This is a genomic window from Eremococcus coleocola ACS-139-V-Col8 (genome assembly GCF_000183205.1).
GTDB classification, from domain to species: domain Bacteria; phylum Bacillota; class Bacilli; order Lactobacillales; family Aerococcaceae; genus Eremococcus; species Eremococcus coleocola.
Window position 1 is genome coordinate 1 of the sequence record NZ_AENN01000006.1, and the last position, 56,370, is coordinate 56,370.

General features: G+C 37.5%; 60 protein-coding genes and 4 pseudogenes (1 of these 64 only partly in view). 17 read left to right on the forward strand and 47 right to left on the reverse strand.

From position 1 onward, the window contains the following. Nucleotides 1–34: 34 nt before the first annotated feature. From HMPREF9257_RS01545 to HMPREF9257_RS01555, 3 genes are all read right to left on the reverse strand, one after another. Nucleotides 35–667, reverse strand: a complete 633-nt coding sequence (locus tag HMPREF9257_RS01545) for a DUF937 domain-containing protein (protein ID WP_006417739.1) — start codon at nt 665–667, stop codon at nt 35–37. 94 nt (nt 668–761) lie between these two features. Next, the gene (locus HMPREF9257_RS01550) at nt 762–1,199 is read right to left on the reverse strand and encodes a MaoC/PaaZ C-terminal domain-containing protein (protein ID WP_006417905.1); all 438 of its coding nucleotides are present in this window, start codon (nt 1,197–1,199) and stop codon (nt 762–764) included. 80 nt (nt 1,200–1,279) lie between these two features. Continuing rightward, on the reverse strand, nt 1,280–2,572 hold the full coding sequence (locus HMPREF9257_RS01555; RefSeq protein ID WP_006417784.1) for an alpha/beta hydrolase: 1,293 nt from the start codon (nt 2,570–2,572) through the stop codon (nt 1,280–1,282). A 136-nt stretch (nt 2,573–2,708) separates the two neighbouring features. Between HMPREF9257_RS01555 and HMPREF9257_RS01560 the strand changes: the two genes are divergently transcribed. Then, nucleotides 2,709–3,362 carry a cytochrome c biogenesis CcdA family protein gene (locus tag HMPREF9257_RS01560; RefSeq protein WP_006417769.1) on the forward strand — a complete coding sequence of 218 codons (654 nt, stop codon included), beginning with the start codon at nt 2,709–2,711 and terminating at the stop codon, nt 3,360–3,362. A 13-nt stretch (nt 3,363–3,375) separates the two neighbouring features. Next, nucleotides 3,376–4,032, forward strand: a complete 657-nt coding sequence (locus HMPREF9257_RS08680) for a TlpA family protein disulfide reductase (protein WP_006417898.1) — start codon at nt 3,376–3,378, stop codon at nt 4,030–4,032. 320 nt (nt 4,033–4,352) lie between these two features. On the opposite strand, the gene HMPREF9257_RS01570 is transcribed toward HMPREF9257_RS08680, so the two are convergent. The 7 genes from HMPREF9257_RS01570 to HMPREF9257_RS01600 all read right to left on the reverse strand — a co-directional run bounded on the left by HMPREF9257_RS01570 (nt 4,353) and on the right by HMPREF9257_RS01600 (nt 12,274). Then, on the reverse strand, nt 4,353–4,733 hold the full coding sequence (locus tag HMPREF9257_RS01570) for a HesB/YadR/YfhF family protein (RefSeq protein ID WP_006417832.1): 381 nt from the start codon (nt 4,731–4,733) through the stop codon (nt 4,353–4,355). A 23-nt stretch (nt 4,734–4,756) separates the two neighbouring features. After that, complete coding sequence (locus HMPREF9257_RS01575; RefSeq protein WP_006417940.1) at nt 4,757–5,551, reverse strand: Cof-type HAD-IIB family hydrolase; 795 nt, start codon at nt 5,549–5,551, stop codon at nt 4,757–4,759. 206 nt (nt 5,552–5,757) lie between these two features. Continuing rightward, nucleotides 5,758–6,951: a glycosyltransferase family 4 protein gene (locus HMPREF9257_RS01580; protein ID WP_006417903.1), complete on the reverse strand. Its 1,194-nt coding sequence runs from the start codon at nt 6,949–6,951 to the stop codon at nt 5,758–5,760. 47 nt (nt 6,952–6,998) lie between these two features. Further along, nucleotides 6,999–7,739: a glycerophosphodiester phosphodiesterase family protein gene (locus HMPREF9257_RS01585; protein ID WP_006417882.1), complete on the reverse strand. Its 741-nt coding sequence runs from the start codon at nt 7,737–7,739 to the stop codon at nt 6,999–7,001. A gap of 375 nt (nt 7,740–8,114) precedes the next feature. Continuing rightward, nucleotides 8,115–8,840, reverse strand: coding sequence for a YebC/PmpR family DNA-binding transcriptional regulator (locus HMPREF9257_RS01590; RefSeq protein WP_040466629.1), 726 nt, complete (start codon nt 8,838–8,840; stop codon nt 8,115–8,117). A 421-nt stretch (nt 8,841–9,261) separates the two neighbouring features. Further along, nucleotides 9,262–10,227 (reverse strand): asparaginase, encoded by a 966-nt coding sequence (locus HMPREF9257_RS01595; RefSeq protein ID WP_006417879.1) that lies wholly within the window; start codon nt 10,225–10,227, stop codon nt 9,262–9,264. Between the two features lie 667 nt (nt 10,228–10,894). Then, nucleotides 10,895–12,274: a YjiH family protein gene (locus HMPREF9257_RS01600; protein ID WP_006417752.1), complete on the reverse strand. Its 1,380-nt coding sequence runs from the start codon at nt 12,272–12,274 to the stop codon at nt 10,895–10,897. Nucleotides 12,275–12,465: 191 nt separating this feature from the next. On the opposite strand from HMPREF9257_RS01600, the gene HMPREF9257_RS09220 reads away from it, so the two are divergent. Then, nucleotides 12,466–12,615 (forward strand): hypothetical protein, encoded by a 150-nt coding sequence (locus HMPREF9257_RS09220; protein ID WP_006417755.1) that lies wholly within the window; start codon nt 12,466–12,468, stop codon nt 12,613–12,615. Nucleotides 12,616–12,668: 53 nt separating this feature from the next. On the opposite strand, the gene HMPREF9257_RS01605 is transcribed toward HMPREF9257_RS09220, so the two are convergent. Next, entirely contained in the window at nt 12,669–14,048 is a 1,380-nt protein-coding gene (locus HMPREF9257_RS01605) for a YjiH family protein (protein WP_006417835.1), read from the reverse strand. A gap of 407 nt (nt 14,049–14,455) precedes the next feature. Further along, nucleotides 14,456–16,531, reverse strand: coding sequence for a DUF4767 domain-containing protein (locus tag HMPREF9257_RS01610; RefSeq protein WP_006417805.1), 2,076 nt, complete (start codon nt 16,529–16,531; stop codon nt 14,456–14,458). Between the two features lie 167 nt (nt 16,532–16,698). On the opposite strand from HMPREF9257_RS01610, the gene HMPREF9257_RS01615 reads away from it, so the two are divergent. From HMPREF9257_RS01615 to HMPREF9257_RS01620, 3 genes and pseudogenes are all read left to right on the forward strand, one after another. Then, on the forward strand, nt 16,699–17,235 hold the full coding sequence (locus tag HMPREF9257_RS01615; protein WP_245526818.1) for a (deoxy)nucleoside triphosphate pyrophosphohydrolase: 537 nt from the start codon (nt 16,699–16,701) through the stop codon (nt 17,233–17,235). Nucleotides 17,236–17,238: 3 nt separating this feature from the next. Next, nucleotides 17,239–17,712, forward strand: a pseudogene (locus HMPREF9257_RS08905) (FAD-dependent oxidoreductase). 11 nt (nt 17,713–17,723) lie between these two features. Next, nucleotides 17,724–19,160: an SLC13 family permease gene (locus HMPREF9257_RS01620; RefSeq protein ID WP_006417884.1), complete on the forward strand. Its 1,437-nt coding sequence runs from the start codon at nt 17,724–17,726 to the stop codon at nt 19,158–19,160. Between the two features lie 143 nt (nt 19,161–19,303). Here the strand turns inward: HMPREF9257_RS01620 and HMPREF9257_RS01625 are convergent, their stop codons facing one another. Both HMPREF9257_RS01625 and HMPREF9257_RS01630 read right to left on the reverse strand, forming a co-directional pair. Further along, entirely contained in the window at nt 19,304–20,806 is a 1,503-nt protein-coding gene (locus HMPREF9257_RS01625) for a PTS transporter subunit EIIC (RefSeq protein WP_006417938.1), read from the reverse strand. A 13-nt stretch (nt 20,807–20,819) separates the two neighbouring features. Continuing rightward, nucleotides 20,820–21,511 (reverse strand): annotated as a pseudogene (locus HMPREF9257_RS01630) (N-acetylmannosamine-6-phosphate 2-epimerase). A 134-nt stretch (nt 21,512–21,645) separates the two neighbouring features. Between HMPREF9257_RS01630 and HMPREF9257_RS01635 the strand changes: the two are divergent. Further along, nucleotides 21,646–22,461, forward strand: coding sequence for a MurR/RpiR family transcriptional regulator (locus HMPREF9257_RS01635; RefSeq protein ID WP_006417864.1), 816 nt, complete (start codon nt 21,646–21,648; stop codon nt 22,459–22,461). Between the two features lie 156 nt (nt 22,462–22,617). On the opposite strand, the gene HMPREF9257_RS01640 is transcribed toward HMPREF9257_RS01635, so the two are convergent. The 11 genes from HMPREF9257_RS01640 to HMPREF9257_RS01690 all read right to left on the reverse strand — a co-directional run bounded on the left by HMPREF9257_RS01640 (nt 22,618) and on the right by HMPREF9257_RS01690 (nt 31,107). Further along, nucleotides 22,618–23,280: a fructose-6-phosphate aldolase gene (locus HMPREF9257_RS01640; protein ID WP_006417811.1), complete on the reverse strand. Its 663-nt coding sequence runs from the start codon at nt 23,278–23,280 to the stop codon at nt 22,618–22,620. A 114-nt stretch (nt 23,281–23,394) separates the two neighbouring features. Continuing rightward, entirely contained in the window at nt 23,395–23,751 is a 357-nt protein-coding gene (locus HMPREF9257_RS01645) for a PTS glucitol/sorbitol transporter subunit IIA (protein ID WP_006417920.1), read from the reverse strand. 22 nt (nt 23,752–23,773) lie between these two features. After that, the gene (srlE, locus tag HMPREF9257_RS01650) at nt 23,774–24,772 is read right to left on the reverse strand and encodes a PTS glucitol/sorbitol transporter subunit IIB (RefSeq protein ID WP_006417881.1); all 999 of its coding nucleotides are present in this window, start codon (nt 24,770–24,772) and stop codon (nt 23,774–23,776) included. 15 nt (nt 24,773–24,787) lie between these two features. Then, nucleotides 24,788–25,336, reverse strand: a complete 549-nt coding sequence (gene srlA / locus HMPREF9257_RS01655) for a PTS glucitol/sorbitol transporter subunit IIC (RefSeq protein ID WP_006417725.1) — start codon at nt 25,334–25,336, stop codon at nt 24,788–24,790. A 1-nt stretch (nt 25,337) separates the two neighbouring features. Further along, the gene (locus tag HMPREF9257_RS01660) at nt 25,338–25,814 is read right to left on the reverse strand and encodes a transcriptional regulator GutM (protein ID WP_006417950.1); all 477 of its coding nucleotides are present in this window, start codon (nt 25,812–25,814) and stop codon (nt 25,338–25,340) included. After that, nucleotides 25,811–27,406, reverse strand: coding sequence for a BglG family transcription antiterminator (locus HMPREF9257_RS01665; RefSeq protein WP_006417809.1), 1,596 nt, complete (start codon nt 27,404–27,406; stop codon nt 25,811–25,813). Before HMPREF9257_RS01665 ends, HMPREF9257_RS01660 begins: the two co-directional genes overlap by 4 nt. A gap of 3 nt (nt 27,407–27,409) precedes the next feature. After that, nucleotides 27,410–27,670: an HTH domain-containing protein gene (locus tag HMPREF9257_RS01670; protein WP_040466630.1), complete on the reverse strand. Its 261-nt coding sequence runs from the start codon at nt 27,668–27,670 to the stop codon at nt 27,410–27,412. 18 nt (nt 27,671–27,688) lie between these two features. Then, a complete protein-coding gene (locus HMPREF9257_RS01675) occupies nt 27,689–28,489 on the reverse strand; it encodes an SDR family oxidoreductase (RefSeq protein ID WP_006417777.1) in 801 nt (266 codons plus the stop codon). A gap of 307 nt (nt 28,490–28,796) precedes the next feature. Beyond that, nucleotides 28,797–29,432: a class II aldolase/adducin family protein gene (locus HMPREF9257_RS01680; protein WP_006417863.1), complete on the reverse strand. Its 636-nt coding sequence runs from the start codon at nt 29,430–29,432 to the stop codon at nt 28,797–28,799. Beyond that, entirely contained in the window at nt 29,411–30,358 is a 948-nt protein-coding gene (locus tag HMPREF9257_RS01685) for a 1-phosphofructokinase family hexose kinase (protein WP_006417729.1), read from the reverse strand. The genes HMPREF9257_RS01680 and HMPREF9257_RS01685 overlap by 22 nt, the downstream gene beginning before the upstream one ends. 8 nt (nt 30,359–30,366) lie before the next feature. After that, nucleotides 30,367–31,107 carry a DeoR/GlpR family DNA-binding transcription regulator gene (locus tag HMPREF9257_RS01690; protein WP_006417852.1) on the reverse strand — a complete coding sequence of 247 codons (741 nt, stop codon included), beginning with the start codon at nt 31,105–31,107 and terminating at the stop codon, nt 30,367–30,369. A gap of 129 nt (nt 31,108–31,236) precedes the next feature. Here HMPREF9257_RS01690 and HMPREF9257_RS08685 point away from each other — a divergent pair, with 129 nt between their 5' ends. The 3 genes and pseudogenes from HMPREF9257_RS08685 to HMPREF9257_RS09620 form a co-directional block, all read left to right on the forward strand. Beyond that, nucleotides 31,237–31,476, forward strand: coding sequence for an HAD family hydrolase (locus HMPREF9257_RS08685; protein WP_006417728.1), 240 nt, complete (start codon nt 31,237–31,239; stop codon nt 31,474–31,476). A gap of 21 nt (nt 31,477–31,497) precedes the next feature. Then, nucleotides 31,498–31,671 (forward strand): HAD hydrolase-like protein, encoded by a 174-nt coding sequence (locus HMPREF9257_RS09615; RefSeq protein WP_483459039.1) that lies wholly within the window; start codon nt 31,498–31,500, stop codon nt 31,669–31,671. Between the two features lie 29 nt (nt 31,672–31,700). Further along, nucleotides 31,701–31,889: pseudogene (locus HMPREF9257_RS09620) on the forward strand (HAD family hydrolase); the annotation flags it as partial. A gap of 47 nt (nt 31,890–31,936) precedes the next feature. Here HMPREF9257_RS09620 and HMPREF9257_RS01700 read toward each other — a convergent pair. Both HMPREF9257_RS01700 and HMPREF9257_RS01705 read right to left on the reverse strand, forming a co-directional pair. Beyond that, nucleotides 31,937–32,707, reverse strand: a complete 771-nt coding sequence (locus HMPREF9257_RS01700; RefSeq protein WP_006417812.1) for a DeoR/GlpR family DNA-binding transcription regulator — start codon at nt 32,705–32,707, stop codon at nt 31,937–31,939. A gap of 98 nt (nt 32,708–32,805) precedes the next feature. After that, entirely contained in the window at nt 32,806–33,735 is a 930-nt protein-coding gene (locus HMPREF9257_RS01705) for a sugar-binding transcriptional regulator (protein WP_006417913.1), read from the reverse strand. A 127-nt stretch (nt 33,736–33,862) separates the two neighbouring features. On the opposite strand from HMPREF9257_RS01705, the gene HMPREF9257_RS01710 reads away from it, so the two are divergent. From HMPREF9257_RS01710 to HMPREF9257_RS01720, 3 genes are all read left to right on the forward strand, one after another. After that, nucleotides 33,863–34,756, forward strand: coding sequence for an aldo/keto reductase (locus HMPREF9257_RS01710; protein WP_006417844.1), 894 nt, complete (start codon nt 33,863–33,865; stop codon nt 34,754–34,756). A gap of 18 nt (nt 34,757–34,774) precedes the next feature. Then, nucleotides 34,775–35,539 (forward strand): deoxyribose-phosphate aldolase, encoded by a 765-nt coding sequence (gene deoC, locus HMPREF9257_RS01715; RefSeq protein ID WP_006417773.1) that lies wholly within the window; start codon nt 34,775–34,777, stop codon nt 35,537–35,539. Between the two features lie 74 nt (nt 35,540–35,613). Beyond that, on the forward strand, nt 35,614–36,027 hold the full coding sequence (locus tag HMPREF9257_RS01720; RefSeq protein WP_006417756.1) for a hypothetical protein: 414 nt from the start codon (nt 35,614–35,616) through the stop codon (nt 36,025–36,027). 60 nt (nt 36,028–36,087) lie between these two features. Here the strand turns inward: HMPREF9257_RS01720 and HMPREF9257_RS01725 are convergent, their stop codons facing one another. Then, a complete protein-coding gene (locus HMPREF9257_RS01725) occupies nt 36,088–37,023 on the reverse strand; it encodes a sugar-binding transcriptional regulator (RefSeq protein WP_006417848.1) in 936 nt (311 codons plus the stop codon). A gap of 160 nt (nt 37,024–37,183) precedes the next feature. Here HMPREF9257_RS01725 and HMPREF9257_RS01730 point away from each other — a divergent pair, with 160 nt between their 5' ends. From HMPREF9257_RS01730 to HMPREF9257_RS01740, 3 genes are read left to right on the forward strand one after another with little or no spacing between them, the layout of a single operon-like run. Next, entirely contained in the window at nt 37,184–38,023 is an 840-nt protein-coding gene (locus HMPREF9257_RS01730; RefSeq protein ID WP_006417730.1) for a class II fructose-bisphosphate aldolase, read from the forward strand. An 11-nt stretch (nt 38,024–38,034) separates the two neighbouring features. Further along, a complete protein-coding gene (locus tag HMPREF9257_RS01735; protein ID WP_006417720.1) occupies nt 38,035–38,721 on the forward strand; it encodes a triose-phosphate isomerase in 687 nt (228 codons plus the stop codon). A gap of 11 nt (nt 38,722–38,732) precedes the next feature. Continuing rightward, the gene (locus tag HMPREF9257_RS01740) at nt 38,733–39,254 is read left to right on the forward strand and encodes a YjbQ family protein (RefSeq protein ID WP_006417858.1); all 522 of its coding nucleotides are present in this window, start codon (nt 38,733–38,735) and stop codon (nt 39,252–39,254) included. A gap of 90 nt (nt 39,255–39,344) precedes the next feature. On the opposite strand, the gene HMPREF9257_RS01745 is transcribed toward HMPREF9257_RS01740, so the two are convergent. The 7 genes from HMPREF9257_RS01745 to HMPREF9257_RS01775 all read right to left on the reverse strand — a co-directional run bounded on the left by HMPREF9257_RS01745 (nt 39,345) and on the right by HMPREF9257_RS01775 (nt 45,051). Next, nucleotides 39,345–40,007 (reverse strand): ribulose-phosphate 3-epimerase, encoded by a 663-nt coding sequence (locus tag HMPREF9257_RS01745; RefSeq protein ID WP_006417949.1) that lies wholly within the window; start codon nt 40,005–40,007, stop codon nt 39,345–39,347. Between the two features lie 89 nt (nt 40,008–40,096). Continuing rightward, entirely contained in the window at nt 40,097–41,137 is a 1,041-nt protein-coding gene (locus tag HMPREF9257_RS01750) for a zinc-binding dehydrogenase (RefSeq protein ID WP_006417866.1), read from the reverse strand. Beyond that, nucleotides 41,138–42,190, reverse strand: coding sequence for a galactitol-1-phosphate 5-dehydrogenase (locus HMPREF9257_RS01755; protein WP_006417865.1), 1,053 nt, complete (start codon nt 42,188–42,190; stop codon nt 41,138–41,140). It abuts the gene before it with no gap. Nucleotides 42,191–42,216: 26 nt separating this feature from the next. Continuing rightward, complete coding sequence (locus HMPREF9257_RS01760) at nt 42,217–43,485, reverse strand: PTS galactitol transporter subunit IIC (RefSeq protein ID WP_006417946.1); 1,269 nt, start codon at nt 43,483–43,485, stop codon at nt 42,217–42,219. A gap of 23 nt (nt 43,486–43,508) precedes the next feature. Next, nucleotides 43,509–43,793 (reverse strand): PTS sugar transporter subunit IIB, encoded by a 285-nt coding sequence (locus HMPREF9257_RS01765; protein WP_006417869.1) that lies wholly within the window; start codon nt 43,791–43,793, stop codon nt 43,509–43,511. A 17-nt stretch (nt 43,794–43,810) separates the two neighbouring features. Continuing rightward, nucleotides 43,811–44,269, reverse strand: a complete 459-nt coding sequence (locus tag HMPREF9257_RS01770) for a PTS sugar transporter subunit IIA (protein ID WP_006417901.1) — start codon at nt 44,267–44,269, stop codon at nt 43,811–43,813. 44 nt (nt 44,270–44,313) lie between these two features. Beyond that, nucleotides 44,314–45,051: an SDR family NAD(P)-dependent oxidoreductase gene (locus HMPREF9257_RS01775; protein WP_006417727.1), complete on the reverse strand. Its 738-nt coding sequence runs from the start codon at nt 45,049–45,051 to the stop codon at nt 44,314–44,316. Nucleotides 45,052–45,492: 441 nt separating this feature from the next. On the opposite strand from HMPREF9257_RS01775, the gene HMPREF9257_RS01780 reads away from it, so the two are divergent. Then, nucleotides 45,493–47,859 (forward strand): phosphoketolase family protein, encoded by a 2,367-nt coding sequence (locus HMPREF9257_RS01780; protein WP_006417837.1) that lies wholly within the window; start codon nt 45,493–45,495, stop codon nt 47,857–47,859. Between the two features lie 731 nt (nt 47,860–48,590). Here HMPREF9257_RS01780 and scrK read toward each other — a convergent pair. From scrK to HMPREF9257_RS01840, 12 genes and pseudogenes are all read right to left on the reverse strand, one after another. Further along, nucleotides 48,591–49,466 (reverse strand): fructokinase ScrK, encoded by an 876-nt coding sequence (scrK, locus tag HMPREF9257_RS01785; RefSeq protein WP_006417939.1) that lies wholly within the window; start codon nt 49,464–49,466, stop codon nt 48,591–48,593. Nucleotides 49,467–49,919: 453 nt separating this feature from the next. Beyond that, nucleotides 49,920–50,054: pseudogene (locus HMPREF9257_RS08915) on the reverse strand (ATP-binding cassette domain-containing protein); the annotation flags it as partial. A gap of 221 nt (nt 50,055–50,275) precedes the next feature. Further along, nucleotides 50,276–51,340 (reverse strand): extracellular solute-binding protein, encoded by a 1,065-nt coding sequence (locus HMPREF9257_RS01795; RefSeq protein ID WP_006417915.1) that lies wholly within the window; start codon nt 51,338–51,340, stop codon nt 50,276–50,278. A 336-nt stretch (nt 51,341–51,676) separates the two neighbouring features. Further along, nucleotides 51,677–52,336: a CHAP domain-containing protein gene (locus HMPREF9257_RS01800; RefSeq protein WP_006417824.1), complete on the reverse strand. Its 660-nt coding sequence runs from the start codon at nt 52,334–52,336 to the stop codon at nt 51,677–51,679. Continuing rightward, on the reverse strand, nt 52,329–52,571 hold the full coding sequence (locus HMPREF9257_RS01805; RefSeq protein ID WP_006417776.1) for a phage holin: 243 nt from the start codon (nt 52,569–52,571) through the stop codon (nt 52,329–52,331). Before HMPREF9257_RS01805 ends, HMPREF9257_RS01800 begins: the two co-directional genes overlap by 8 nt. Before the next feature lie 35 nt (nt 52,572–52,606). After that, complete coding sequence (locus HMPREF9257_RS01810) at nt 52,607–52,900, reverse strand: hypothetical protein (protein WP_006417875.1); 294 nt, start codon at nt 52,898–52,900, stop codon at nt 52,607–52,609. Between the two features lie 108 nt (nt 52,901–53,008). After that, on the reverse strand, nt 53,009–53,242 hold the full coding sequence (locus HMPREF9257_RS01815) for a DUF2922 domain-containing protein (RefSeq protein ID WP_006417944.1): 234 nt from the start codon (nt 53,240–53,242) through the stop codon (nt 53,009–53,011). 25 nt (nt 53,243–53,267) lie between these two features. Next, complete coding sequence (locus tag HMPREF9257_RS01820; protein ID WP_006417827.1) at nt 53,268–53,483, reverse strand: DUF1659 domain-containing protein; 216 nt, start codon at nt 53,481–53,483, stop codon at nt 53,268–53,270. 72 nt (nt 53,484–53,555) lie between these two features. Next, entirely contained in the window at nt 53,556–54,077 is a 522-nt protein-coding gene (locus tag HMPREF9257_RS01825; RefSeq protein WP_006417772.1) for an RNA polymerase sigma factor, read from the reverse strand. Nucleotides 54,078–54,185: 108 nt separating this feature from the next. Beyond that, nucleotides 54,186–54,434, reverse strand: a complete 249-nt coding sequence (locus HMPREF9257_RS01830; protein ID WP_006417744.1) for a hypothetical protein — start codon at nt 54,432–54,434, stop codon at nt 54,186–54,188. Nucleotides 54,435–54,595: 161 nt separating this feature from the next. Next, nucleotides 54,596–55,744 (reverse strand): haloacid dehalogenase-like hydrolase, encoded by a 1,149-nt coding sequence (locus tag HMPREF9257_RS01835; RefSeq protein WP_006417821.1) that lies wholly within the window; start codon nt 55,742–55,744, stop codon nt 54,596–54,598. Continuing rightward, nucleotides 55,741–56,370 carry the 3' portion of a DeoR/GlpR family DNA-binding transcription regulator gene (locus HMPREF9257_RS01840; protein WP_081453715.1) on the reverse strand. It continues 171 nt past the right edge of the window, so the window shows 630 of its 801 coding nt (coding positions 172–801); its start codon lies off the right edge, out of view — the gene reads right to left on this strand; the stop codon is at nt 55,741–55,743. The genes HMPREF9257_RS01835 and HMPREF9257_RS01840 overlap by 4 nt, the downstream gene beginning before the upstream one ends.

Below are 56,370 nucleotides of genomic sequence, written 5' to 3' on the forward strand. Positions count from 1 at the left end.
CCACGCCCGGTGCTTTTAATATTTAACAAGCTAATTATTTTTGGTTGAACATATCTAAGATTGAACCTAAGATACTGTCATCACTGTCATCAGCTGTTTGTTGGTGGGTTGGTGCATTATCAGCGCCAAATAGGCCACCTAAAACAGAACCTAATAAACCGCCTTCTTGACTCTTCTTAACTAATTCATCATTGGCAGCTTCTTGGGTTTGTTTACGAACTTGTTCAGAATCTAATCCTTTATTTTTCTTTTCTTTAGCAAAGTAAGAAATTAAAACAGGAACGACCAATACAAGCACACGTTTCACTGCAGCTGGGGTAATACCAAAGGCATCGGCTAAACGAGTGATTACTGAATCTTTATCTTGTAAGACATGACCTAACATCTTGTCACCATCTTCTTCATCCGCATTTTGTACGTATGCTTCTAAAGAATCATGACTATTGTCTTCAGCATGGTCTTGTAAGGCTTGATCAAATTTAGATAAACCTTCATCTGTTTGATTATTACGGTTAATCGCTTTTAAAATCATTGGTATGGCAGCAGCTAAGACTGAAGTTACTTGGGAAGCAGATAAACCTGACTTACTCGCAATTGCGTCAATATCTTTGCCATTTCCTTGGTTAAACACATCAATAACTGAACCTACTGTATCAAATAATCCCATTTTAAATTCCACCTTTCTTGGTTAACTTAAGCATAGCATAGACGCTGGTAATCACCTACTGATATACTCAAACAAATTTCTCCTAAATGCTTACTTAGTTAGATAAAAGTACTTTTGAATCAAGGATAATCATTTTTTTACCTGCTTGATTGTAAGCCGTGGTCACTAAATTACACACCGCTTGGTCCGGATTGGAATCCGTATAGTCAATTGATTTAAATTCAGTTTTTACCGACATGACATCCCCAGGTCGGATTGGATTAGACCATTTAACCTTGACTTCAATTCCAACAATGCCTTTGGCTAAATCGAGACTTTCAACCATCAACCGCATGGCAACACCTGAAGCTTGCCAACCAGAAGCCGCTAAACCTTCAAAAAAGGTGTCCTTGGCGGCTTCAGGATCCAAATGGAAAGGCTGAGGATCGTATTCTTTAGCGAAGTCAATAATCTTGTCTTGGGTAAATTCATAAGTTCCATACTCAACCACATCGCCAACTTGATAATCTTTTACTAATTTAGAACCTGCCATAATAAAACCTCCTCATATTTTTGGAAACGTTTTTTTAATTTTAACAAGTTCTTTTCAGATTAACGAGAAAAATGCTTAGCCTAATTCTTTAAAGTTTTCTCCAAAAATTTTAACTGGGCCTTAAAGACAGCTTGAGACTCTTGATTATCTTGAGATATTTCAAAAATATGCGGTAAAGATTTTTTATGATTTTTGTCATAAATTTGACTGGTGACATCTATCCCTAAAGTTTCTAAACGCTGAGCTAGGTCTTGATTTTGATTGCTAAAAGACCCCCAATTACCATCAGAAATAAAGGTCGGTACAAAGTCTGAGGTCGCATGGGAAATCACTGAAGCTTGGTTAACAGACTGGCCTTTGACATAATCGATATCTTTAAAATAAGCCGCCACCCAAGTATAGAAAAGCCAGTCACAAGGCGGAAAATCAACCTGACCAACCCGGGCGGGGTCAACTGAACCAGCCACATTAATATAACCCTTAATATTTGCTGGCCGGGCAGCAGGTTTAAGCCCCATCTCTAAAGCATAATCGGGTGAAGTAATTATATTGACCATTTGACCAGCCAATTGACCTCCAGCTGAGTCCCCCATCAAAATGATTTTCTGGCTATCGATATCATATTTTTCGGCATTATCCAAGATATATGCCAAGGCTTCATTAATTTGAGCGAGTGGACCAGGATAGGCATTAACCGGTGCTAGTTCATAATTTATAGCCGCTACATTATAACCCGCTTGGACAAACTTTTTGAAATAATTTTGGTAAAGGTCTTGACCCTTGTCTCCTAGGATATAACCACCCCCATGGATAAAGAAAATGGTCCCCTTGGCTTGATTCGCTTGATAAAGGTCTAAATAATTGGAAGTTTTTTTACTAGGATATTCAAGGTTACGAAAGACCTTATAATTTTTCTCAGTTTCTTGACTGGTCTTGGTCTCAACCGGCATCAAGTGTTGCAAGGTCCGTGCATATAAGGTCGGATTGATAAAGGCAGTGGTCGTAATTATTGATAAAATAAAAATCACAGCAAAGACCAGACGCCCTAGCCATTTAAATGGTTGTTCCCACATTGGAATCATACGGTCCGGCTTAAGCCGGCTATCCCAAGCAAAATTTACCAAGGTATAAACTAGGCCAAAGATGGCCACCACTTGTACAAGAACAAAGTCCGGCCGAAAAGCAGCTAGACCCACCGCAGCCAGAACCGCTCCATCTAAAATTAGGCGAACTGGACCACCTTTTTGTTTAGCATGAACTGAAGCTTGGATTAAAATCAAGACGACCAAAGGGATGGCTAGCCAGTAGCCATAATTAAAACAGATCATTAAAGCTACAAATAGAGCATAAAGCAAGATATTTACATAATACATGGTGGAGGCCTCCTTTTTCTTAAGTCTATTATATAAGATAAGGTCCCAGAAAAAAATTGAAATCTCTAAGCAAATCTCCATCAAAAATTAGGTAAGTTTGTTATGATTAAACTACATTTTGTGAAAGGATTTAACCATGTTATATCTCATGTTATTTGTTGAGGGTATTCTCACCTTCTTATCGCCTTGCTTATTACCTATGATTCCACTTTACCTCTCCTACTTTGCAGCCCAGGATAGCCAAGCGGATAAGGGTAAAATCCTCCAGGCAGCTAACCTCTTTGTCTTAGCTTTTTCCCTGGTCTTTATGGCCATGAGTCTGCTGGCAAATTATGTGGGGCAGTTTTTTATAAGCAATCAAAACCTGATAAATATAGTCGCGGGGCTGATTATTATAGGCTTAGGTTTGGACCAACTATGGGGCCACCGTTTTTCCAGCCGCCTCTTTGCCCGGTCCACTTCTCAGCAAGGGCAGCCCAAGTCTGCCCTTGGCTTAGGCTTCTTATTCGCCCTAACCTGGACGCCCTGTGTCGGGATTTATTTAGCCTCTGCCTTATCTCTGGCTATGACCGCCAATAATTATGGGCAGAGTTTACTAATGTTAGTCGCCTACTGTTTAGGGTTAGGGATTCCCTTTATTTTATCTGCTTTGCTGATTCAGGAAAGCAAACGGTCGATTAAACGTATTGCTCCCTATCTGCCCATCTTAGAAAAATTCTCAGCCATACTCTTAATAGTTTTTGGCATCTTAATGGCCACCGGGAAAATCAGTTCCTGGTTAGGACTCTAGAAAGGAGAAATTAATGAAACGCTTATTATTTTTAGCATTAGCTCTACTGCTTGTTTTTGGAGGTGCTTTTTTTATCCAAGAAAGTCAAAAAGAATCTGGTCAAGCGGAATTAGCTCAATTAGCCAGCCAAGAAGCTAGTTCTGAAAGTCAAATACAGGAGGCTGCAAGTGCTAGCCCTAGCCAAACTTCAGAGACCAGTCAGGATGGCTCTAATCAGAGTGATGAAAGTGACGCTGAGACAAAGTCCGTCCCCAAAATCCCTAACTCCCAAGTTATGACGGCAGATGGTCAAGAAGTTGACCTCCATAGTCTTATGACCAATGGCAAGCCAACCATTATTAACGTTTGGGCAGCTTGGTGCCCCCCTTGTCAAGAAGAAATGCCATATTTCCAAACGGCTTACGACCAATACAAAGACCAATTTAATTTTATTATCATCGATGGTCTAGCTTCTAAACCCTCTGAAACCATGGAAACAGCACAAGCCTTTTTAGCCGACAATAATTTAACTCTGCCTGTTTACTATGATGTCAACCGGTCCACCCAAATTAAATTGGGGATGAATATCTTCCCGACCACTATTTTATTTGACAAGGATGGTAACCGCCAACGCATCAATGGACAAATCAGCCAAGATCAACTGATGGCTTTCTTAGAGGCAAACTCTTAATATGATTTATATAGAGGCCACTTGATTTCAAGTCGCCTTTTTACGTGAAAAATCCTTCCTGCTCCATAATTATCGAATATGCTGAAAAATATGATTTTTCCCACCGTTTCTTTGCCGTCTAGTGCAAAAAATAATTATTCGCACCGATTCCAAACCATCCAGTGCCAAAAAATAATTATTTACACCGATTCCCATCCTCCCAGTGCCAAAAATAGTTATTCGCACCGCCCACAGATAGTTAGCCCCCTCATGTCTCCCATTACTCAAAAAGCCGCGATTTGCTAGCCAAAGGCTGCCCTATCGCGGCTTTTTTATAATTTTTAATATTGTGAAGCCCCTGTAGTGGTATCGGCCTTAACTGACGGACCTGAAGTCACATCAGCCTTGGGTGCCGGTGCAGGTGAGCCTTCACTTGGTTGATAATGGTAGACGGGTTCATCCAATTCGGGATTATAATCGACAAAGAAATCATAACCGTTAAAGAACCACTCATCAGCTTTTTCGATAAAGAAGACGGTGTCCTTTCCCTGAACTAGAACCAAGGGATCCTTGGGTTCCGCTACGCCGACTCCTAAAGAATAATTATCATGAATGGGTGATGACCCGTAAACCTTGCCGAAAAAGTAAATTCCACGGTCAGGACTCACGCCCATTTCTTCCACATACCATGCTTGCGCACGGTCTGATACTTGTAATTTCATGCTGAACTCCTATTTCTATTCTATCACTGACTGCTTGTCAAAAAGTCTTCTAAAACCTGTAACACGCCATCCTCCTTATTAGAGGGAGCCACCGCCTTAGCCGCAGCCTTAACCCGATCAGAAGCATTAGCCATAGCATAAGAATGACCAGCATACTCTAACATATGAATATCATTGCCCCCATCGCCAAAAACCATCATCTGGTCCGGTTCAATCCCAAAGCGGTCACCTAAAAAAGCCAAAGCTGATTGCTTAGAAATTCCAGTAGGCACAATATCAATGGTCCCCCACCCTGAATGAGTTGCATGGGCATGACCTTCAAGACGCTGGTTAATCTCCTTCGTTAAGGCAACAGTGTCCTGATTTTTGACTCGAAAAGACAACTTAACAAACTCATCTTCGGGTAGAGGCGAAAAACTCGGCACCCGCCGAATCGGACCTAGGAAAAACTTTAAAATCAAGCGTTGAGTAAAGGGAACCTCCTGCTCTATATAAGAGGTGTTAAGCCCTGATAGTGACATGCCAGGATAATGATATTCCGCCAACAGCCGCTCCATACTCTCCGCATCAAAGGTATTCTGGTGAATAACTTGACCCTTGTTCCAGATTAAGGCACCGTTATCCGCCACAAAAATCATATCATCAAGATAATCCTTAAATATTTTGGCCATCCGGTAATACCGGTTGCCAGAAATCGCAACCACTTTAATCCCCTGCGCTTTTAATTGGTCAAATACTTTCTTGAAACGAGGTCGATTATATTTATTAAAAGACGAAAGAAATGTCCCATCTAAGTCAAACGCCACCAAACGAATCATATCCCAACCTCCATTTTTTTGTAATTTAATTCAATCACATTGTAGCTCACTAGACAAGTAATTAGCCTAACAAGGATATTACTATGCTGAATCCATAAAAGAACATGATTCCCTTTAAAAATTTCGCCAAAGCAAAAAAAGCATTCAAGCAAGCGTTCCAAGTTGATCGTCCAACTTTTCCTAGCTTGAATACTTTTTTATTGAGCTTATTCATTTAATTCAAACAAACTTAAAAACTGTTGCCCCAGTGATAACTGGTAAGAGCTATGCCGCATTACATGTTTGGCTTGATGAATAATCCGAGCGGACTCATAAAATTCCAAGAGCCGCTGACTGGCTGCTTGCCAAGAATATTTTTCTGCTTCTTGCCGAGCTTGCACTTTCATCCTTGCTAAGATGTCTTCATGATCTAAAATTGATAAGCTAGCCTGTAGCGAGGTCTTGTCTCCCGTCTTAAAGGTCGTTCCCGTCTGACCAGGAATAATTTGTTCCAAGGTCGCTCCACTTTCGGCCGCAATGACGGGTGTCCCTGAAGCCATGGCTTCTGAAATCACTAGGCCAAAGGTTTCCGAAGTCGATGGGAAAATAAAGGCATCCCCGGTTGCATAAGCCTTAGCTAAGTTCTGCCCCTTCAAAAAGCCCGTAAAGGTGGTTTTCGTGTCTTTAAAAACAGCTTCTAAGTCTTGCCGGGCCGGCCCATCCCCCACTATAGCGAGACAAATATCATCCCGACCTTCAAAAACATGGACTAATTGGTCTAGGTCTTTTTCCGCCGCTAACCGGCCTACATAGACTAATAATTTTTGTCCCGGTAAACCAAAGGTCCATTCACGGTAGAGCTTTTCATCATAGTTTTGGGGATGAAATAGGTCTAAGTCAATCCCCCGTGGTAAGACTGCTTGGGTACAAATATCTTGGTCGATTAATTCAGCTTGGAGGGTTTTTGACACAGTCACATTATAATCAGCGGGTTGATGCCATTTACGTAAATAATCCCACAAGAGTGGTTTCATAAAGCTTAAATTATAATGGTCTAAATAATTTGGCATATGGGTATGATAAGAAGTTAAAAGTGGAATATCCAAGCTTTGGGCATATTTAACTGCTGAAGTCCCTAACATAAAAGGATTCACCGCATGAATCACATCCGGTTGAAAGTTTTCAATAACCTTCTTCATCTTCTTAGAAGGCAAACCCCAAGGTCTGGAGGAATATAAAGGAAAAGTAAAGGAATCCATCACCTTAATCGGTACACCTTGGTATTCTTGAATGCCTAGGTCTGGTGAAACAACCAAGACTTGATGACCCATTGCTTGTAAGCGTGGAGTCATCTGGGCTAACCGGGTACAAATTCCATCCGTAGCTGGATAAAAAGTTTCAGTGACAATTAAAATTCTCATCAGTAACCTCCATGCAAAATTAATTCCGCCGTGTAGACTAGTAAAGCTTATCGAAGCATTTCTAAAGCATCTTCAGGAAAATTAGTAATCAAACGATCCAAACCTAGGTCAATCATTGCTTTCATGGCCGCTTTATCATTTATGGTATAAGCATTAATTTGAATTCCATGTTGGTGGCAGTTAATAATATCAGCCGGAACTAGGGAACCATAAAAAGGATGATAATGCCCTACTCCTTTGGCTTTACAGTAATCGCCGGGTTCTAAGAGGGAAGCGCCCGTTAGGAATCCATATTCTAAAGGTAAATCCCCCGCAAGTGTCATACATTCCCGAATGGACCGATGGTTAAAAGAGGAAATTAAGACTCGGTCAGCTAAATCATAGTGTTTAATTAAATCAATAACTTTTTGGACAATTCCTTCATAGGCAAAAATATTGGTCTTCAATTCAATATTCACCTTGATAGATAAAGGCTGCATCCAAGCCAGAAATTCATCCAAGGTCATTATGGTTAAACCGTCATCCGCTTGATTTTCTAGTTCAGGAAAGGCACCATAGAATTGATAGGACCGTAATTCTTCTAGGGTCATATCCTTAACCAAGCCGCTGCCATTGGAAGTTCGGTCAATGGCTTCATCATGGATAATGACCACTTCTTGGTCTTTAGATAAATGGACGTCTAATTCGATGCCCCAAATGGGTAATTCAGCTGCCTTCTCAAAGGCTAAGCGAGTATTTTCGGGATACTTTCCCGTATAACCCCGGTGTGCAATAATTTCTTGTATCATAGGTTAAAATCCTCCTCAATTTTACGGCCTTAAATTGACATTTCACTTTCTTAATCGAAGAGTAAAAATTTTGACATAACAAGATAGACCCTTAGTGCTTCTAATTTTACTAGTCGGGCTGGATTAAAACGAGCCACAAACACCCTGCAACTCCCTTCGTGGTCAGAGTAAAAGGGAAGTAGGTGCAACATCCTTTGCCTTGATGGTAAGAATAGATGCTTCTTGGGTAGATTCAGATACTCGGTAATACTTCTTACCCACTATACCAATCTATTATTAATTCAGTGTTAATTTTAATAATCCCTTTGTAAATTCAATGTAAAGAAAAAGAAACCGCCATAGCGGTTTCTTTTTTAATTAATAAGTATGAGTTAATTAATAATCAGCATTGGTATAAACTTGTTGTACATCATCGTCATCTTCTAAGGCGTCGACGAGTTTTTCAAGTTTTTCTAATTTTTCACCATCAATTGCGATGGTATTTTGTGGCACCATGGTTAATTCGGCTCGTGCAAATTCATAACCGGCTGCTTCTAAAGCTTCCTTAACAGCTGCAAAATCACTCGGATCAGTATAAATTTCGAAGGCTTCATCCGAAACTTGCACATCTTCGGCACCAGCTTCAATAGCCAATTCGAAAATCGTATCTTCATCGACCTCTAATTCTTCACGATCAAGCACCACATAGCCCTTACGGTCAAACATATAGGCCACGGAACCAGAAGTACCCAAGTTACCACCATTACGACTAAAAGCAACATGGATGCCCGTATCGGTCCGGTTTTTGTTATCGGTTAGGGTATGGACCAAAATCGCAATCCCACCAGAGCCGTATCCTTCATAAGTAATTTCATCGTAGTTAGTCATGTCACCCGCATCGGTTGCTTTTTTAATAGCACGAGTGATGTTATCTTTAGGCATATTTTCTGCCTTAGCCTTGTCAAGCACCATGCGAAGGGTGGAATTCATTGACGGGTCGCCGCCACCATTTTTAGCAGCCATGAAGATCTCCTTGGAAAGCTTCCCAAATACGGCCCCTTTCCGAGCATCTTCTGCCCCTTTTTTATTCTTGATCTTACTCCATTTATTATGGCCTGACATTTTCTTCACCTCTATTGTTAGTTTATTGCCTTATTATAACACAGTCCCAGGCCTATGAAAACATGGGCCTTGTCTACAGTGTCTTATGAAAGTCTGTCTACAAGACTAGCATTTTCAAACTCTTAATCTAATATTATACTTAAAAATTAATTAAATTTTGAAATGTTTTGGCTAGACCTATTTCTTTTTATTTAAAAGAGATTATAATATCAATTAGCGAGACATTTGAAGAAGATTCTATCAGATAATTTTTCTAATTACTTACTATTACTCTCGCTAGTCAGCGCCCAAGCATAGCCACTTGGGTGCTGATTTTTTTATTTTAATTACTAAATTTTCGACGGATTATAAGATTAGATTATAAACTTAAATTTTGCCTACTTTTCCAATTATTTTAATCACTGAAAGTATTTTCCCTACTCTAACTCCAAGCAAAAGCCTGACCCAGGTCTACTTGACTTTCTGCATTTAGTAAACACTCTAATTTCAAACGTGCCTTAACCCCACTGAGGCCTTGGGCAAAAATCACCCCTGCTTGCTTCAACTGTTTCCCCCCACCTTCATAATCGTAAACATCTTCAATCACCCCATTGAAGGCACGGGAGACCATCACGACTGGAATCCCTTGGGCCAACAAGGCTTCGGTGGCAGGCACCGTAGCGGGAGGGAGGTTGCCTGCTCCTAACCCTTCGATGACTAGCCCACCATAATGACTGGCCCCGATGGCTGTAATAATATCCGCTTGCATCCCAGCATAAGCTTTTAACAAGGCTACCGGTTTTTTAATCGCCTTAACTGGGTAATAATCCCGGTGGAGGATTTTTTGAAAATAAAGGACTTGGTTTTTAGAAATTAGTCCGATAGGACCAAAGGTGGGAGTTTGGAAGGTGGCTAAATTAGTGGTATGGGTTTTGGTCACATAGGTTGCGGTGTGGATTTCCTCGTTCATGACCACCAGTACACCTTGATCACGGGACTGAGGGGCAGCTGCGGCCATAATCGCTGACCGGAGATTTGCCATGCCATCGGCTCCGATTTCATTGGATGACCGCATGGCTCCCGTCACCACTACTGCTTGTGAAAGATTCAAGTTCAATTGTAAGAAATAGGCTGTTTCTTCTAAGGTATCAGTCCCATGAGTCACAACAATCCCGTCATAATCCCCCGCATGGTCACGGATATAATTAGAAAGCTCTAGCATTTGAGCTTGGGTCATATGCGGAGACGGCAAGTTAAATAAGTCAACAAAGGTCACTGTTGCAAAATGATTGATAAAATTACCCTGTTGACGAATTGGATTTTCACGTGTCGGCGACACCTTCCCGGTCGTATGGTCTTCGGACATGGCAATGGTACCGCCAGTATTAATTAACAAAACATGGGCCATTAAAGCACCTCCTATTAAGATTCACTAAGTTCAAGTATAAAAGCGGTCTCAAGGTATAGCAAGGGACTTAATAGGAAAAATGGATTAATTCTTTCTTATAATATAGTTCGCTAGAAGAAGGTGGAGATTTTTCTTCACTTCCAGCCTAAGTCGGGAATATCACTAGCCGCTTTCTTTACTGCTTGACAAGTGAAGAATTTTTTCCACACTTCAAATATCACCGAAGAAAATCAGCCTTAGTTTTCTTTACTTTCATACCAACTTAAGAAAAACTTCAGACATTTTCTTTACTTGCCTAACAAGTAAAGAATTTTTCCACACTTCGAATATCACCGAAGAAAATCAGCCTTAGTTTTCTTTACTTTCATACCCACTTAAGAAAAACTTCAGACATTTTCTTTACTGCTCCAACAAGTGAAGAATTTTTTCCACACTTCCAATATCACTTAAGAAAATCAGCCTTAGTTTTCTTTACTTTCATACCCACTTAAGAAAAACTTCAGACATTTTCTTTACTTGCCTAACAAGTAAAGAATTTTTCCACACTTCGACCATAAGTTAACTAACTACTTCCCAGGCTTAGCCTAAAAGTAAAGAAACTACCATTCCAAAAAAATAGGAACAGACAAAACCGAGCAAAAAAGCCCAATCCGTCTGCCCCACGCTCTTAAAATATCAAATGCGCCATCAAGACGATGATAGGTAGAGAAATCAAAGTCCGTTCAATAAAGATGATAAAGATTTCAGTAAAGGATACTGGCAAATTAGATCCCAGAATGACTGCCCCAGTTTCAGACATATAAATCAATTGAACAATGGAAATACAAGCAATGATGAACTGGGTCATCGGATTGGCAATGGCCGCCGCCATAATAGATGGGACTACCATATCAGCAAAGCCAATCACCATGGTAGAAGCCGCTTGGTCCGCCAAGGGCACCTGTAATAAATGCAAGATCGGACGGAAGGGAAAGCCCAACCATTCAAAAATCGGCGTCGTTTGAGAAACAATTAAGACCAAGGTTCCAATCGCCATAATACTTGGAATCACACTCAACCATAAGCCTAAAACAGTTTTCAAGGCTGATTTCAAATATTGGACTGGATTCCCATTGGTCCGTGCCTTCTTAATAGCAAGCTCCATAGCCCATTGGTGTTTGCTATAGCCAACAGGAATGTCCTCACCAATATCTTGTGATTTACCAAGATAATATGTATTAGCCTTTCCTGATAAAGGCCAAATCCGTGGTACGATTAGGGCACAAGCAATTCCCGCCACAATGGTAGTTAAATAGAAGAAACCGAACTTATCCATCATATTTATATTTTCTACTACCACCAAACAGAAAGTAATGGAGACAGCTGAGAAAGTAGTGGAAATAACGGCTGCTTCCCGAGCATTATAGTAACCTTCTTCATACTGTTTATTGGTTAAGGTTACCCCGATCGTCCCATCTCCAATCCAGGAAGCCACACAATCGACTGCAGACCGACCCGGTAAGTTAAAGATCGGTCGCATAAAAGGGGTTAAAAATACCCCGACATATTCCAATAAACCAAACTCAGTTAAAAAAGGCAGAATAAAAGCCGCCACTAAGAAAATAATGAATAACCCATTGATTAAGTCAAAAAGGATCAAGCCCCCTGTATCGGGACTCCAAATGATTTCCGGCAAACCCCAGATTCTGCCAAAAGCCACTAACCAAGCTAAGACACAGCCTGTGACTCTGACAAGTAACCATAAGGGTGAGATATCTGCTACCTCTTTAAGTAAGCGATTGCTTTCAAGCCAAGTTGGTTTACTAAAGCGATAAATCAAAGCAATGACCGTCGAAAAAGAAATAATGACTAAGACCAAATAGTAAATTGGAATAAAATTGCTCACCTGTTGGCGTAAGAAATTGGCAATCACCGAGACCATCACCGTGGATTGCCCTTCTATCACCAGAGGCGTCATTAATAAAAACACCCCTAGCAGTGATGGCAATAAAAACAAAAGTATATCTTTGGCTGACCGGTTTTGAATCAGCTCTTGGTCAGAATTCATGAAAAAGACCCCTTTCTATCCGGTATATGATAACGCTTACTTAAAAAATATGCAAATTCTCATGGGACTTAAAAGGTCTTTTAATCTCATTAAGCGCTTCAGGCTTTTTTCTAATATTAAGAGGAAAAATTAGGCTAGCCCGCTCAAATAGCTTATACTAACCATAGCCCATAACAAGAAAGGAAGTATTTATGAATCAGCGTGGTCTCTACCCTATTCTCGTGCTCTTTTTAGTCGTCGCCCTCAAAGGTATCATCGACCAGACCTGGCCCTTGGTGGTGATTGCTTTCTTAGTAGTCTTAGTGGTCGCCTTCATAATTTTTAGACATAAACGCCCTTAAAACAAAAAAATCCTTGTCCACTAATTACAGTAGGCAAGGATTTTTCTATACATTTAAAATATTAAATGCGCCATTAGTACGATGATTGGCAGAGCAACTAAGGTCCGTTCGATAAAGATAATAAAAATATCCAGGAAAGAAACTGGTAGGCCAGATCCCAGAATGACTGCACCGGTCTCAGACATATAAATCAGCTGGACCACTGACAGACATGCGATAACAAATTGAGTCATTGGATTAGGGATTGCTGCAGCCATAATCGAAGGAACCACCATATCAGCAAAACCAATCACCATGGTGGAAGCTGCTTGGTCAGCCAGCGGAACTTGTAAGACTTGTAAGAGCGGCTTAAAAGGTAGCCCTAACCAGTCAAAAATCGGAGTCGTATGGGAAACAATAAGAACCAGCGACCCAATTGCCATAATGGTTGGAATGACTGAGAGCCACAAACCAAGGACGGTTGATACCGCCTGTTGCAAATATTGACCAAGATTACCACTCTCTTGGGCTTTCTCCACAGCTAGCTTCAAGCCCCATTGGTTAGCAGTATAACCAGTCGGAACATCCTCTTCATCTTCTTGAGGATTATTTTGGAAATAGGTATTGGGCTTGCGCGACAAAGGCGGAATCCGGGGCACGATTAAAGCACAAGCAGACCCCGCAATAAACATAGTTAAATAAAAGAAACCGAATTTGTCCATCATATTAATATTTTCTACCACTACCAGACAGAAGGTAATGGAGACCGCCGAGAACATGGTCGCAATCGTTGCGGCTTCTCGTTGATTATAATAACCTTCTTCGTACTGGTTGGCTGTTAAGGTAATCCCAATCGTTCCATCGCCAATCCATGAGGCGACACAATTCACGGCAGACCGTCCTGGCAAATTAAAAACCGGGCGCATCACTTTAGCTAAAAAGACTCCAATATATTCTAAGAGACCAAATTCAGTTAAGAGTGGGAGGATAAAGGCTGCCACTAAGAATATAATAAAGAGTCCACGGATGAGGTCGAACAGGATTAATCCCCCAGTATCCATACCCCAAATGAGTTCTGGTAAACCTAGGTCTTTACCAAAGGCTACTAGAAAGCCCATCAGCAAACCGACTAAACGAACTCCCAACCAGAAATTGGATACTTGGGCGGCACTTTTTAATAGTTCATTCTTCTCAATAAATGCTGGCTTAGAAAACTTATAAAGTAAAGCTAAGCCAGAAGAAATGATAATCACTAGCAGAACCAAAACATAAATTGGGACCAACTTGGAGATGCTTTCCTTGAGGAAATCCGCAATCACAGAGACCATCACCGTCGACTGGCCATTAATCTTCAGCGGTGTCATTAGGAGTAGGACCCCTGCTAAGGAAGGTAAGATAAAAAGTAAAAGTTGTTTCAGTGAATATTTCTGATGTGTTTGCGTGTCAGATGACATTGGCAGAACCCCCTTCTCATATCATCATAACCTGGATCGGATTCTAGCGCAAAAGATATCAGTTTATTCATATTATCAAAGAACCCTTTTGATGAGGTTAAGCAGGTTTCATCTTAAGCACCTAAACTTGGCATAGGACAAAGCATACCAAACATTTGAATGGTAGGATTTTTATCAAAAGTAGGCCACTCGATGAGCCTTCGCATCATTTTAATCAAATTGATGCTGAGCAACTTTGATTCGTATCAATTTCTTCAAAAATAGGTCAGTCTATTGGGTTTCGCATCTTTTTAATCGAATTTGTGCAAATCAATCCTGATTCTCACCAACTCTCTCCACATAAGTTACAGTAAAAAATGACCGAGCATTTTGCCCGGTCATTACCCTATCTTTTTTAAGTTTAAGTCTTAATGGTTATTTGCCACTTCAATGAAACCACTAATTAAATCTTTATTAGCGGTATCTTTAAAAGTCAAAAGACCATCTTCTCCCGGGCCTTGAGTGGCTATTAAGGCCCGAATGCCGTTGTTCTTATCTGAAACAAACAGATATAAGTGACGTTCAGCATTGGGATTGACAGTATCCTTAATATCTGAATAAACTGCCACAACTCGCATCTGATTGTCCTTGCTTGGCATTTGGTCATAGAGACCTTCTATCACTTGGTGATACAAATGAAATTTAAAAGACACTTGCGGTAAACTAGCGCCGTAGAAACTCGCCGATTTGTCAGGGGTATAGGCTTGGTAGGCTTGGCCCATGGTTTGCCCCCAGCTTGCCATTAAATTAGCTAAATCTTCTTGACCAGTCCAAGCCGGTGCAGTTTGGGTGAGCCCTTCACGCAAGCCTTGGTTATTCGTTTCTTTGGCTGAATAGGCTGGATAATAATTGGTCACCTCTATACCATAACGGGCTTGATAATCAGGAACTTCAATCGCTTCTAGCTTAGGTAGGCTCCCTAAATTAGCTGAGGTCATCTCCCCACTAGCTAAGTGTAAGTAATAAGCCTGAGATCCACCGATATCTTGTGCCCCTGGCGATTGAGTTAAAACAAGATAGAAATATTGGTCAAGTGACTGCGGCAATCCAGCGCCATAATCAAATTGACTCGGGAAAAGCTGGAATCCAGTCGATTCACCTGGATAACCAGAAGCAATGCCAATCCGGTTCAGTAAGTCAAAATTGTCATCATCAAGAGCAAGGAGTTCAGGTAAGGTCACAACTTTTTTATCTAATTGGTCTCGCACCCATTCATAGCCCATAAAGCCCGACTCTTGAAACTTTGCATCATTATAAGCATAATAGGTATCAATAACTTGGAGTCGTAATTGATTTAAAGCCTCATGACTGGTCTCATTTAGGTCTGGCAACAACATTTTCTCCAAGACAAAACTATCATGGAGTAGTTGCGACAATTCGTGAGCAGAGGAGTCATCCAATTGGTCCAAACATTGATAAAAGGCTGAATAAAGCGCTGGAATTATCGAATGAAAATCTTTGTTCTTAGCAAAATCTAGCCGGTCACCTGTCCGAATTTGATCTAAGTTTTTTTTCTGATCTAGATGAGCATGAGCCAAATCTGCCCAGACCTGGTCTAAACGACGAAGCTCGGCTAAGTAAGTGCTTTGATAGTCTTCCATGGATTTAACTTCCTTACCCCAGGCTAAATCTCCCTTCGGTATTTCTGTCATCCAGGTCAAAGTAGGTGTTTGATTCGTTTGACTGTATCCTAGTTCAACTTGATTATTTTCATCGCTTGCTTGCGAATCAGTTTGGTTAGTCGCTTGGTCTGAGTCTTGACTAGCTAAAGCCGCTTGGACCTGACTTGGTTCAATTAAAGCATTCCCTTGATTATCAACAATTGGAATCCAACCAATTTCTTGGTTTATATCAAGGGGCGTCTTATCAAGAATATTATACTTAACCTTGAAATCATGGTCGGATAACTGTTCGCCGGTCTCACTATTTTCATAGGTCTGACTATCACCATGATAGATATAGGAATCAGCTTCTACCAAGCTGGTACCATCTGGGCTCATCAATAACCATGAACCCCCGCTAGTAGCCACCCCACCTGAAATGCTGTGGAACATTGAGCCATCTTGATAAAAATCAATTCTTTTCCGGTATCCGATATAATTGGAATCATCTGCAATCCGGTAAACTTGTTCATCTTTAAGGGTATATATCATCATTAAACCACCAGAGTCCCCCAAGGTTTTGACCAACATTTCCCGGCTACCATTTTGGTCAATATCATAAAAACCTACGGCTATGCCTTCACTCGTTTGGGCACCTGGAATATTAATCTCTTTAAGATAGGTTGAGTGGGCTACCTCCTCCATATCTCCCTGTAGATACAAAGGATAATATTGAATAATCTCATCAATGACTGCTTGGTAATTTGCTGAAGCTAGGGGCGTAAGTGAAATAAAGGTAATAAATAAGGCAAGAAAAACGAATCCGATTCTTTTACTTTTCATCAAACCACTCCAATCTATATCATTTATATATTAAATTATAGCATGATTGTTTTATGTGTGCCGATTAGCTTTTTAAAAACTCTCTTGATAAATTAAGATATCATATCTATAAGAAAGCAGGGGGAATATGAAAGAAATCGCAGTGGTATCAGGTGCCATTATCCAAGATGGAAAATAATGTAGCCCAACGAAGCAGAAGCATGCTCTTGCCTGAACTCTGGGAATTCCCAGGCGGTAAAATTGAGGCCAGCGAAAACCCACCCCAAACCTTGGTCCGAGAGCGGAAAGAAGAATTAGACCTTGAGTTTGAAGTTCTTGACTATATCAATACCGCGGACTATGGCTATAATTTTGGGCACCTCACCCTTTCCACCTACACCGTCAAAATAATTAAAGGACAGTCAATCCTCAAGGAACATATGGCTTCAAAATGGCTTGCTCCGGACCAAGTGATGGATTTGAATTGGGCGCCAGTCGATGTGACAGCTGCAGAAATCCTCAGTCAAAATCGAGATATTGGTATGAAAGAACTAAATGAAGCAATCTCAACTTGGAAAGAAGCGGGCATCCCCAATTTATTTAAAGAAAAAGGAATGATCATCAAACCCAAAGAAGAAACAGTAGGCTACTGTACAATTCCTTCTATCATTCTTAAAAACTTAAGTAGTCAAGAAAAAACGACTGCAGAACTATTGTTAAGATAACAAATATCCGCTTATACCGAAACCTTTAAGCGCTTTATCCCAGATTTTAAAGACATCAGAGTAGAAAGCTCAAGTCCCGAACTTGGTATCCGTGAAGCTCGTAGAGTGATTGGAAATGAGGTCTTGCTCGGCAAAGATATCTTATATGCTATAAAAGGCTAGGATAGTATCGGTCGAGCTGCTTGGAGTCCAGAAATCCATAAGAGTGATACCGAACTGAAGTACACTCATATTCCGGACAATGACTATGCTTCAATCCCATTAGGTGCGCTTGAAGTAAAGGATACCCATAACTTATGGGCTGCTGGCCGGATGATTTCATCCGATTCAATGGGACTAGGCTCCGTCCGTGTGATGGGAACTGCTTTTGCAACTGGTCAAGCCGCTGGTATTGCGGCCGCCCTATCGACTGGAGAAAATCGAGCTTCCTTATCAATGGTCCAAAACGAATTACGTAAACTAAAGGCATTAATTTAAGGGGTGTAATTATGAAAAAGAAGCTATTTACGATACTTGCATTAATAATTATGATTTCGTCTCACTTCGTTGTTTTTTCAAGCTTTAACCGTCCCAGTGTGGCCGTGTTAGGAACCTTTATTGGCACTTTGATTCTATGGGTCACAGTGGATATTACTTGGCCAAGTTTAATTGCTATTTTATCACTAGCCTTTATTCCTGAAGTTGGTATGAATACAGCTTTATCTTCTTCCTTCGGTAATTCAACTTTTGCCTTCCTATTATTCACTTTTATCTGTACCTATGCTATCTCTCAAACGTCATTTATTCGCAGAACTGCCTTATTCTTTATTACTTCTAAATTTGCCCAAAAAAGCATCTGGCATATGACGACTCTTTTCTTATTATCAGTATTATTGATGGGATTATTTATATCTCCAACTGTCTTATTTTTTATCTTTCTACCAATTCTTAATGAAATATATGATATTTTAGGGCTTAAAAAAGGGGATAAATTTGCTTCAATGCTTATCATGGGCATGGCTATCTTTTCCAATCTTTCTGCAGGCATGACCCCAATCGCCCATGTCTTTCCAGTATTAGCAATGGGGGTTTACGAATCAGTTACAGGAAATGTGATCAACTATGGTCAGTATATGCTCTTCGGTATTCCTGTTGGCCTTATCTTATTTGTTCTCACGTTACTCGTTTTCCGCTTTGTTTTAAATCCAAGCCTACCCGATTTTAAAGGTCTCAGTGAAGAAGACTTCAAAGATGAACCATCAAAAATGAATAGCTTCCGGGAAAATATGATCTTATTTATTTTCTTTGGAGTCGTTCTCTTATGGGTATTGCCAAGTTTAATTTCTAAGATTCTCCCAGAATTATCTACCTATATTTCAAGCTTTGGCTCTGCTATGCCTCCCCTACTCGGTGTTGTGGTCATGGCCATTATTTCAATCGAGGGTAAACCCCTTGTAAATATTTCTGAAGCCATTACCAAGGGTGTTTCCTGGCCTGCCTTAATCATGAGTAGTGGTACCTTACTATTTGGTGCTGTCATGACAGACAAGGGAATCGGTCTGATTGATCAATTAATCACCCTTATCCAACCAATTACTACCAGTCTTATTCCAAGTTTACTTATTCTTTTCTTTATCGTGGTCGCCTCATTATCTTCAAACATTACTTCTCATATGGTAACGGCTCAAGTCTTTACCTCAATGGCAGTTCCTGTAGCCCTAAGTAGTAATGGACAAATTAGTGCCGCCGCTATTGCCGCTGTCATTGGACTTTGTGCATCTCTAGGAACTGCAGCGCCTTCTTCAATGCCATTCGTTGCAGTATCAGTCTCATCTGGTTGGACAGATACAGAAAAAATGTTGAAATATGGTGGCCTATTCATGATTCTTACCATCATCGTCACATATTTAATAGGTTATCCGCTCGCACAAATGATTTTAGGATAAATTAATATATCTTAGATATAAGCTATACCGAATAATTGCTCATTTGCTTAAGATGAAAGGCTCTAAAAATGGTTGATTCCCATTTTTAGAGCCTTTTATTTTTGCATTAAATGTAATGCTTATCGAGTCTTGTATAAAGTTACTTACTCGTCCCCTAGAATCTGATTAATTTCTTGAGATAATAAATCTGCTTTAGCTCCAAAGACCGCTTGAATGCCTCCTTGAACCTCAAAAACTGCAGTTGCCCCTAAATTTTTGATTGCGGCTTGGTTTACATGGCCTGCATCTTTTACGGCCACTCTTAATCTAGTTGCACAAGCTTCAACTGATTCGATATTTTCTTCATGACCTAAAGCATCAATAATTCTTAATGATTCATCGTGTAAAGTACTTCGATTATCTGAAGTGGTGTTTTCAACCGGATTGTCTTCATTAATATCCATACCAGGAATCGATACTTTAAATTTGCTAATGCAGAAGCGGAAGACAACATAATAAAGAAGTGCCCAAATAATTCCCACTGGAATGACTCTTAACCAATTTGTATGGGAGTTACCTTGTAAGATACCGAATAAAGTATAATCGATAAAACCACCAGAGAATGAATTACCAATCCGAATACTTAAGATATCAGCCACCCAGAAAGACACCCCATCTAAGAAAGCATGGATGACATATAACCAAGGAGCAGAGAATAAGAACATATATTCAATCGGTTCGGTAATCCCTGTCAAAGCAGAAGTTAAGGCACCAGAGAAGTATAGACCTGCATTTTTCTTACGGTTAACCACAGGAATAGAATGATACATGGCCAAACAGGCTGCTGGCAAGCCAAAAATCATCGTCGCAAAACGACCAGCAAAGAAACGGGTACCATAAGTAAATAAACCTTGGTGACTTGAATCAGCCAACTGAGCAAAGAAAATATTTTGCGCTCCCTCAATCATTTTTCCAGCTACTTCTTCGCTACCACCTAAAGAGGTATACCAGAACAAGGGATAAATCGTATGGTGAAGGCCTACCGCCCCAGTTAAACGTAAGAGGAATCCGTATAAGAAAGTACCAAAACTTTCCATTTTAGCAATATTTTCACCGGCGATTCCCAACACATTTTGTACTGGTGGCCAGATGGCAAAGAAAATCGCACCTAGAACAATTGCGGCAAAGGATGAAACAATTGGAATAAACCGTGAGCCCCCAAAGAAGCCTAAAAATTGCGGCAGTTCAATCTTACGATAACGATTATGGAGAAAGGCAACCGTACTACCCACTACAATGGAGCCAATCACGCCAGTATCGATGGAGGCGCCCTCTTCAGCAAATAATTGTAAGAATCCACTTATTGTCGCGGTATAAACCAAATAAGCAACACCCGCTGCTAAGCCGGCAGTTCCTTTATCGCCTTTGGCTAAACCGACCGCAACCCCAATCGTAAAGATAAGGGCTAAGTTGGCAAAGACGGCATTCCCGGCCGCACTCATAATAGAAAGAATCGTTTGTAACCAAGCTTGGTTTAGAAAAGGATATGCAATTAGGGCACTTTCATTGGTTAAGGCTCCACCTAGACCTAATAATAGACCTGCTGCTGGTAGGATAGCGATTGGGAGCATCATCGCTTTCCCAATTTGAGAAAATTTCTTAAACATTTATATATCCTCCTTATTCATTAAATGCTTCAATAAAACGACTAGCAATTTGTTTAGGACGAGTGATGGCGCCGCCAATAACGATACCAGTAGCACCCAATGCTTTAATTTTTTTACTTGTTCTGGGGTATGAATATTCCCTTCCGCAATCACAGGAATATCTCTTCTAACCAAGTCGGCGACTAAGTTTAAGTCAGGCTTTTCCGCACCTTGGCTTTCCTCGGTATAGCCACTTAAGGTGGTGCCTACGAAATCAACGCCTGCTTCATATGCATTCACGCCTTCTTCAATCGTCGCAATATCTGCCATCAATAATTGATCAGGGTATTTATCTTTAACCTCCTTAATAAATTCATTAATTGTTTTCCCATCATGACGCGGTCTTAGGGTACAATCCAAAGCAATTACTTCAACCCCGGTTTCAACTAATTGATCAATTTCAGCCATGGTTGCCGTAATAAATGGTTTTTGCGGGGGGTAATCTTTCTTAATAATCCCAATGACTGGTAAATTCACTTTTGCTTTAATCTCATTAATATCTCGGACTGAATTCGCTCGAATCCCCACTGCGCCAGCCTCTTCGGCAGCTAAGGCAAATAAGGGCATTACACCGCCAGCCTCAGTGTACATGGGCTCATCGGGTAAAGCCTGACAAGAAACAATAATTCCTTTTTTAATTTGCTGAATAAACTCTTCTTTTCTCAAGACTTTACCTCCATTTTTATTTTTTAACGGAGAATTTCTCCGAAACCATTCTATCAAACGCTTACATTATTGTAAATAGTCATCTGCAAGATTTTGTTTTATAATATAAACACATCCAAAAGAAGAGGTAAATTATGAAATTTATAACACTCATCCAAGAAAAATACCCTAGCTTTACCAAATCTGAACAAAAAGTAGCCAATCATATCCTCCAAATTAAAGAAAAAACAATTTATTCAACCATTGAGGATATAAAAAAAGCCACCTCAGTCGGTGACGCAACCATCATCCGTTTTTGCCAAAAATTAGGTTTTTCAGGCTTTGCCGATTTAAAAATTGAAATGGCCAAGGAAGATTTCAGTAAAGACCGGACCACACTGGAAGATAAATTCTATGACGAAACCCTAAATAAATTGACAGATGCTTTAAAAGCTACCCGTCAATTAATCAATGAAGCTGAATTAGACCGTGCAATTGCTGCAATTACCAAAGCTAAACACCTCTATGTGTTTGGAGTAGGTTCAAGCGGTAATACCAGCCGAAACTTAGAAAATATGTTTTTACGGGTGGGAGTCCATTGTAATGCGGTCATTGACCCCCATTTACAAGCCCAAACGGCATCGCTTTTAACACCAGAGGATGCAGTCATTGGCTTCTCTCTAAGTGGACGGACCAAAGATACCTTTGATTCGTTGAAAATCGCGAAGGATTACGGGGCAACAACTATTGCAATTACCAATTTTCTCTCTTCCCCGATTGCTAAACTATGCGATATTGTCTTACAAACAGCAATTGAAGAATTTTTGGAAGGTGGTTCGCTACCTGGGATCATCTCACAATTATATATCTGTAGTGTCTTAGTTGAAGGATATGAAAGAAATAATGGCATTGATACGATTCCCCTGAGAGAAAAAGCCTTAAGGTCAATCTTAAATAAGTCCTTGGGGTAAAATATTTACAACTAGCCTATTCTAAATTTGGCCCTAATTGGAAATGTTCTATAACAAAAGAGATAAAATCATCAGAAGATTGATTTTATCTCTTTTTCTAATTATATTTTATATATTGATACACAAAAATATTTTCTTACATAAATTTATTTACGCTTAAATCTGATCCTTAGCAAAATTCATTTGCCAATCAGCAGCAAAATCGTGAGTGGCTTTGGCGATATTGGCATTTGCTAAGAAACTATCAATCACATCCGTACCCACTGTAACATAATTAGCTCCAGCTTGACTAGCTTTTAAAACTTGGGATACATTTTTGAAAGAAGCTGCTAAAATTTCTGTATCAGAACCAAGGCAGTCTTGGGCAACTTGATATATTACTTCGTAGGGGTCAGTATTTAGATTTTCCATGCGATTTACATAGGGAGCCAAATAATCCGCACCGAGTTCTTTCGCGAGAATTGCTTGGATTGTAGAATAGATAGCGGTTGCCGTAATGTTAACCCCCTCTGCTTTTAAGGTTTTAATGGCAGCTAAGCCATCTTTTGAAACAGGAATTTTGATATAAACATCTTTATCAATTAAATTCAAAATTTTATGCGCATCGTCAAGCATACCTTGATAATCTTCCTGAATCACTTGGATATGCAGTGAACGCTCCTTGCCAATTAAAGAACGGATTTCTTTCATATGTTCTACGAAGTCAATCGATCCTTCCTTCTTCAGGATACTAGGGTTGGTCGTAACACCAGCCACTGGAAGATAGGTTAAATAGTCTTTAATTTTATCAATATTTGCGGTGTCGAGTACTAATTTCATAATTACCTCCATTTTATGCTTTTATTTAATCAATCTATTAATATTATATACAAAATTGCTCCCTAATAACATTTAAAATTGGTTTAAATCGTAATTAGGAAGCAATTCACTAAATTATTTAATACTTATTCGAGTTCCAACATTCATCTCAGGTAAAGTTTTTGCTTCTACATAGAGTGTTCCAGGCAGTTCTGCTTCGGTTGCCCCATTAAATTTTACACTGATATGACCAATATCATTCAAATTCTTTATAACTAAATTACCCACACTAGTGATTCTATAAGCTTGATTGTCGAAATATATGAATTGACCTTCTACAATGTCTCCATTAACTGGGTTGACATCAATTTGATAAGTGTATTCTTTTAAATCCTCAGGTGCACCTTGGCCAAATAGAATTAACATAGCTTCAGCCGCAAACATTTTTGCCTGGCTTCCTATTCCAACAATACTTGTCTCAAAAAGTTCCAAATTAAATCTCCTTATCTAATAATTAACTATATAAACCAAAGCTTGCTAACCATGCCACAATAACACGGGGCACTCCATTTAAGAAACGTGAATACAATACAGAAGGCACCCCAACTTCAACGGTTTCAGCTTTAGCTTCAGTCAATCCTAAGGCTACAGGAATAAAGTCACAACCGTTTTGGGTATTAATGGCAAATAAAGCAGGTAAAGCTAATTGAGGTGGAATATTCCCTTTTCCAATTTCTACCCCAATCAAGGTACCAATAATTTGGCTGATAACAGCCCCAGGGCCTAAGAAAGGAGAAAGAAATGGCAATGAACAAATAAACCCTATAATAATTAGGCCAAAAACATTTCCTGCGAGTGGTGTCATTAAATTAGCTATCCAAGTCCCAATTCCAGATCCTTGAATTAATCCAATTAATAAAGAAACAAAGGCCATAAAGGGAATTACGGTATGTAACATGGTTTGAACAGCATCCCTCGCTGCTTGGTTAAAGGTACCAACCACTTTACCAGCGCCCATCCCAATCTTAGCGATTAAACTAGAATCAGCTTTTTGTTCAGAGATTTTCTTTGATGTATCATAACTTGCTTGACTGTTTTCTGATACATTGACTGATTTAGTAGGAATGACGATATCACTTTTATCTGCCAACTCAATTTGGTTCATACCAACATTTGAAACATAAATATCCTCAGTGATATATTGGGCTAACGGGCCACTCTTACCAGTTGGAATAATATTTATGGTAGGAATACCTTTCTTAGGATAGATACCACACCGTAAAGTTCCTCCACAGTCAATAATTGCCAATGCAATCTCTTCATCAGGAATAGACGTTTTGAAGCCATTCACAGCTTCCATTCCAGTTAATTCTACAATTTTATCTACAATTTCTGGTTTTTCACCACCACCAGTAACATAAATAAATTTATGTTTTTCTTCAGTTGGTGTAATAATTAATGGTCCTCCAAAGCCACCATTTCCTTTATTTACTTTTATACTATTATATCCCATTATTATTCCTCCCCTCTAAATTTCCTCAATTGTTTTGCTTAATTCAATTCCTTGTTGTTTAGAAACAAATGCTGTCGTATAGTCAGTGACCCAACCTCCGACAAAGTTCATAACTAAACCAACTAACAAGTAGCGAATTGCTAATTCAGTTTGGTTTAAACCTAGCGTTGAGATTCCTTGTGCAATCCCAAGCCATACAAATAATTCACCTGGATTAATATGTGGGAAAAAACCATTAGATGTATGACAGAATTGCATTTGAGAAGCAATAAAACTTGGTTTATAGTATTCCGGCAAGAAACGGCCTAAAGTCATTGACATTGGATTACCTAACATAAATGCTGATACAAAAGGTAGAATCATGTAGCGAGTCACTGGATTCTTAGATGAAACCCGAGCTAAAGCAGTCACACGTTCTTGGCCCATCATAGCAATAATTGTATTCATCGCAATCATTAGCATCAATACTAGAGGAACAATTCCTGTCATCCAGCTAATAAATGTTTCTGCACCAGATTGGAATAAATTCATAAATCCTTCAGCTAACTTTACAACAAAATCCATATTAAACACTTCCTTTTAATTTATATTTTATTTGATTTTTTAACATAGATAGTGATTGGCTTATCGGCAGTGTTTCTTTGGGTTCTTCCTGATAGTTCCCCATCTCCACTCTCAAATAAACTTCACGGGCATCCTCCATAGCTATTTGAGTCAATTTATTTTCTTGTCTTACCAATGGATTATATTTATCAATATAATGTAGGTCTTGGCCAATATATTGTGGTAATTCTTTAAATTTTGCTAATACGGTTACTCCCTGCATCATACGTGCATCAACAATTTTCGCATTATCATCAACGGCAAACATAACCACTGTTCCTGATTGAATCTTACCAGAGCGACGCCCAATAGCCACCTTTCCTTTGCGGCGTAATTCTACAAATACGGTATTAAAATCCTTTATTTGCTTTAATCCCAAAAAAATTTGTAATAAGTAAGAAGAAACTGCTAGAGCACAAAATGTAACCATAAAACTCATATCTTTATCCTCCTCTCTATCAGATAGTGAAGGAAATCTTCTTTCCCCTTAAAGCTTTCAATCGACGTTTGAAAGTCTTGCTCATTCGCAAGTCTAAAAACAATATCATAAATATCAACTAAATCTTTTTCAGTTTTAGGATCTAGTTCTTGACCGATAACTAACATAAAAATACCTTTGACTTCGATCTCATTCACTAAGATAGGTTTAGAAAGTATTCCTAGCATCATTTGGATAGATTCAGTTCCTTTATTAATTCCATGGGGAAAAGCTAACCCATTTTGAAAAATTGTTGCATGTAGTCGTTCTTGATTCATGACTGTTTTCCTATAACTAGTATCCAAGGTAACACTTTCTTCAAACCTTTGAATCATCCACGATAAAGCTGCTTGATAACTATCAAGTGTATCTGGTAAAACTAACACATTATTTAATCTAGTCTCAAACAGTTGGATATTCGTAGTATAAATATTCTGCCATTCATTAATTAACCATTGATCACTATAAACAGTAGCAATATGTATCACGGGAATACTTTCGCGGACAGATTCTAAAGGAATTGTGGTAAAAATTGCTAAATAATCTCTATCATCCATCTGATGATAGGTCTGATTGGTAAATATATCGATTTGAATATTGCCAATAATTACTCGTTCAATCTGCTTACGAATTAACATAGCCGTGCCATAGCCTGTATTACTTACAATGGCAACTTTAGGTGGAGTATAATCTTTATGCCCTTTTAAGTTCATTTCAAAATATAAGCTTAAATAATCTACTTCCAAAGGACTAACGACTATCTTCAAACTATTACCAATTGACTTAACCGCAATTTGCGAAACGGCATAAGAAAACGGGTATTTTCTTTTTAATTCTCCAAAGAAAATCTGATTAGGTACCACTTTAAAAATAGTTCGATTAATTAAATAATGTAGATGTTGATTTACTTCCTTATAAAATATATCCTTATCAATATCAACCGCAAATGATGCATTAATTGAATCTATCATTTGATTAAATACATATTTTGTAATGTCGTCTGCTTGGTTTGACTTACTAGGTAACTCATTGATGGCCTGTAAATTTAAAGCAAAACTAACAAAATCTTTATCATATACACTTAAACTCAATTGATACCTAGTTTCAATGTGGTAAATAATCTCTTGAAAAAGATCAGAATCGGATACAGTATTAATATAATTAGGTATTGGCTTATCTAATACCTGATTACAACTAATCCGCCCAACAACTATATCTATACTTTTAATCAACCAACTGATGGTTTCATTAGTTAGATTAAATGTCTCTTTAATTTGAGTCATATAATCAATACTATTATGACTGATATAGTTAAGAGGAAAATAATCTTGAACTAAGTGCAAATAAATTAAACGTATACTGAATTCATCTGCAATGAGTCGGATTCCTTTATTAGTTACACTTTCAATTTCAGCATTATATTTCTTTAATTCTTTACGGATACTTTTCAAATCATTCGCCACAGTTCCACGACTCACACTTAAAGCATCTGCTAGGTCGTAGATAATGTGGTAATCAAACACTTCAATTAATTCCTTTAATATAAAAGCCATGCGCTAACTACTTGAATTGAAATCAGTTTGTTTCTTAAGAGAGCCCTGCATAATCTTATTAAAGCTATCAAAATCGACAATAGAGATTTGGTACTTGTCTTCTACTTCTTCAATAAGAGCGATACCTTGCAATTCTCTATTTAATTGGATAATAGTCTTTTGAATTGTTTGATTGGAAAGGGAAAGTTGTTTCTTGAACGTTTTAATTGAAACTTGATGATGTGACACTAATAATTTCAAAATGTCATACCATCGATTAATCATTCCCAAATAATTCACCTTCTATCCTCTAGTCTTGCCTCCTGCAATATTGATGGTTACCCCTGTAACATAACTAGACCGATCTGATAAAGCAAAGCATGCCGCATCCGCAACTTCACTCAATTTACCACTTCTACCTAAAGGAATTGTACTTGTATTATTATAGCCTGCTCTTAACTCTTCAACTGACTTATTACGCGTATAGGCAAGCGCTTCTTCATATGCCAAAGTTCGTAAACCAGTTTCTTCCATAATCCCTGGAGCTAAACCAACTACACGAACATTTGATTTTCCAAGTTCTTTGGCCCAAGAGCGTGTAAAACTATACACTGCTGCTTTCGTTGCAGCATAGCAACTTTGGCCTTCTGATCCTTCCAGGCCGGCTTCTGAAGCCATATTTACAATTACCCCTGCTTTTTTCTCAGTAAGAATTCGCCCTACTGCTTGAGCAACCAGAAATAAACCTTTTTGATTGATACTTACCATTTTATCAAAAATTTGATCATTTAATTCATACTTACTATGAGCTTGTTTAGTATCAACTAACAAAGCTGGTATATTAATGCCTGCATTATTAACTAATCCATCAATGGTTCCAAAATGTTCTACGACTTGAGCAACACCTATTTCAACATGTTCACGAGAAGATACATCTACTTGTACGAAGAAATAATTATCTGAAGCTTCATTGCCATCCTTAAGATCAAAGTTAGCTACCTTAGCCCCAACTTCTAATAAACCTTGAACAATACTTTGCCCAATCCCAGAAGAACCTCCTGTTACAATAAAGACTCTATCCTTTAATTCAATCCAATCTGACATTAATGATACACTCCTTTCTAAAAGCTTATCTTTAGTATAACGGTTACATAAAATGAATTAAGACATAGATTTTATTTTAACTTAAAATTTTATTGTATGAATTAGAAGACAAAAAATGGGACTGGGCAAAAAAAGCCCAGTCCCGCTCTTTTATATTGAATTTCATATGGTACAATGCAGTAGTTGACTGGACGGAAACCGCATCGCAAAGCGACTTGTTCCATCCTAGTCAACCTTGCGGGGGCGGGCAGACGAAGCGAAAATCATTGATTTTCTACTTCTTGCCCACTCCCATTTTTTTGAAATTTTACATTTCACTTTTCATTGGAATTCCAAGCTTTTGAAATACCATGTGTTTATATGCAATTTCAGCATTCCACTCAAGACGTTCCAACATATCAAAAGCCTTTTCTAAATTACTATTTGTAATTAATACTCCATGATGGCTAAGAAGGTAGGCTTTCGGAATAGACATGTCTTCTTTTATTTGTTTACGGACAGTTTCAGCAAGTTCTGGTGATGTTGAGGGGGCATAAGCTAATCTTATAATTCTACCAAGTTTTTGACTAGCCTCTGTAAGATTAGGCATTTCGTCTAAGTTCACCGCAAAAAACAATGATTTCGGAGCATGGGCATGTAATACGCATTTGATATCAGGATTTTCTTGATAACATGCCATATGCATATTAACTTCTCGTGTTACTTTTCCGTCCCCTTCTATTACATTTTCATTTTGATCCAAAAGGAGGATTTGATTCGGTTTGAGTTCACAATGGAACCGTTGTGACATTAAAGTAGGTGTCATAAGAAATTCATTTTCCCCTACTCTAATACTTATATTACCTCCTGCAGTATTGGTTAATTTACGGTCAAACATCAACTTAGCATAAGAAACTAATTGTTTTCTTTCTTTTTCATATTTCATAATTTCATTTCCTTCCATTCAATTTCCTCAAAATATTTATTAACTTGTTCTAAGTTAAATCCAGCACATTTATTTACTTGAGTCTTAGCGGCCCCTACCGCATTAGCAAATGCACAGGCTTTTTCAGCGGACATCCCTTCCTTTAACCCATAAATAAATCCAGAAACAAAGGCATCTCCCGCTCCAGTATCATTGACAATGTCCAATGAAAGAGGAGAAAAAACAAAACAGCAATTTTCTGACAATAAGATTGAACCATGAGAACCTAAAGTAATCACTGTATGCTTAATATGTTTAAATAGATTTAAATTATTAAAGTAAGCGTGAATACAATCTTTTATCGTTCGAACTTCTCGACCAACCATTTCTGAAAATTCAAACTGATTAGGCTTTATAAATTCGAGGTTTGTTCCTTCACTCATCAACAAGTACTTCGCAGATACATCTAAAAAGAGCTTAATCTCTCTTTTGGTTAATTCATCAAGTAAATATTTGAACACATTAGGCTTAGTTTTTTGGGACGGATCTCCAGAAATCACAAGCCAATCTCCCTTATTAATATCCGCTAACTTCTCTTGAATAAATAAATCAATTAACTCTTTAGTTAATTCGATTCCCATTTCAGATATTAAGTAATTTCCACTCTCTATTTCATCTTTAATGACTAAATTTGTCCTTAATTTTTCATTCTTTAACTTGATAAAATCCCCTGAAACAGAATAAGTGTCTAAGAGTTTCAAGAGTTGTTCAGACCCTCTCTCACCGACAATACCAGTACAATGATTTTGAACACCTAATGTCTTTAGGCCAATCGATACATGGGTCCCCTTCCCCCCAACATCAAAACTTTCATCTAGAATTCTATTATTATTGCCAGGTAATATTTCTCCAGAAACCCTAAGTAATCGATCAATAGCTGGATTTAATGTTATTGTATAAATCATTTTCTCACCTACACTTGTACTAATTTTATTTTATTTGCTAAAGCCTGATTAATCGTTTCGTTATCAAAGCTTTCAGTAATGAGTAAATCAAGCTCAGAGTAATCAAACAGTTTACTCATAGCATTTGAACCGAATTTATTTTTAGTTGTCACTACTGCGGCAAATTCAGCTCTTTCTCTCACTACTTGTTTTAACTTTAAATTAGTTAAATTTTGCTCAGTAAATCCATATTCCAAAGAAAAATTGGAGGTTCCAAAAAAAGCTAAATTAAAATGCATTTGTCTAATCATTTCTAAAGCCTCATATGAAAAAGTTTCTAAGGTGTTAGGATTAATCAAACCACCTAGTAAATAAACATTTTTGTGTTTTGCTTCAATTAATTTTTGAGCAAGCAAGGTTGAAAAAGTAATAAATTTACAATTTAAATCGGTATCTACAAAATCAGGAAGATAGTAATAGGTAGTTCCTCCATCTAAGAAGACTACATCTTCTCTAGATAGCAGTTTTGCTACTTCTTGGCATAATTTTTTCTTTGACGCTTTATTAATTTCAAGCCGGTCTTTAAAGCCACTTTTCTTTTTTGCTCCGCCATGAATTCGTGTAATTAAATCTTCTTTTTCTAATTCACTTAAATTCTTTCGAATTGTTTGCTCAGACACCTTAAATTTTTTTGAAAGATCAACTGTGGATACCCGACCCATCTTATTAATATAATTTTCAATTTGATCAAGTCTTGTAAAATAGTCCATCAATGCCCTCCAGCGATTTAGTTTTAGTTTCATTTTCGTTTCGTTTTAGTTTCATTTAAATTATATATATTTACTTATAACATGTCAACTGCTAAAAATAATCTAGTATTAAGATATTGGAGGCTAGTTATGCAATTAAAAGGTATATTTTCTAATATCGAAGGTGTCATTTTTAATATGGATGGTGTCTTAGCAGATAGTGAACCGATATTTATTAAAGCTAAAAACATGATACTAAGGGATGAAAATGAAAGTTGTGACCTAGACTATCATATTAATATTATGGGAACGACCTATTATTATACGTGTTCTAAAATGAAAGACGATTTTAATTTAAAGTACGATGTCAATTACTATATGGATAAATAATATAAAACCCTACATGAAATAATCGATAAAGATGGCCTCCAAGAAATTGATGGTACTGGAGACCTATTAACCTACCTTCATGATAAGCGGATTCCCCTAGTTATTGCATCTTCAAATAACCTGGATGATATAAAATCTTCAATGTCATCACTAAATTTTCTTCACTATTTTTCTGCACTTGCTAGTGGACAATAAGTAAAGCATTCTAAACAGAACCTGATGTCTTTTTGCTGGCTGCCAAAAGACTTAATCTTAACCCAAGCAAATGTTTAGTGATTGAAAACTCTATCAATGGTGTTCTAGCAGCAAAAAAAGCTGATATGACTGTCATTAAATTTAATAATCCTAAGTTTAAAGTAAAACCTTTCGCTGCAAGTGATTTTAATATCAGCTCTTTAAATGAATTGATCTAAAAAAAGAACGACAAAATATTTTGTCGTTCTTTTTTATTTAGTCCAAATTAAACCATGATTAAATTACAAACTTTTTGATACTTTTTAGCAGCTGCTTGTGGTAAGGCTTTATTTGTAATAATTAAATCCACATCTTCTAAATTAACTAAACGAATATTGGAAGAGGTATCAAATTTGGTATAGTCCATTAATGCGATTACTTTATCTGTCATTTCAATGACTCTTTGTTTAAGTTCCATTTCATAAATATTAAAATCAGTAATCCCATTAATCAATGAAATGCCAGACGAGCCAAGGAAAAAAATGTCTATATTAAAATTCTTTAGCATATCTATTCCCATTAACCCTTCAACAGCATTTGAGGAACCTCGAACCATTCCCCCAACAATCAATACCGTTATTCTTGGGTTCTCTTTTAATAAAATAGCTGCCTCTAACCCATTAGTTATACAAGTAATTCGCAATGATGATTCAAATAACACCTTTGCTAATTCATAACAGGTTGAACTCGCATCAAAAAATATACATTGACCATCTTTTAGATATTTTATTGCGTTTTCTGCAATTTGATGTTTTTCTTCTATATTCAAAGTGGCTCTGATTTGATAACTATGATCAACATTTCTTGAGACTTTTTCTTGCTTTAAAACAGCTCCTCCATGTGTTCTAGTGATTTTACCCTCTTGATCTAAGCGGTTCAAGTCAGTTCTGATTGTAGCTAGTGATACACCAAACTTATCTGCTAATTCTGCCACAGTCACTATATAATTTTCGGATAGAAGATTTAAAATTTTTTCCCTTCGTTGTTCTACAAACATAATTTTCACCCTTAATAATATGTACATTACAATTTTCTCTAAACATAATATTATCACTATTACTGATAAATGTACATATTTACTTTCATTTGTTTTCGTTAGTTTTCGTTATTATGGGTGGATTTGACTAGTGCTGAAGCTAATTCACTTGAAATAATAAGCGTATTAATAATCTTTGCATTTAAAGCAGCTACTAGTGCATCTATTTTTTCTATTTCTTTTACAACACATAATTTATTTGGAATGTCCTCTAATTGTTGTCTTGTTAAGCCTACACTACGATTACTTATTTTAATTCCTTTTTCACTACCTTTTTTATCAAAAAATACTAAACTTGCTATATCGCAAACTACATGTTCATCTTCAAGTAAAGTAATATCATTTTCAGGGAAATAATTCATGCGATGGATAGAACTTTCTTTCAGCATAGGATTACCTAAACTAAATATTGCCATTTCTGATGTTTCTGAAGCCTGAATTACCCGTCTAACCATACTATTATTTTTATATATATTTGCTTCTTCTAATGTGTCTGCTATAGCAGGAGCATTCAATGATAAAGACCTTGCCTTAAGCTTTCTCGCTAAATCATTTGCAATATTTGAAGCGTGGAGGTCTGCTTGATCATAGGATTGCCCACCTATCATAGGAGTAATGAGTAAATCACTTAATTGGTGTGTATCAATCTGGTTAATAATATTTCGAAGTGTTTTCCCCCATCCAATTGTGATGTTTTGTTCTATATTCTCTAATATAAATTTACTGGTTGCTTTATAAAAAATATTATCAGATCTCCCTCCAATGATTTTCACAGATTTTAATCCATAGATATTTTTTAGTGATTGTTCTAAATCATTATAAAGATAGCTACGATCAATACTAATTTTCACAATATTCTCTTCTCTCGCCTCTTTAAGTAGTCTAGATACCTTAACTCTGGATAACTTTAATTGCTTAGCAATTTCAGCTTGAGATAAATTTTCCTCATAATATAGACTTGATACTTCAATTAATAATTTATAATCCATTATTTTCGCATCCTTAAATAATATTTGTTCTTGAAATGTAAATTTATTACGAGTATTATAATAGCATAAAGTGAACAAATGTAAAACATTTTTGAACATTTGTTCAAAAATAGTGGGAGGCTTATAAATGAAAAGAATTCAAATGGCTCAAAATTTGGAATTTTCAAGAGTAGCGCTTGGTTTTTGGCGATTGCTCGATTGGAAATTAGAAAAAAAAGACCTATTGTATTTTATTGAATCCTGCATGGACTTAGGTATTTCAACTATGGATCACGCTGATTCATATGGACAATATACTGAGGAACAAATTTTTGGTGATGCCTTAAAATTAAACCCGAGTCTAAGAAACAAGATGGAAATTGTAACAAAATGTGGACTTGTTTATCCTTCGGACAAAGCTCGCGTAAAATACTATAATTACTCTAAAGACTATATAATTCAAGAAGCTGAACTGTCTCTTAAAAAGATGGGAATAGATACAATTGACTTATTACTCCTACATCGTCCCAGTTCCCTAGTTCATCCGGAAGAAGTAGCAGAAGCATTTGAAACACTCTATAAGAGTGGTAAAGTAAAAAATTTCGGTGTATCTAATCACTTACCCGAACAATATCGAACCCTTAAATCATACCTTTCTGTTCCTCTAATTACTAATCAAGTTGAATTATCTCCATTGAATATGGAAAATATCGAAAATGGAGTAATTGATTTAGCCTGGCAGGAAAAAATTCACCCTATGATTTGGTCGCCGCTTGCAGGAGGACGCATCTTTACAAGTGATGAACCTCAAGCGGTACGTCTAAGAGAAACCATGGAAGAAATTCGTGAAGAAATTGGCGCAATCGATATTGGAGAAGTTGCTTTTGCTTGGCTCTTAAGCCATCCAGCCGGCCTAGTTCCAATTACCGGTTCAGGAATCTTAGACTTTGTCAAAACTCCCGTTAACGCAGTAAACTATAAATTAACTTTAGAACAATGGTTTATGATTTGGACCGCTGTTAAAGGACACAAAGTACCATAAAAAGAGAGGAAAATTTAAATGTCTAAAACTATTAAACGTTATTCCAATGGAGATAAAATAACCGTAGAAGAAATTGCTAACACAATTGATCATTCACTTTTAAGACCAGATATTACTGTTAAAGAATTAATTGAAGGATGTAAAATTGCTCGTGAAAATGGCTGCATTTCTGTCTGTGTAAGACCTTCAGACTTGCCCATTGTGGTAAAAGAACTTAAAGATTCAGACGTACTTGTCACAACCGTTGCCGCTTTCCCACATGGTGTAGCCACAACTGAAAGTAAACTCTTTGAAACTAAAGATGCCATTGAAAAAGGGGCAGTCGAAGTTGATGTGGTCATGAATTACGGCCGCTTCCTTTCCGAAGACTATGATTATGTTGAAGATGAATTAAAACAATTAGCCGAACTTGCTCATAGTAAGAATGCGAAACTTAAAGTAATTTTTGAAAATCATTATTTAACGCCAGAACAAATAAAAAAAGCTTGTCAAATTGCTGTTTCTGCAAATGTAGACTTCGTTAAAACTTCAACAGGGTATGCTCCGAGCGGTTCAAAAGTAGAAGATTTGAAAATTATGCGCAAAAATATTACGGATACCATGGAAGTAAAATCTGCCGGTGGTATAAGGAATCTTGAACAAACTCTTGCTGTCCTTTCTACAGGCGCTGTAAGAATCGGAACCCGCGGAACAGAAGCTATATTAAATGAAGCAAAGGAAAACGCAGTAGACGGCTATTTAATTGTTAGTGATCATCCAGTTGAATTAAGTAAAGAATATTAATTTTGAGGATTAACTTGTTCCTTAATAACTAATCTGTTAAAGTATAGCTATTCTAAAAGGAACAGGTGTAGCTCATGCTTGAAAAATTAGTTAACTCTCTTCTGGGTAAACCAGGTAGAGCCCTATTTAATTTCATTCAAAATCATTATGAAATATTTTTACTAATTATGATGGTATATGGTTTGTTAATTTTATATGCAAAGAGAAATTATATAACTTATATTCCAAACCAAATTAGAAAAATAATCGCTGAAAATCCAAATGCTTCTTCAGAAGAAGTGTATAAAATTTGGCAGCAACACAAAAAACAAATACCAAATTACATTTTGATTCCTACAAAAAATGATTTATGGGTGACTCCTTTAAATAAAGCTGACGACAATTATGATTTGCTTGAATATTTTAAAGGAGCTAATTACAAGAATGATACTGAATTAATTAACCGTATTAAAAAACAAAACTCGCAGAAAAAAACCATAAGGGTCTAAAGTAAACTATTAGACTATTCTTAATGAATAGTCGTTACTCAAGACCTTTATGGTCTTTTTTTAATCTTTAGATAAGGCATCAGCAATCTCCTTGTCGATCGCAATATAATCAACAAATCCTTTGTTCAATAGTGCTTTAAAACTAGGAATTTTCTCTTTTCCCACACCAAAAAGAAAAGTCCGATTCATCAACTCTAAATCATTTAAACTAACCCCAATCATCCGATCTGAAACCGAGGTATTCACCTTGTTTCCATACTGATCAAAGAAATTTCCAAGTATGTCCCCTACTGCTCCATGATTTGAAATTTCTTCTCTTTCAGCTTCACTAATATAACCGAGACGACGATAGGTGGAAGATTCAATCGGATTTCCAATCCCAATTAATGCAAGATCCACATTCTTGGCCTTTTCAATGATTAATTTGACAAACTCGGTTTCACTAAAAGATTCATAAACTCTTTGATTTTCAGCAATAGCAGGCGCATAAAAATAATTAACCTTACATTGATATTTTTCAGCTAACTGAAATGCTAAATGATTAGAATGATACTTTATATCTTGAATTCCTATCCCACCAATCAGAGGCACAATATCAAGATTTGGAATATTCAGAAATGAAGCTGCTTGAACAAACTCATACATAGTTGTCCCCCAACCTAAGCCTAAGCTGTTAATTGAACCAAGCTTCTCTTCAATAAACTCAGCAGCTAAACGTCCAACCTCTCTTTTTCTTTCAGCTATAGACCCATTTGCTTCAGTAATTAAAACGGTCTGGATATTATATTTATTCTCAATAAACTTTGCCTGTTCAACTGTAGACATTGTCGATTGCCTAATCGTAATGGAAACAATTCCTCTCTCTCTTGCTTCTTTTAAGAGAGAATTTACGGTGGCCCGTGACATATTAAGTTCTTCCGCTATCTGTTTCTGGGTCATTTCCGCATCATAATATAATATAGCAATTTTCACTAATAAATCATCCCGGTTATACATACTTTCTCCTTTACTTTTGTTCAAAAATTTTAACGATTAATTTATATAATACATATTTTTTTGACAAATGTCTAAAACAAAAAATAAATGGAGAAGATATCTTGAAAACATGGTAGTGAATACTTACACTAAGAATGTACCTAAAAAAGGAGGTCATATAATGTTAATTAATTCCAAAGAATTATTGCTCTACGCTAAAGAAAACCATTTTGCAGTCCCGGCTACTAATTTTATTGATTTAGATTCCGCTAGAGTCTTTGTGACCACAGCAGAAGAAAGAGGCTTACCTTTAATTTTACCATTCGCTCAATCCCATAAAGATATTCTATCTTTAGAAGAAGCTGCTGTTATCGGTAAATTACTAGGTGAACAAGTTTCAGTTCCAATTGTCTTACACTTAGATCATGGCGCTGATAAAGATTATATTTTCAAAGCCATTGACCTTGGCTTCACCTCTGTCATGATTGACGCCTCTCAAAAACCATTTGAAGAAAATATCAAGGTGACCAAAGAAGTAGTGGATTACGCTCACACCAAAGATGTAACAGTTGAAGCAGAATTAGGTCATGTTGGGGCTAATGACTACTCTGAGTCTTCATATATTACTGATTCTATTTATACAGAAGTTGATGATGTCATTGAATTCGTTGACGCAACTGGAGTAGATTCTCTAGCGATTTCAATAGGTACTGCTCATGGTAACTATAAAGGAGAACCAAAGATTAATTTTGAACGGCTTGCAGAAGTGGATAAACTTACTTCGATACCCCTTGTTTTACATGGCGGTTCTTCTTCAGGTGATGCTAACCTAGAAAGATGTGCCCTAAATGGCATCGCTAAAATTAATATTTATACTGATTTCTTGAATGGTGCCCTCAAAGAAATTAACCAAGGTAGCTATGAAAACTATATCGATGTTAAGAACTTAGCTAATGCAGGAATGAAGAAGGTATTAAATCATTATTACGATGTTTTCCACACTCAAGCATTTAAATCCTAGGAGGTTTTGTTATGTTGAACGTTAATACGCCATTTTTTATTTTTAATCCAAAGTCTTATCTTTATGGAAAAGAATTACTCGAATTAGCTAAAGTTGCAGACAAGGCGGCAGAGCAACATCCTGAAATCACTGTTTTTGTAACAGCTCCATTTGCAGATATCTCTGCAATCAAGCAAGCGACCAACCATATTATTGTATCAGCTCAACATTTGGATGGAATTGAACCAGGACGAGGCATGGGACATGTCCTCCCTGAATCGCTTTATGAAGCAGGTGCCCGAGCATCATTTATCAATCATGCCGAACGTCCCCTTTCATTCTCAGAATTAACAAAAGCTGTCCACCGTGCCAAAGACTTAGGCATCATTTCAATTGTTTGCGCTGATTCTCTAGAGGAAGCAAAAGCAATTGCGACCCTTCATCCGGAAATTATTCTTTGTGAGCCAACTGAATTGATTGGTACTGGCCAAACTAGCGATGATTCCTATATTACTTCAACTAACCAAGCAATTAAAGAAATAGATGAAAATATTCTAGTTATGCAAGCCGCTGGCATTTCCACGGCAGACGATGTCTATCGTACAATTTCCCTGGGTGCAGATGGTACTGGTTGCACGAGTGGAATTGTCAAAGCTGATGATCCTAAACAAATGATTGTTGATATGATTGAAGCGGCCATTAAGGCATACAAAAAATAGGAGGAAAAACTATGACTGTTTATAAGAAACAATTAGAATTACAATCAAAAGGAAAAATCCCAAGTTATATTGATATTACTGAACAAGTCAAAGAAGCTGTGGCCGAAAGCAACATCAAAAATGGAATTATTTCCGTGGTTAGTCCACATACAACCTGTGCAGTGTTTTATGAAGAATATTCCCATGACCGCGATGAAAATGGAGACGATACCCTACAACAAGAACTAAATCGCGCCCTCACTAAAATTATTCCTTATCATGATTCTAAAGATACCTACATTTATCCAGGAGAGGAACATTACCAAGTTGTTGAATCATGGCCAAATGCTGATGATTATTTACCAGGTGGCGATCGTTCCGCTTTATGGAATGGTGATGCCCATTTAAAAGCAACTGTGATCGGATCTAGTGAAGTCTTCGACTTAAGCAACGGTAAATTAACGGTTGGTAGCACAGGATATATTTACTTTGTTGACTTTGATAGAACGCGGTCTAGAAAACGTAAATGTTTAATTACAATCATAGGTGAATAGTTACTTAGCAAAAAAGTAAAGAAAATCCCGGCAACTATTGGAAAATATTCCAAAGTTGGTCGGGATTTTTAATAACATAATATTCATAAGTTAAAACAATTCTCGTAGAGTATCTGCCTTTTCAAGATATGATTTTCCATCATCCTTAAATAGAGCAGACGTGCCTAAGACATATAAATCTACTTTAAAATCCTTCATTAACTCTATTGTTTTTTCATAAATATTGCCATCTACTTCAATTAAGATATGTTTAAGTTCATGCGTATCAATATATTCAGTAATAAGCTTCAACTTATCTAATACATCCATATTAAATTGTTGACCAGCAAAACCAGGATTAACTGTCATGACCAATAATAAATCGATTTGGTCCATATAAGGGATTACAGCTTTAAATGAGGTCTGAGGACTTATGGCTAATCCAACTTTACAACCATATGATCTAATTAAATCGATGCATGCCTGAGGATTGGCTACGGTTTCTATATGGAAGGTAATATAATGAGGTTTTAACGGCCCAAAAAGCTTAATATAACGCTCTGGTGTCACGGTTGCTAGATGAATATCCAAAGTAAGTTCTTCAACTTTTAATAGGCTCTCAATTTGATATGGGCCCATAGCCAAATTATCCACAAAAACTCCATCCATTACATCACAATGGAGCCAGTCGATTCCAGCTTCTAGGCAATCTTGAACTTCTTTCCCAATATTCATCTGATCAGCTGTCATAATAGATGCTACTAATTTCTTCATAGAAAATCCCCTTTTCTTTCTATTTACTATCTTAAAAAATAGGACAGACACAATATGTCTGTCCTTTTTTAAAAAATTAAACCTCTAAATTATTTAGATGATTTAATCATAACTTTAATTTCATTACCAGCCATAACAGCTTCAAATGCTTCACGAGCTTGTTCTAATGGGAATACTTTTGTAACCATTGCTTCTAGGTTAACTTTTTCTTCTTCCATTAATTTAAGTGATTTAATCCATGCAGATGGTTTTTGAGAACGTGAACCAATATAATTAATTTCACGTTGAATAATAGAATTCGTATCAATTTCTACATTGTCTTTAGCAAAAAGACCTAGTTGAACAAATGTACCTTTTTTAGCGGTTAATTTTAATGCTTGGTTTACAGCAGGTACTGCACCAGAGGCATCAATCACTTTATCAGCACCATAGCCATCTGTTAAATCTAAAACTAATTTATTCAAATCTTCAGTTTGAGAGTCACAGATATAATCAATTCCTAAAGTATCTTTAGCAAATTGAAGACGAGGCATATCACGAGTAATACCTGAAAGGATTACCTTTCCGCCATTTGCTTTGGCTACTTGCGCTGCTAAGAGTCCAATTGGACCAGGTCCGATGATTAAGACTACTTCACCTTCATTAATTTCAGTTTTTTCCATGACAGCATGTGTACAACATGATAATGGTTCAGCAAAGGCTGCAGACATAAAACTTACATTGTCTGGAATTAAGTGTAAACTTTCTTGACGAGCCAAGACATAATCAGTCATTGAACCATTTACTTGCGTACCAATCCCTTTACGATGAGCACATAAGTTATAATCTTTTGATTTACAGAAACGACATTCATTACATACTTCAAAAGTAGTTTCACTGACAACACGATCACCGACTTTATAATCAGTTACATCAGGGCCTACTTCAACAATCGTACCAGAAAATTCATGACCAAGAACGACTGGAGTTTTTGGATTTTTATATTCACCTTTAAAGGTATGGATATCAGACCCACAAATACCAGTATATTCAACCTTGATAACTACTTTGTCATCATAAGCGGTTGGTTTTTCAATTTCTTGCATCTCCATCATATCGTAACCTGGAGCAGTTTTTACAAATGCTTTCATTTATTTAACACCTTCCTGTGGAAAAATCATAACTTTATTGTAGCTTTCTTTTCTTGATAAAATCATATCAAACGCATCAGCAACACCACTTAGAGGGTAACGGTGAGTTACCATACCATCTAACTTAATTCTGCCTTGGTTTATGAAATCAATAAGATTGGTCCACTCTTTCCCTGGGAAGGGCGCTGAATAAGAATTCCAAAAACCTTTAACTGTCAATTCTCTACGGAATATATTTTCAAACGGTTTTTCATGCATTAAAACATCTGAATAGGCAATCCCAGTATAACCTACTTTGCCACGTTTCTTAGCGAGAAGAAGGGCTTGTTCTTGAGTAATTTTTGAACCAGCACATTCCATTACAATGTCCGCTCCTAAGCCATTAGTTATCTCCATAACTCTGGCCTGCAAATCTTCCTCAAGTGAATTAATACCGTACATAGCGCCATTATCTTTTGCTGCTTCAATCTTATCATTATTAATATCCACAGCAATGACATATTTGGCTCCAGCTAGTAAAAGTGTCTTAATGGTAAAGAGACCAATGGTTCCGGTTCCCAGAACAACAGCGGTATCACCAATTTCCACGCCAACATTCATTACACTGTGCATTGCAACAGCAAGTGGTTCAATCATAGCTGCATCTTCATAAGACATATCACCAATTGGAAGGACATTGCGTTCAGGAATCACTAGATTCTCAGCAAATGCACCGCCAAAATGTGTCCCAATCATTTTATAATTTTCACACATTCCGTATAAACCACGTTCACAATATTCACATTCATGACATGGCAAAAGTGGCATACCTACGACTCTATCTCCAATAGAATACTTCGTCACCTCGGATCCCACTTCAATGATTTCTCCCGAAAATTCATGACCCATGATTGCAGGTAAATCATACTTCCAACCAGTTGCAATTTTATGTGTATCAGAGCCGCAAATACCAGCAGCAAAAACTTTTATTCTAACATCTTTACTGCCAACTTTAGCTTCTTCTACATCTGTGTAAACAAACTTTTGATTTTTATCTAGCTGTACAGCTTTCATATGAAATCCCTTCTATCCATCAACGATTAAAATAAGTTATTTAAGAATTCTGCTAAGTAGTAAGCTAACCATTTAAGGATATTACCACCAGTATCAAATGAAGACATTTGAGAGCCTAGACCTTTAACTGAGTCTAATCCTGCTAATAGTTCTGTATGGGCAGGGGCAAAGTTAGTAGCAATATAAAGACCAATTGCCATCATTAAAGTACCAGCTAATACGGTATGTAAGATATTACCTTTACGAGAGGCAGATACATAAGCCACATAGAATGGAATTGTTGCCAAGTCACCAAATGGTAACATTTTGTTACCTGGTAAGATTACAGCAATAAATAAAGTAATAGGAACTAAAATTAAACCGGCAGAGATGTTAGCTGGGTGACCAATTGCCAAAGCAGCATCCAAACCAATAAAGATTTCGCGGTCGCCCCATTTTCTTTGAGCAAACTCTTGAGCTGCTTCAGAAATTGGAATTAAACCTTCCATTAAGATTTTTACCATCCGAGGCATTAATAATAAGACTGCGGCTAATGAGACACCTAATTTAAAGGCCATACCTGGATCATAACCAGCTAATAAACCTAAAACAATACCAATAATAAGACCCATAATCATTGGTTCACCAAAGATACCAAATTTTTCTTGAATAGTATCAGGAGAAATTTCTACCTTATTCAAACCAGGAATCTTAGAAATCAACCAAGCAATTGGCATACCAATGGTTGCATAAGCAACTGAAGAACCTGTTGTAAGGGCAACCCCTTCCAAACCATAGAATTCTTGAATCAATGGGGCAAATTTATCAGAGAACCATAAAACATAAACTTCCATTACTAAACCTACAAAACATGAAACCCAAAGGTTACCAGTTCCAATATAAGCTAAGGCTGCAGCAGCAATAAAGTGGTGGAAGTTCCAAATATCAATATTTAAGATACGTGTCCAGTTAAATACTAACATTATTAAGTTTACTGCCAAAATTAAAACAATCATAAGAGGGGCAACTGGTGAAGCGAACGCAGCAGATGCTGCAGCTGGCCAGCCCACATCAATAACAGTTAATTGGAAACCAAAACGATCAACCATTTGTTGAGCCGCAGTTCCTAATTCACTTGATAATAATCCAACAACTAAGTTAACCCCTACGAAACCAATCCCGATAGTAATCGCAGATTTAAATGCTTTGGCAGGTTTCACCCCAAAAATCATAGCAATTAGGAAGATTGCAATTGGAATAATTACAGTTGGTCCTAAGCCTAGGACATAGTTAAAGCCATTTAATAATCCGTCCATAACATTGACTCCTTTTATCTATATTAGTCTTTTAATGCTTCTAAAACTTTAGCGTCGATTTTATCTTTACCGATACCAGTAATATAGGCAGTTGCTACAATTGCTGGAATAGAATAGGTTGTAGGCAAGATAGTAGTAGAAATTAACAAATCTGCGCCTTCTTGTTTACCTTTTGCTTCAGCAATTTTGATTTGTTCTACATCTACATCCAAGTTGTTTTCTTTAAAAAGATTTTCAACATGGTTCATAACAACTGTTGATGTTGCAATACCAGCACCACACGCTACTAAAACTTTTTTCTTTGCCATTTTTTATTTCTCCTTTATTAATTATTTTCTAAAATTTCTAAAACTTCGTCACTTGAAGCAGCTGAGATTAATTTTTCAACTTTGCTTTCATCTTGAATAACAGAAATGATTGCTTGTAAAATTGATAATTGATCTTCTGCTTTCTTTAATCCCAACACAAATACTAATCGTACATCTAATTTTTTAGATAAATCTTCCATTGAAGAAAATTGAACAGGTTTATCTAAAGTGACAACAGAAATGAATTCTTCATTAATATGAATAGAGTCACTGTGAGGAATAGCTACACCAAAGTTTTCTAATTCTAACCCAGTGGGAAAATTAGCTTCTCTTTCTTTTAATGCATCTGCATAACTTTCCTTAGCAACTCCTAAATCATTGGCCTCAGCTCCAACAAATTCGAATAATTCTGAGTTAGTATCAAACTCTTGGTTTAAAAAAACTAGGTCTTTATTGACAAATTTACTAATATTCATGAAATAAAAAACATTTCCTTTCCTGCTGACATTTCTAACAATTATTAAAAAGTACGACCACCATCGGCAACAATAATTTGACCGTGAATATATGAACTCTCTTCTGAAGATAGAAACAGTGCTAAATTAGCAATATCTTCTGGAAGTCCAAAACGACGAATTGGTATTTTTTCTAGTAACTCGTCACGAGACTCTTGTGTGGGATATAGAACGGTATCAAATAAATCAGTTCTAATAACCCGTGGAGCAATACAGTTTACATTAACCCCTTTAGGGCCAAGTTCCTTAGAGGCAGTTCTCATAAGACCAAATTGGCCTGATTTTGAAGCTGCATAATGGGCACCTCCACCAGTCCCTGTTATTCCTGATCCGGATGAGATAATAACGATTTTGCCTTTTGATTCAATTAAATCGGAATAGAAAGCTTTAAGACTATAAAAGCTACCATTCAAATTCACAGACATCACACGATTCCAATCTTCGATAGAAATAGCAGCTATCGTTTTCTTTTGCGATATACCCGCATTAATTATGAGCGATTGAACTTGATTATAATTGGAAATAATATAATTTCTAGCATTTTCTAAACTCTCATAAGAAGTAACATCTGTTTGACAAAAATCGACATCTCCCAATTGTGACAGAGTTTCTTTGGCAACTTCCCCTCCTTCTTTATCATAATCTAAAATTACAACACGATAGTTATGCTTTAGGAATTTTTCAGTAATTGCTCTGCCAATTCCTTTTGCTCCACCTGTCACTACTGCTACTTTTTTATCCATACATTACCTCCATTATATTTATTTTCGTTTTTGTGAACTCACAATCTCCAATAAAATAGTCACGGTATTTAATGTTTATGACAAAAATACTAGCAAAGTTGTTGTAATTAATTTTGTGCTGATTAATCATTAAACCAGACTACTTTGTTAGTATAATTCTAATAAATACCTCTGTCAACGTTTACATTAGCGTTATTTTTTATTTGTTTTCGAAACCCTTGATATTATCGTTTTGTATTTTAGTGAGCTTTCGGATTATTTTCTAGTCTTAGTAAGATTCTCTCAAAAGAACTAAATTTAGGGCCCCCTCCTATTTTTCGATATTAACCTTTCACTTTCGACAAAAATCGAAAAAAATCATCGTTTTTTCCTTTCGTTTGCTTTGACTTACGAAGATTTTTATTATAAAATGTAAGCATAAAAACGAAAGGGAGTTTTCAAATGACAGTTGATTACAATTCAAAAGAATATTTAACGTTAGTAGATAAATGGTGGCGTGCTGCCAATTATCTTTCAGTTGGACAAATGTTTCTTAGAGACAACCCACTACTTCAAGAAGAAGTGACCGCAGACCATGTAAAACTAAACCCAATTGGACACTGGGGGACTATCGGTGGTCAAAACTTCTTATACGCCCACTTAAATCGTATTATTAACAAATATAATGTGAATATGTTCTATATCGAAGGCCCTGGTCACGGTGGCCAAGTGATGGTAACCAACTCATACTTAGATGGCTCTTATACGGAACGTTATCCAGAATTCACTCAAGACATTGCAGGTATGAAGAAATTATTCAAAACCTTCTCTTTCCCAGGTGGAATTGGATCCCATGCGGCTCCTGAAACACCCGGTTCAATGCATGAAGGTGGCGAACTAGGTTATGCCCTATCTCATGCTACCGGTGCTATCTTAGATAATCCTGATGTTATCGCCGCAACGGTTGTTGGTGATGGTGAAGCTGAAACAGGCCCATTAGCCGCTGGTTGGTTCTCAAATGTCTTTATCAACCCTGTCTCAGACGGTGCCGTTCTACCAATCCTTTACTTAAATGGTGGTAAAATTGCTAACCCAACCATTCTTGCGCGTAAGTCAAACGAAGACTTAACCAAGTACTTTGAAGGCATGGGTTGGAAACCATATATTGTTGAAGGGACTGACCCTGAACAAGTTCATCCAATCATGGCCAAAGTCTTAGATGAAGTCATTGAAGAAATCCAAGCTATTCAAGCGGAAGCTCGCAAAGGAAAAGCTGAAGATGCTAAAATGCCACATTGGCCAATGATTCTTTACCGCACACCTAAAGGCTGGACCGGTCCAGAAGAAGTTGAAGGTAAAACTATTCAAGGTTCTTTCCGGGCTCACCAAGTACCCATCCCAGTATCTGGACGTAATATGGAAGACATCGACTTATTAATCAACTGGTTGAAATCATATGGTCCAGAAGAATTATTTACTGAAAATGGTGAATTAGTGGATGAATTGAAAGAATTCGCTCCTAAGGGTGACCATAGAATGGCCATGAACCCATTAACCAATGGGGGAAATCCTAAACCATTGAATATGCCAAATTGGAAAGACTATGCCCTAGAAATCGGTACACCAGGTTCTAAAGACGCTCAAGATATGATTGAATTTGGTGGCTTTGCCCGCGACATCGTCAAAGAAAACCCTGAAAACTTCCGTATTTTTGGTCCAGATGAAACCAAATCAAACCGTTTGAATAAAGTCTTTGAAGTAACGAACCGTCAATGGTTAGAACCAATTTCAGAAAAATTCGATGAAAATATGTCTGCTTCTGGTCGGGTCATTGACTCACAATTATCTGAACACCAAAATCAAGGTTTCTTAGAAGCATACGTATTAACCGGTCGTCACGGCTTCTTTGCTTCTTATGAATCATTCTTCAGAACGGTTGATTCAATGATTACCCAACATTTCAAATGGATTCGTAAATCAGCGAAACATAGCTGGCGTAAACCATATCAATCATTGAACTTAATCTCAGCTTCTACTGTCTTCCAACAAGACCATAATGGCTACACTCACCAAGATCCAGGTCTATTAACTCATATTGGAGAAAAACATGGCGAATACATGCGTGCTTATCTTCCTGCAGATACTAACTCATTGTTAGCTGTTATGGATAAAGCCTTCCGTTCAGAAAATGTCATTAACTATGTGGTTACCTCTAAACATCCACGTCCTCAATTCTTTACCGCCGATGAAGCGGAAGAATTAGTGAACGAAGGTCTTAAAGTGATTGACTGGGCTTCAACCGTTAAAGATAATGAAGAACCTGATGTTGTGATTGCAGCGGCAGGTACTGAGCCAAACTTCGAAGCCATCGCAGCTATTTCATACTTAGTTAAAGCCTTCCCTGAATTGAAGATTCGTTTCGTCAACGTGGTTGATTTATTCCGTCTACGTTCACCTGAAATCGATCCTCGTGGTTTAAGTGATGATGAATTCGATGCCATCTTCACTAAAGATAAACCTGTCTTCTTCGCTTTCCATAGCTATGAAGGTATGTTGAAAGATATCTTCTTCACACGTCATAACCATAACCTATACGCCCATGGTTACCGTGAAAACGGTGAAATCACCACTCCATTTGACATGCGTGTCTTGAATGAACTTGACCGCTTCCACCTATCTGCTCACGTAGCAGACGTTGTCTACGGCGACAAAGCGAGAGACTATGTTGCTGAAATGAAAGGCAAAGTTCAAGAACATAGAGATTATGTTGAAGAATACGGTGCGGATATGCCAGAAGTTGAAGATTGGAAATGGGAAGATATTAAATAAAGCTAATTATCCATACAGGTTCCCCCCTGTAAAATAAAAAAGAGACAACCGATTGTGTAAATACAATTGGTTGTCTTTTTTTATTATAATCGAAGAAAAGTCAGTAAAGTCACTTTCTTGACTATTTTTACCAATCATTTGCAAAGTAATTTACTGCTATATATACTTTTGAATCCTTTCCAAAGTTGTCTAGACTATCACAGTAAACGGAGATATATTTTGCTCCAGCGTCTAAACTAAGTAAGACTTAAACCACATTCCTGAAAGTTGCACCTAAAATTTCTTAGCTTAAACTTATCTTTTTAATATTATGATTAATTTGAGCGATGATACCATTGAGATTATTTTTCAAATTTTCAATGCAATTAGAAAAATTAGCGCCTACTTTCATGGCCAAAATCGCTTGAATGCTGGTATAATTTGCATTTATGCTTACATTAATACCCTACTTTCAAAATAACTTATGGTTTTAGATTCTTAGGACCGTCTATTGTAAGAGGCATCTTAATGAAGACTTCATCATCTATTCTTTCAATTATCATACTTACATCTCTAATGTCCTCTCATATTCAGATACAATAAATAGAGTAAAGGGAGAGATGGTCTCCAATGAAGAAACTATTCTGTTTCATATTTAAGTTATATTAAATTAACCATTCAGTAAAGGTGATTATTGTACTTACTGACTTTGAATTATTAATTAAAATGTAACTACACTTTTAGTTTAATTATCAGTCTGTTGTTAATTTTCTTTTCGCAAGCCAAAAGTTTCCCACTGTAGCAGATCCATTATTATCAACGGCAGGTAAAACAATATAATCATCGATTGGCGGTATGGATACATAGCCATTCAATAATTTAATAAACTCACTTTTCACTCGTTTCAGCATGTGACTTTGTTTCATGACGCCACCCCCTAGGACAATAATCTGAGGTCTAAAAGATAAAGTTGCTTGCATAACTGCCTGTGCTATATAAAATGCTTGAATATCCCAAACAGGATGATTTTCTGGAATTAACTCTCCTTTTATTCCAGTTCTTGCTTCTAAACTTGGTCCTGCAGCCAGACCCTCTAAACACGCACCATGAAATGGACAAACCCCGTCAAAATCATAATCAGCTGGATGCTTTGCTACATAAATATGTCCAAGCTCTCCATGGCCTACTCCACCAATTTCGTGCCCGCTTTGAATAACTCCGCCCCCTATACCAGTTCCGATAGTATAGTAAACTAATGAATCAACATCTTTTCTCACAACCATCTCACCAAATGCAGAAGCATTTACGTCGGTTGTAAAATAATATATTACCGGTATTCTATCTTTTAGAAAACCAATAATATTAGTATTATCCCAAAATAATTTAGGAGTCGACGTAATATAACCATATGTTTTTGACCCCCTGACCATATCAATAGGCCCAAAAGAAGCTACAGAAACACTTTGAAGATTATCTTTAAATCGTTCAAAATAGTTTACTGTCATTTCTAACGTTTCTTTTGGCTTTGTTGTGGGAAATTGAATAATATCAATAATTTCTAACTTATCATTACCCACAGCGCATACAAACTTAGTTCCTCCGGCTTCAATACTTCCGTAAAGTTTCATTTTATTCCACATCCTTTATGGTTGACTTACAATAAAAGTTATATCGCTTTTAATAATATATTTTTTTACATCACTTGGTAAAATAAAATTATCCATTAAATTTTAGGAATACTTAGTACCATCAACTAACAACTCTCCCTTTCCTTCAATCACTATGAATAATTGGAAATTTTTTTATTTTTCAAAACATTCATATCCCTTTAATTCCCATTTTTATACAATAAAAATTCATTGGAGATAAATTGTGCGATTTTAACATTATCAATTTGTTGGTAGTGAAATTTGTTGGTTTTTAAGTTGCCAATTTTTATTATCTCTTTTGTTTTATCTAAATGGAGTTCTCTGGATTTTCCTTCTTTGTCTTTTCTATCAAAGTCATATACTCGATATGTAGTATCACTTGATTGTTGCGTTTCTATAATAAGAATGCCCGAACCAATAGCATGCAATTTACCTTAAAGTGGTTGTTTTACCACACCCCGATGGACCTAATAGGGTAAAAAATTCTCCCTTTTCCACAGTGAAGTTCAAATCATTCACTGCAATAAAATCATCATACTTAATCTGAAGATTTCTAACATCTATCATTACAAATTCCTCCATAAAATGAGTAAGAGCGGAACAGAAGCACGAAAATCTCCGATTTTTCGCTTCGTGGCCCGCCCCTGCACAGTTTTGACTGAAATGGAATAAGTCGCTTAGCGACGCGGTTTCCATCCAATCAGTCACTGCGTTAAACCATCTATTTTTTAATATGAAAATCTAGTTATTATATAACCTTTATTTCGTTAATCGCTGTCAAATAAATATTATAGTGGCATTAATTCTAATTTGATTTTTTCTACCCAAGATCCAATATTTTCACTGACAAATGACCAATCAACTTCCATTGGTTTTGTTGCTTCAACAATTTCTTTAACACGGTCAGTTGTTTTTTCATAAGCTACTGTGTTTAATGGATGAGAACCAAACTCTGGTACCCACTCTGCTTGAATTTCATCAGAACCAAACCACTCAACAAAACGTTCAGCTTCACTATAGTCTTTGTCATCACCTTTATTGATAATACCGATTTGTTCACGCATAGTGATAACCCCTTGTTCAGGATTCACAATTTCCGCTTTAAATCCATATTGTTCTTCATTCATCGGTAGGGCTGAAGTAGAGGTATACATAATCGGTATTTTACCATCTGCAAAATTTTGCCATTTATCTTCATCTTCTCCTGGCATATAACCCTTTGCTAAATAGGCTTCTAATTCTGACCATCCTTCATCAGAAATACCATATTCACCATTTTCATCTTTATATTGTAAAAGTGTACTCATGGCTGCCTTTTGATTTGTACCACCACCTAATTCATTTGGAACCATAAATTTGCCCTCAAGATTTGGGTTTGCAGCTAAGTCTTGCCAATTCTTAGGCACGTCTTCTCCATTAATAAATTCAGGATTATAAATTAAGAAAATACGTTGCTCTACTAATGGATAATAATAACCATTTCCAATGTTAACTTCTTCCGGAATATTTTCATTCCATTTTGGTGTAAATTCTACTAACATTTTTTGACCAGCAAGGTCAGCGAAACTTGCTTCGTCCATACCAAAGGTGATATCAGCTTGAGGAGCTTCTTTTTCTGCTAGAAGGCGATTTAAGATTTCTCCACCTCCACCATCAACAAATTCTAAGTTAAAGCCTTCTTTGGCCGCTCTTTCTGCAATCCATTCTTCACGATCATCTGATAATGAGTTTGAGTAAACAACTAATTTATCGCCCTCAGCCGCTTGAACATTTTGATTTAAAATAGCTGGGTTAAAACCAGAGACCAAACTTGAGATTAATGCTGCCGTTGCTAAAGATTTTTTGAAATTCATCTTTTCTCCTCCTTATTTGTGTTACACAGGCTATAGTACCATCTATTTGAAAAGTGACAGTTAATTTAAAGTAAATTTTTATCATTAGCTCACTTTATATATTTAGTTATTAGCCAATATATTTTTATTATTTTTTTATGAAATCAAACTAATTATAGCTAGCATTATGAAAAATATTTTCGTCTGTCTAATTCACTAACTATGAAACAGATTCATCTTTCTTTACTTTAAATTTACAAAAATAAATATTTGTAAATTTAGAAAAATTCATAACTTTTATATAAGAAAAAAGCCTAGATTTTCTCTAGACTTTTGTAGATTAATATTATAATTAGCCTACCCCATCAGCCCATTCACCCTCGCCTGCACCGCCTTCGCATCAAAACCTGCCTGGGTCAGACGGTTGACTCTTTCCTGCCCGTTCCCCCACTTACCTTGGATAACCTCTTTCGCTAGCCTATCCAAGTTTTTTATTGTGTCCTCAGCTTTAGCTGACTGATTTAATCCTGGCTTAATAGTCACTGGCTTGTCATACATAGGCCTTGCATAGCCCGCTATCCGCCAATCATTCCAAGCAAACCGGTTCCGGGCCACCCGGCCATTGGAATTGCCTTCAATGGTATGGATCCACTTGCCATCAAACCGTTCCACATAACCAATATGGTCAGCCCATCCAGCATTCCACCCGGCCCAATCGAAGATTACAATGTCCCCAGGGCGTGGATGGACCCGGCCCAGCCATATGCCCTTTTGTTTAAAAATTTGTAGATGACGTTGGACCCCGCATTCTCGGCCAATCAAACCGGCAGCACCCGCCCTATCCGCGACTACGGTGACAAACATATCACACCAATCATCACTATAGGCTAGCCTGTACCCCACCGGTAAGGGGCGGACCCGGTTATAGGCATCGACCAGCGACCGGTGGCCGGCTGTCCCCATGGCTACCCCTACCCAAGAGCCTGCTTCCTTTAATACAGCTTGCGCACTAACCATAGCTAATCCCTCCTCTAGTCTTTAATCCCTTACCTGAGCCACCATGATAATTCATCGAAGATATTTGTAGAATCGAACCTAAAAAGACTGTCATGAGATTTATCACCTTGACCCAGTCTTCAACCAAGGGCCAAGCCCAAACCTGGCCCAACTCACCCACTAAAACGGCTAAAGCCGGCATAAAAATTAAGACAAACCATTTCAAGCCATCATATACTTTATTTGATAATTCCATTTTTTATTCCTCCTTTAGTTACTTTTAATCTGCGATTAACCCTTGCTTACTTGCCGTAGGCTTCTTTCTGGCCACTCCTGTAAGAGGTCAGTTACTTCCTGATACAAATGCTTGACTTGGTTAGTCAGAACGGCCTGTTTGCCCTCCACCCCCAAGACTCGGTCTTGTAGGTCCTTAAGAACCTGCGCTTGGACCTGCAGGTGGTTCTGCATGCTATCCAATCTTCCAATCAAGGCATAAACCGCCTTAATCAAATCAAATAACTTAGTCACCAGGGTCAAACAAGCCAAGATAGCTGACGCACTGGCACCCACCTCTATCATGGTCATCTCCACCTCCTCCTTTCTCATAAGCTGACAAAACAAAGAGCGGGCAGCCGCATGAAAGTCTTAATTTTCTGCTTTGGCTACCCGCTTTTGATTAGTTAAGAGGCTTGCCTATGCCTCAGCTTTATAAACTTCTTCCGTTGTTTTAACAATCATTTCTGCATTGACCGATGCAGCATAAAGGTCCCCAGCATCATCTTTAAAGATATCCGTATCACGGATGGCATCCATGGCTGTCTTGGCTTGGTCAGCCGACACCTGATCTTGAGGATTATTCAAGCGAACTGCCTTGTTTTTACCCTCAGCAGACTTGAAATTTAAGGCGAGTGTACGAACTGTTTCCATTTAACTTCCTCCTTTTCTCTATTTTCTAAACTTCAGGACTTTCAACAATTTCGTAATTTTCTTGCACATGACTACTTGAAACACCATGTTTCAGTAGCGGTGCTAAGGCATCACGAACGGTAACAATATCACTAGCGGCAGCATCCTCAACCAAATTATTGAGCGAAGTGGTTTGCTTCTTCTCAGTTTCGGGATCCATCGCTACAAATTGCAACTTACCTGACTTATAAACTTTTTCCATCTGCATTTCCTCCTTTTTTATCTTTGTAAGCTTTTGCTTACATCTTAAAGAAGAAACGCTCTCCAGTTTTTGTTACCCTTCTTTGAGTAAAAATTTATAAGAGCCTAATTGGTCTTGCAGCTTAGCCTTACGTTTATAAAGTGTCTTCCGTGAAATACCTAATAATTCAGCAATCTCTGTCATGGAGAAAGACGAATCAGCCAAAAGATAAAACAATTGGCGGTCACTCTCATCTAGGTGGCGGTCAACCGCTCCATAAAAGGCCATTAACCGGTGATGACTGACCATTCTAGAATCTGGCTGAGCCAAGGATTCTTTGACTGTCATGATCTCTTCGACCGCAATTTCATGTTTTAAAGGCCGGGCCTTGAGTAAGTCTAAGAGGTACCAATAGAGACCCTTTTGGACATAAGCCGTAAAGCGAAACCGGTCTTCCCCTAAGGGATCACCTTGAAAGGAGTCAGCTAAGGCCAATAATTTCAGAGATAATTCTTGGTAATAATCATCATAATAACAGTGGTTTTTGCTAATACCGAGTCGGTTCAGGGTTTTGTAAATAAGAGCTTGATAATTTGCTAATAATTGGTCTGGCATTAAAAATACTCCTCGCTTTATTAGATTTAGGCCGCTTGACCTAAGTCCACTATAAAACGAGGAGTATATATTTTCTATAGAATGATTGTTCTATTCTTGTTTAATCAATTAAACATTATTTTTTGACAAATCAGGACCCATTCTCATGGGAATATGAGGGAGAAAGATTTGATGAAATTCATGCTGACTCAAACACAAATGGTGGGTAATGAGTTGTAGGCTGGCTAAAGAGGGAAGAACTTGACCGGCTAGAATCTTACAGAGCTGACGGTCAGAGATTTGACACACTTCAGAAAAACGACGAACACTCTTATGGCGTTGGACAATTAACGTTCTTAGTAGCACAACATCAATCATTAAATGACCTTCTTCCTAGTTTAATTTAGCTTATTACCAAATTAATCATATATAGAAAGTAAGTATATTTAAATCTAAATAAAGCTAAATTAATATGCTAATTTCTAATAGACTTTATTAGGAAAAATAATACATACAAAAATAGCCTAGTTGAATTTTTCTTAGTCGCCAATGGTCTCTTGACTGGGTCTCAGTCGACGTTTCTCTTGGTCCCGGCCTTGCAAGAGATAGCGGGCCTGAGCTTGCCCATACTGTTGACGGGCTCGGGCCACTAAGGTCTGGGTTTGGTCAAGTAAGTCGCGGTTCATCAGCAAACTCACTTGGGTATCAGCAAAATGCGTTAGCATATGATAGTCACCCATGGAATCCCCAAAAACCGCCAGCGGTCCTTGCCCCTGATAATCAGGGGCAATGTAGTCTTGGATCACCTGGCTTTTACCTGCTTGATAGGTCAAAGGTTGATCTTCTTCGATTTTTGAAAGAACTCGGTCTCCTTGCCAGGTATGCGCCATTCCAAAGATATAGTCTGTTTGCAGAGCATAAGGAGGCAGCGAAGCGATTGATGCCACCAAACAAGCTGGACTAGCTGAAACGATAAAGCTATCAATCTGCTTCTGCTTGGCCCAAGCCATCAGGTCGGCAATCTCAGGGTAAGGGGCCAAGCCTTTTACAAAGCTCGCTTGAACGGCGCCGCTCTGGCCTAACCAGGCCGGATGAGTCTGGTAAGTCATGGCTTTAGCTTGAGGCTGAGCATCATAGAAACCCGCCCAGGTTAACATTTGCTGACACAAGGCTTGGATTTGATTTTGAGTAAAGCCAGCAAACCAATAAGTTGGGTAGTTTTGGCCTGGTAGGGGCTTTAACATCCGATGAATTGCTTGATAATAGACCATGGCTTTAGCACGAAAGGATTGGTAAATGGGCAAAGCTTTCAAATGCTCCAATGTCCGGTCTGGCCTGTCTTTAATGAAATGGTCATAGAGATAAGCATAAGCTTCTATCAAGTCTGTGACTAAGTCAGGCAAGCCCACCTTATTTACTTCTTGCAAGCATGGACGATAAAATTCTTGGTCCAGCTTAATCAAATCCTTAAATTGCTGAGGGCTCATTTGATAATGGAGGCCTTCAAGTTGGAAAAGGAAAAAATGGTCTTCGATATCTCCCATTAAGCAGGTCTCATCAAAGTCAAAAACCATATAATTTTTCTGATTATCACCCTTTGCCACTGGAGTTTGTCCAGCTAAATTTAAGACTTCTTTAATCCGTTTAAAATTAAAACTCTCCCAATTTCTTTTTGATAATTGGTTCACAATTCCACTCCTAACCCAGAGACTGTCTGCCAGCAGGTGTCAGATAAATCCCATCCTGCTGGTTTAGGACAGTCACATAGAATCAAATCCACTTGCTTGATTGGACAAATTTCAACCATTAACTTTTTCCCTAACTTACTATGGTCTGCCACTAGGACCACTTCTTGGCTTGCTTGCGCCATTTGACGGGAGACATGTGATTCTTCCATATCATAATCATAAACTCCACTCGCACTTAAGCCGCCACAAGACATACAATTCAAATCAAAAGAGAAATTGGCCAAAAACTCAATCGTATAAGACCCTTTAATCGCTAACTGATAAGGATTGGTAACTCCCGGCAAGATAATCACTTGTCCTTGGACTCGGTCTTCTTCAATAGCCTTATTAAAATGCAAGGCCGCTGCTAAAGAATTTGTCACAATGGTTAAATTCGTTATATCCTTTAAATAATCCGCGATATACATGGTTGAGGTCCCATAATCAACCGCCAAAGTCATACCCGATTGCACTAGTTGGGCTGCGGCCTGTGCGACAGCTTGTTTTTCGGCCTGATTCACTTGTTTTTTCTTTTCAAAGGCTAATTCAAGTGGAGCGGGCTTACTAACCGCACCTCCATGAACCCT

Excerpts from the sequence above, each read along its gene's own strand:
- HMPREF9257_RS01560 (WP_006417769.1), top strand. The coding sequence starts at position 2,709 with ATGTTATATCTCATGTTATTTGTTGAGGGTATTCTCACCTTCTTATCG.
- HMPREF9257_RS01550 (WP_006417905.1), bottom strand. The coding sequence starts at position 1,199 with ATGGCAGGTTCTAAATTAGTAAAAGATTATCAAGTTGGCGATGTGGTT.
- HMPREF9257_RS01660 (WP_006417950.1), bottom strand. The coding sequence starts at position 25,814 with ATGAGTTTTATGGTTACATTTTGTGCTCTAGCAGTTTCTTCTTACTTA.
- HMPREF9257_RS01555 (WP_006417784.1), bottom strand. The coding sequence starts at position 2,572 with ATGTATTATGTAAATATCTTGCTTTATGCTCTATTTGTAGCTTTAATG.
- HMPREF9257_RS01600 (WP_006417752.1), bottom strand. The coding sequence starts at position 12,274 with ATGAATTCTGACCAAGAGCTGATTCAAAACCGGTCAGCCAAAGATATA.
- HMPREF9257_RS01605 (WP_006417835.1), bottom strand. The coding sequence starts at position 14,048 with ATGTCATCTGACACGCAAACACATCAGAAATATTCACTGAAACAACTT.
- HMPREF9257_RS01805 (WP_006417776.1), bottom strand. The coding sequence starts at position 52,571 with ATGGAATTATCAAATAAAGTATATGATGGCTTGAAATGGTTTGTCTTA.
- HMPREF9257_RS01610 (WP_006417805.1), bottom strand. The coding sequence starts at position 16,531 with ATGAAAAGTAAAAGAATCGGATTCGTTTTTCTTGCCTTATTTATTACC.
- HMPREF9257_RS01725 (WP_006417848.1), bottom strand. The coding sequence starts at position 37,023 with ATGTATAACCGGGATGATTTATTAGTGAAAATTGCTATATTATATTAT.
- scrK (WP_006417939.1), bottom strand. The coding sequence starts at position 49,466 with ATGAAACTTTACGGAAGTATTGAAGCCGGAGGAACTAAGTTTGTATGC.
- HMPREF9257_RS01595 (WP_006417879.1), bottom strand. The coding sequence starts at position 10,227 with ATGGCCCATGTTTTGTTAATTAATACTGGCGGTACCATTGCCATGTCC.
- HMPREF9257_RS01675 (WP_006417777.1), bottom strand. The coding sequence starts at position 28,489 with ATGTCAGATTGGATTGAATTAAAGGATAGAGTCTTTATTGTAACAGGA.
- HMPREF9257_RS01670 (WP_040466630.1), bottom strand. The coding sequence starts at position 27,670 with ATGATTAATCGATGGTATGACATTTTGAAATTATTAGTGTCACATCAT.
- HMPREF9257_RS01665 (WP_006417809.1), bottom strand. The coding sequence starts at position 27,406 with ATGGCTTTTATATTAAAGGAATTAATTGAAGTGTTTGATTACCACATT.
- HMPREF9257_RS01780 (WP_006417837.1), top strand. The coding sequence starts at position 45,493 with ATGACAGTTGATTACAATTCAAAAGAATATTTAACGTTAGTAGATAAA.
- deoC (WP_006417773.1), top strand. The coding sequence starts at position 34,775 with ATGTCTAAAACTATTAAACGTTATTCCAATGGAGATAAAATAACCGTA.
- HMPREF9257_RS01775 (WP_006417727.1), bottom strand. The coding sequence starts at position 45,051 with ATGGATAAAAAAGTAGCAGTAGTGACAGGTGGAGCAAAAGGAATTGGC.
- HMPREF9257_RS01680 (WP_006417863.1), bottom strand. The coding sequence starts at position 29,432 with ATGGAAGGAAATGAAATTATGAAATATGAAAAAGAAAGAAAACAATTA.
- HMPREF9257_RS01570 (WP_006417832.1), bottom strand. The coding sequence starts at position 4,733 with ATGAAATTACAAGTATCAGACCGTGCGCAAGCATGGTATGTGGAAGAA.
- HMPREF9257_RS01820 (WP_006417827.1), bottom strand. The coding sequence starts at position 53,483 with ATGGAAAAAGTTTATAAGTCAGGTAAGTTGCAATTTGTAGCGATGGAT.
- HMPREF9257_RS01825 (WP_006417772.1), bottom strand. The coding sequence starts at position 54,077 with ATGCCAGACCAATTATTAGCAAATTATCAAGCTCTTATTTACAAAACC.
- HMPREF9257_RS01635 (WP_006417864.1), top strand. The coding sequence starts at position 21,646 with ATGAAATTTATAACACTCATCCAAGAAAAATACCCTAGCTTTACCAAA.
- HMPREF9257_RS01705 (WP_006417913.1), bottom strand. The coding sequence starts at position 33,735 with ATGGATTATAAATTATTAATTGAAGTATCAAGTCTATATTATGAGGAA.
- HMPREF9257_RS01690 (WP_006417852.1), bottom strand. The coding sequence starts at position 31,107 with ATGGACTATTTTACAAGACTTGATCAAATTGAAAATTATATTAATAAG.
- HMPREF9257_RS01740 (WP_006417858.1), top strand. The coding sequence starts at position 38,733 with ATGACTGTTTATAAGAAACAATTAGAATTACAATCAAAAGGAAAAATC.
- HMPREF9257_RS01810 (WP_006417875.1), bottom strand. The coding sequence starts at position 52,900 with ATGACCATGATAGAGGTGGGTGCCAGTGCGTCAGCTATCTTGGCTTGT.
- srlE (WP_006417881.1), bottom strand. The coding sequence starts at position 24,772 with ATGGGATATAATAGTATAAAAGTAAATAAAGGAAATGGTGGCTTTGGA.
- HMPREF9257_RS08680 (WP_006417898.1), top strand. The coding sequence starts at position 3,376 with ATGAAACGCTTATTATTTTTAGCATTAGCTCTACTGCTTGTTTTTGGA.
- HMPREF9257_RS01625 (WP_006417938.1), bottom strand. The coding sequence starts at position 20,806 with ATGTTTAAGAAATTTTCTCAAATTGGGAAAGCGATGATGCTCCCAATC.
- HMPREF9257_RS01815 (WP_006417944.1), bottom strand. The coding sequence starts at position 53,242 with ATGGAAACAGTTCGTACACTCGCCTTAAATTTCAAGTCTGCTGAGGGT.
- HMPREF9257_RS01770 (WP_006417901.1), bottom strand. The coding sequence starts at position 44,269 with ATGAATATTAGTAAATTTGTCAATAAAGACCTAGTTTTTTTAAACCAA.
- HMPREF9257_RS01755 (WP_006417865.1), bottom strand. The coding sequence starts at position 42,190 with ATGAAAGCTGTACAGCTAGATAAAAATCAAAAGTTTGTTTACACAGAT.
- HMPREF9257_RS01575 (WP_006417940.1), bottom strand. The coding sequence starts at position 5,551 with ATGATTCGTTTGGTGGCGTTTGACTTAGATGGGACATTTCTTTCGTCT.
- HMPREF9257_RS01615 (WP_245526818.1), top strand. The coding sequence starts at position 16,699 with ATGGAAAATAATGTAGCCCAACGAAGCAGAAGCATGCTCTTGCCTGAA.
- HMPREF9257_RS01590 (WP_040466629.1), bottom strand. The coding sequence starts at position 8,840 with ATGTCAGGCCATAATAAATGGAGTAAGATCAAGAATAAAAAAGGGGCA.
- HMPREF9257_RS01830 (WP_006417744.1), bottom strand. The coding sequence starts at position 54,434 with ATGATTGATGTTGTGCTACTAAGAACGTTAATTGTCCAACGCCATAAG.
- HMPREF9257_RS01735 (WP_006417720.1), top strand. The coding sequence starts at position 38,035 with ATGTTGAACGTTAATACGCCATTTTTTATTTTTAATCCAAAGTCTTAT.
- HMPREF9257_RS01620 (WP_006417884.1), top strand. The coding sequence starts at position 17,724 with ATGAAAAAGAAGCTATTTACGATACTTGCATTAATAATTATGATTTCG.
- srlA (WP_006417725.1), bottom strand. The coding sequence starts at position 25,336 with ATGGATTTTGTTGTAAAGTTAGCTGAAGGATTTATGAATTTATTCCAA.
- HMPREF9257_RS01795 (WP_006417915.1), bottom strand. The coding sequence starts at position 51,340 with ATGAATTTCAAAAAATCTTTAGCAACGGCAGCATTAATCTCAAGTTTG.
- HMPREF9257_RS01580 (WP_006417903.1), bottom strand. The coding sequence starts at position 6,951 with ATGAGAATTTTAATTGTCACTGAAACTTTTTATCCAGCTACGGATGGA.
- HMPREF9257_RS01640 (WP_006417811.1), bottom strand. The coding sequence starts at position 23,280 with ATGAAATTAGTACTCGACACCGCAAATATTGATAAAATTAAAGACTAT.
- HMPREF9257_RS01545 (WP_006417739.1), bottom strand. The coding sequence starts at position 667 with ATGGGATTATTTGATACAGTAGGTTCAGTTATTGATGTGTTTAACCAA.
- HMPREF9257_RS01730 (WP_006417730.1), top strand. The coding sequence starts at position 37,184 with ATGTTAATTAATTCCAAAGAATTATTGCTCTACGCTAAAGAAAACCAT.
- HMPREF9257_RS01685 (WP_006417729.1), bottom strand. The coding sequence starts at position 30,358 with ATGATTTATACAATAACATTAAATCCAGCTATTGATCGATTACTTAGG.
- HMPREF9257_RS01585 (WP_006417882.1), bottom strand. The coding sequence starts at position 7,739 with ATGATACAAGAAATTATTGCACACCGGGGTTATACGGGAAAGTATCCC.
- HMPREF9257_RS09220 (WP_006417755.1), top strand. The coding sequence starts at position 12,466 with ATGAATCAGCGTGGTCTCTACCCTATTCTCGTGCTCTTTTTAGTCGTC.
- HMPREF9257_RS08685 (WP_006417728.1), top strand. The coding sequence starts at position 31,237 with ATGCAATTAAAAGGTATATTTTCTAATATCGAAGGTGTCATTTTTAAT.
- HMPREF9257_RS01760 (WP_006417946.1), bottom strand. The coding sequence starts at position 43,485 with ATGGACGGATTATTAAATGGCTTTAACTATGTCCTAGGCTTAGGACCA.
- HMPREF9257_RS01765 (WP_006417869.1), bottom strand. The coding sequence starts at position 43,793 with ATGGCAAAGAAAAAAGTTTTAGTAGCGTGTGGTGCTGGTATTGCAACA.
- HMPREF9257_RS01700 (WP_006417812.1), bottom strand. The coding sequence starts at position 32,707 with ATGTTTGTAGAACAACGAAGGGAAAAAATTTTAAATCTTCTATCCGAA.
- HMPREF9257_RS01750 (WP_006417866.1), bottom strand. The coding sequence starts at position 41,137 with ATGAAAGCATTTGTAAAAACTGCTCCAGGTTACGATATGATGGAGATG.
- HMPREF9257_RS01710 (WP_006417844.1), top strand. The coding sequence starts at position 33,863 with ATGAAAAGAATTCAAATGGCTCAAAATTTGGAATTTTCAAGAGTAGCG.
- HMPREF9257_RS01745 (WP_006417949.1), bottom strand. The coding sequence starts at position 40,007 with ATGAAGAAATTAGTAGCATCTATTATGACAGCTGATCAGATGAATATT.
- HMPREF9257_RS01800 (WP_006417824.1), bottom strand. The coding sequence starts at position 52,336 with ATGGTTAGTGCGCAAGCTGTATTAAAGGAAGCAGGCTCTTGGGTAGGG.
- HMPREF9257_RS01720 (WP_006417756.1), top strand. The coding sequence starts at position 35,614 with ATGCTTGAAAAATTAGTTAACTCTCTTCTGGGTAAACCAGGTAGAGCC.